47 protein-coding genes (1 of these 47 only partly in view) are annotated in these 57,457 nt (G+C 71.7%); 23 read left to right on the top strand and 24 right to left on the bottom strand.

Annotation, left to right across the window (positions count from 1 at the left end):
• Positions 1-346 precede the first annotated feature (346 nt).
• The 4 genes from WMF44_RS30900 (at position 347) to WMF44_RS30885 (ending at position 3,631) form a co-directional block, all read left to right on the top strand.
• Complete coding sequence (locus WMF44_RS30900) at positions 347-1,036, top strand: RibD family protein (protein WP_437293637.1); 690 nt, start codon at positions 347-349, stop codon at positions 1,034-1,036.
• Positions 1,037-1,127: 91 nt separating this feature from the next.
• The gene (locus tag WMF44_RS30895; protein ID WP_437293636.1) at positions 1,128-2,114 is read left to right on the top strand and encodes a zinc-dependent alcohol dehydrogenase; all 987 of its coding nucleotides are present in this window, start codon (positions 1,128-1,130) and stop codon (positions 2,112-2,114) included.
• Positions 2,115-2,136: 22 nt separating this feature from the next.
• Positions 2,137-2,535 (top strand): 6-pyruvoyl trahydropterin synthase family protein, encoded by a 399-nt coding sequence (locus WMF44_RS30890; protein ID WP_437293635.1) that lies wholly within the window; start codon positions 2,137-2,139, stop codon positions 2,533-2,535.
• A gap of 52 nt (positions 2,536-2,587) precedes the next feature.
• Positions 2,588-3,631, top strand: coding sequence for a glycosyltransferase family 4 protein (locus WMF44_RS30885; RefSeq protein WP_437293634.1), 1,044 nt, complete (start codon positions 2,588-2,590; stop codon positions 3,629-3,631).
• A 59-nt stretch (positions 3,632-3,690) separates the two neighbouring features.
• On the opposite strand, the gene WMF44_RS30880 is transcribed toward WMF44_RS30885, so the two are convergent.
• On the bottom strand, positions 3,691-4,569 hold the full coding sequence (locus WMF44_RS30880; RefSeq protein WP_437293633.1) for a 1-acyl-sn-glycerol-3-phosphate acyltransferase: 879 nt from the start codon (positions 4,567-4,569) through the stop codon (positions 3,691-3,693).
• A gap of 139 nt (positions 4,570-4,708) precedes the next feature.
• On the opposite strand from WMF44_RS30880, the gene WMF44_RS30875 reads away from it, so the two are divergent.
• Positions 4,709-6,178, top strand: coding sequence for a cytochrome P450 (locus WMF44_RS30875; RefSeq protein WP_437293632.1), 1,470 nt, complete (start codon positions 4,709-4,711; stop codon positions 6,176-6,178).
• A gap of 95 nt (positions 6,179-6,273) precedes the next feature.
• Here the strand turns inward: WMF44_RS30875 and tpx are convergent, their stop codons facing one another.
• From tpx to WMF44_RS30845, 6 genes are all read right to left on the bottom strand, one after another.
• Positions 6,274-6,768, bottom strand: a complete 495-nt coding sequence (gene tpx / locus WMF44_RS30870; RefSeq protein ID WP_437293631.1) for a thiol peroxidase — start codon at positions 6,766-6,768, stop codon at positions 6,274-6,276.
• 203 nt (positions 6,769-6,971) lie between these two features.
• A complete protein-coding gene (locus WMF44_RS30865; protein WP_437293630.1) occupies positions 6,972-7,343 on the bottom strand; it encodes a hypothetical protein in 372 nt (123 codons plus the stop codon).
• 252 nt (positions 7,344-7,595) lie between these two features.
• On the bottom strand, positions 7,596-8,918 hold the full coding sequence (locus tag WMF44_RS30860; protein WP_437293629.1) for an SGNH/GDSL hydrolase family protein: 1,323 nt from the start codon (positions 8,916-8,918) through the stop codon (positions 7,596-7,598).
• A 106-nt stretch (positions 8,919-9,024) separates the two neighbouring features.
• Positions 9,025-10,194, bottom strand: a complete 1,170-nt coding sequence (locus tag WMF44_RS30855; RefSeq protein WP_437293628.1) for a hypothetical protein — start codon at positions 10,192-10,194, stop codon at positions 9,025-9,027.
• 375 nt (positions 10,195-10,569) lie between these two features.
• Positions 10,570-11,940: an endo-1,4-beta-glucanase gene (locus WMF44_RS30850; protein WP_437293627.1), complete on the bottom strand. Its 1,371-nt coding sequence runs from the start codon at positions 11,938-11,940 to the stop codon at positions 10,570-10,572.
• 156 nt (positions 11,941-12,096) lie between these two features.
• Positions 12,097-12,636 carry a tetratricopeptide repeat protein gene (locus WMF44_RS30845; protein WP_437293626.1) on the bottom strand — a complete coding sequence of 180 codons (540 nt, stop codon included), beginning with the start codon at positions 12,634-12,636 and terminating at the stop codon, positions 12,097-12,099.
• A 466-nt stretch (positions 12,637-13,102) separates the two neighbouring features.
• Here WMF44_RS30845 and WMF44_RS30840 point away from each other — a divergent pair, with 466 nt between their 5' ends.
• Positions 13,103-13,681: a DUF6000 family protein gene (locus WMF44_RS30840; protein WP_437293625.1), complete on the top strand. Its 579-nt coding sequence runs from the start codon at positions 13,103-13,105 to the stop codon at positions 13,679-13,681.
• Positions 13,682-13,749: 68 nt separating this feature from the next.
• Here the strand turns inward: WMF44_RS30840 and WMF44_RS30835 are convergent, their stop codons facing one another.
• The 5 genes from WMF44_RS30835 to WMF44_RS30815 all read right to left on the bottom strand — a co-directional run bounded on the left by WMF44_RS30835 (position 13,750) and on the right by WMF44_RS30815 (position 17,817).
• Positions 13,750-14,523 (bottom strand): SRPBCC domain-containing protein, encoded by a 774-nt coding sequence (locus WMF44_RS30835; protein ID WP_437293624.1) that lies wholly within the window; start codon positions 14,521-14,523, stop codon positions 13,750-13,752.
• Positions 14,520-14,888, bottom strand: a complete 369-nt coding sequence (locus tag WMF44_RS30830; RefSeq protein ID WP_437293623.1) for an ArsR/SmtB family transcription factor — start codon at positions 14,886-14,888, stop codon at positions 14,520-14,522. The genes WMF44_RS30835 and WMF44_RS30830 overlap by 4 nt, the downstream gene beginning before the upstream one ends.
• 172 nt (positions 14,889-15,060) lie before the next feature.
• Complete coding sequence (locus tag WMF44_RS30825) at positions 15,061-15,993, bottom strand: tetratricopeptide repeat protein (protein WP_437293622.1); 933 nt, start codon at positions 15,991-15,993, stop codon at positions 15,061-15,063.
• The gene (locus WMF44_RS30820) at positions 15,993-16,469 is read right to left on the bottom strand and encodes a hypothetical protein (RefSeq protein WP_437293621.1); all 477 of its coding nucleotides are present in this window, start codon (positions 16,467-16,469) and stop codon (positions 15,993-15,995) included. Before WMF44_RS30820 ends, WMF44_RS30825 begins: the two co-directional genes overlap by 1 nt.
• 1 nt (position 16,470) lies before the next feature.
• Positions 16,471-17,817 carry an AAA family ATPase gene (locus WMF44_RS30815; protein ID WP_437293620.1) on the bottom strand — a complete coding sequence of 449 codons (1,347 nt, stop codon included), beginning with the start codon at positions 17,815-17,817 and terminating at the stop codon, positions 16,471-16,473.
• Positions 17,818-18,011: 194 nt separating this feature from the next.
• Here WMF44_RS30815 and WMF44_RS30810 point away from each other — a divergent pair, with 194 nt between their 5' ends.
• The 4 genes from WMF44_RS30810 to WMF44_RS30795 all read left to right on the top strand — a co-directional run bounded on the left by WMF44_RS30810 (position 18,012) and on the right by WMF44_RS30795 (position 20,694).
• A complete protein-coding gene (locus WMF44_RS30810; protein ID WP_437293619.1) occupies positions 18,012-18,827 on the top strand; it encodes a hypothetical protein in 816 nt (271 codons plus the stop codon).
• Positions 18,824-19,072: a hypothetical protein gene (locus tag WMF44_RS30805; RefSeq protein ID WP_437293618.1), complete on the top strand. Its 249-nt coding sequence runs from the start codon at positions 18,824-18,826 to the stop codon at positions 19,070-19,072. The genes WMF44_RS30810 and WMF44_RS30805 overlap by 4 nt, the downstream gene beginning before the upstream one ends.
• Positions 19,073-19,114: 42 nt before the next feature.
• A complete protein-coding gene (locus tag WMF44_RS30800; protein ID WP_437293617.1) occupies positions 19,115-19,756 on the top strand; it encodes a hypothetical protein in 642 nt (213 codons plus the stop codon).
• A gap of 77 nt (positions 19,757-19,833) precedes the next feature.
• Positions 19,834-20,694 carry a hypothetical protein gene (locus WMF44_RS30795; protein WP_437293616.1) on the top strand — a complete coding sequence of 287 codons (861 nt, stop codon included), beginning with the start codon at positions 19,834-19,836 and terminating at the stop codon, positions 20,692-20,694.
• 74 nt (positions 20,695-20,768) lie between these two features.
• Here the strand turns inward: WMF44_RS30795 and WMF44_RS30790 are convergent, their stop codons facing one another.
• Positions 20,769-20,936: a DUF6368 family protein gene (locus WMF44_RS30790; protein ID WP_437301635.1), complete on the bottom strand. Its 168-nt coding sequence runs from the start codon at positions 20,934-20,936 to the stop codon at positions 20,769-20,771.
• A gap of 319 nt (positions 20,937-21,255) precedes the next feature.
• Between WMF44_RS30790 and WMF44_RS30785 the strand changes: the two genes are divergently transcribed.
• The 3 genes from WMF44_RS30785 to WMF44_RS30775 all read left to right on the top strand — a co-directional run bounded on the left by WMF44_RS30785 (position 21,256) and on the right by WMF44_RS30775 (position 25,926).
• Complete coding sequence (locus WMF44_RS30785) at positions 21,256-22,335, top strand: multiheme c-type cytochrome (protein ID WP_437293615.1); 1,080 nt, start codon at positions 21,256-21,258, stop codon at positions 22,333-22,335.
• An 8-nt stretch (positions 22,336-22,343) separates the two neighbouring features.
• Positions 22,344-23,837, top strand: coding sequence for a hypothetical protein (locus WMF44_RS30780; RefSeq protein WP_437293614.1), 1,494 nt, complete (start codon positions 22,344-22,346; stop codon positions 23,835-23,837).
• A gap of 352 nt (positions 23,838-24,189) precedes the next feature.
• A complete protein-coding gene (locus tag WMF44_RS30775) occupies positions 24,190-25,926 on the top strand; it encodes a hypothetical protein (RefSeq protein WP_437293613.1) in 1,737 nt (578 codons plus the stop codon).
• 51 nt (positions 25,927-25,977) lie between these two features.
• Here the strand turns inward: WMF44_RS30775 and WMF44_RS30770 are convergent, their stop codons facing one another.
• Positions 25,978-27,402, bottom strand: a complete 1,425-nt coding sequence (locus WMF44_RS30770; RefSeq protein WP_437293612.1) for a proteinase inhibitor — start codon at positions 27,400-27,402, stop codon at positions 25,978-25,980.
• A 325-nt stretch (positions 27,403-27,727) separates the two neighbouring features.
• Positions 27,728-28,630: a CRISPR system precrRNA processing endoribonuclease RAMP protein Cas6 gene (gene cas6, locus WMF44_RS30765; RefSeq protein ID WP_437293611.1), complete on the bottom strand. Its 903-nt coding sequence runs from the start codon at positions 28,628-28,630 to the stop codon at positions 27,728-27,730.
• Positions 28,631-29,396: 766 nt separating this feature from the next.
• On the opposite strand from cas6, the gene WMF44_RS30760 reads away from it, so the two are divergent.
• From WMF44_RS30760 to WMF44_RS30735, 6 genes are all read left to right on the top strand, one after another.
• Positions 29,397-30,458 (top strand): hypothetical protein, encoded by a 1,062-nt coding sequence (locus WMF44_RS30760; RefSeq protein WP_437293610.1) that lies wholly within the window; start codon positions 29,397-29,399, stop codon positions 30,456-30,458.
• 666 nt (positions 30,459-31,124) lie between these two features.
• Positions 31,125-32,450: a chromosome partition protein MukF gene (gene mukF, locus WMF44_RS30755; RefSeq protein ID WP_437293609.1), complete on the top strand. Its 1,326-nt coding sequence runs from the start codon at positions 31,125-31,127 to the stop codon at positions 32,448-32,450.
• Positions 32,447-33,136 carry a chromosome partition protein MukE gene (locus tag WMF44_RS30750; protein ID WP_437293608.1) on the top strand — a complete coding sequence of 230 codons (690 nt, stop codon included), beginning with the start codon at positions 32,447-32,449 and terminating at the stop codon, positions 33,134-33,136. Before mukF ends, WMF44_RS30750 begins: the two co-directional genes overlap by 4 nt.
• Positions 33,133-37,554, top strand: coding sequence for a chromosome partition protein MukB (mukB, locus tag WMF44_RS30745; RefSeq protein WP_437293607.1), 4,422 nt, complete (start codon positions 33,133-33,135; stop codon positions 37,552-37,554). The genes WMF44_RS30750 and mukB overlap by 4 nt, the downstream gene beginning before the upstream one ends.
• On the top strand, positions 37,551-38,522 hold the full coding sequence (locus WMF44_RS30740; protein ID WP_437293606.1) for a Wadjet anti-phage system protein JetD domain-containing protein: 972 nt from the start codon (positions 37,551-37,553) through the stop codon (positions 38,520-38,522). The genes mukB and WMF44_RS30740 overlap by 4 nt, the downstream gene beginning before the upstream one ends.
• Before the next feature lie 243 nt (positions 38,523-38,765).
• Positions 38,766-39,386, top strand: coding sequence for a hypothetical protein (locus WMF44_RS30735; protein WP_437293605.1), 621 nt, complete (start codon positions 38,766-38,768; stop codon positions 39,384-39,386).
• A 10-nt stretch (positions 39,387-39,396) separates the two neighbouring features.
• Here WMF44_RS30735 and WMF44_RS30730 read toward each other — a convergent pair whose 3' ends face one another.
• From WMF44_RS30730 to cmr1, 3 genes are read right to left on the bottom strand one after another with little or no spacing between them, the layout of a single operon-like run.
• Positions 39,397-40,470: a formylglycine-generating enzyme family protein gene (locus WMF44_RS30730; protein ID WP_437293604.1), complete on the bottom strand. Its 1,074-nt coding sequence runs from the start codon at positions 40,468-40,470 to the stop codon at positions 39,397-39,399.
• Entirely contained in the window at positions 40,467-42,002 is a 1,536-nt protein-coding gene (locus WMF44_RS30725; RefSeq protein WP_437293603.1) for a type III-B CRISPR-associated protein Cas10/Cmr2, read from the bottom strand. Before WMF44_RS30725 ends, WMF44_RS30730 begins: the two co-directional genes overlap by 4 nt.
• Entirely contained in the window at positions 41,999-43,192 is a 1,194-nt protein-coding gene (gene cmr1, locus WMF44_RS30720; protein WP_437293602.1) for a type III-B CRISPR module RAMP protein Cmr1, read from the bottom strand. The genes WMF44_RS30725 and cmr1 overlap by 4 nt, the downstream gene beginning before the upstream one ends.
• A 200-nt stretch (positions 43,193-43,392) precedes the next feature.
• On the opposite strand from cmr1, the gene WMF44_RS30715 reads away from it, so the two are divergent.
• The gene (locus WMF44_RS30715) at positions 43,393-43,530 is read left to right on the top strand and encodes a hypothetical protein (RefSeq protein ID WP_437293601.1); all 138 of its coding nucleotides are present in this window, start codon (positions 43,393-43,395) and stop codon (positions 43,528-43,530) included.
• Positions 43,531-43,662: 132 nt separating this feature from the next.
• On the opposite strand, the gene WMF44_RS30710 is transcribed toward WMF44_RS30715, so the two are convergent.
• The gene (locus WMF44_RS30710; RefSeq protein WP_437293600.1) at positions 43,663-45,252 is read right to left on the bottom strand and encodes an AAA family ATPase; all 1,590 of its coding nucleotides are present in this window, start codon (positions 45,250-45,252) and stop codon (positions 43,663-43,665) included.
• Between the two features lie 99 nt (positions 45,253-45,351).
• Positions 45,352-46,485, bottom strand: coding sequence for a hypothetical protein (locus tag WMF44_RS30705; RefSeq protein ID WP_437293599.1), 1,134 nt, complete (start codon positions 46,483-46,485; stop codon positions 45,352-45,354).
• A gap of 492 nt (positions 46,486-46,977) precedes the next feature.
• Here WMF44_RS30705 and WMF44_RS30700 point away from each other — a divergent pair, with 492 nt between their 5' ends.
• Positions 46,978-48,402, top strand: a complete 1,425-nt coding sequence (locus tag WMF44_RS30700) for a peptide MFS transporter (RefSeq protein WP_437293598.1) — start codon at positions 46,978-46,980, stop codon at positions 48,400-48,402.
• Positions 48,403-48,539: 137 nt separating this feature from the next.
• On the opposite strand, the gene speD is transcribed toward WMF44_RS30700, so the two are convergent.
• The 4 genes from speD to WMF44_RS30680 form a co-directional block, all read right to left on the bottom strand.
• Positions 48,540-48,899 carry an S-adenosylmethionine decarboxylase gene (gene speD, locus WMF44_RS30695; RefSeq protein WP_437293597.1) on the bottom strand — a complete coding sequence of 120 codons (360 nt, stop codon included), beginning with the start codon at positions 48,897-48,899 and terminating at the stop codon, positions 48,540-48,542.
• A gap of 345 nt (positions 48,900-49,244) precedes the next feature.
• The gene (locus WMF44_RS30690; RefSeq protein ID WP_437293596.1) at positions 49,245-49,991 is read right to left on the bottom strand and encodes a hypothetical protein; all 747 of its coding nucleotides are present in this window, start codon (positions 49,989-49,991) and stop codon (positions 49,245-49,247) included.
• A gap of 166 nt (positions 49,992-50,157) precedes the next feature.
• A complete protein-coding gene (locus WMF44_RS30685) occupies positions 50,158-50,628 on the bottom strand; it encodes a PaaI family thioesterase (RefSeq protein WP_437293595.1) in 471 nt (156 codons plus the stop codon).
• Positions 50,625-53,558: a 2-oxoglutarate dehydrogenase E1 component gene (locus WMF44_RS30680; RefSeq protein WP_437293594.1), complete on the bottom strand. Its 2,934-nt coding sequence runs from the start codon at positions 53,556-53,558 to the stop codon at positions 50,625-50,627. Before WMF44_RS30680 ends, WMF44_RS30685 begins: the two co-directional genes overlap by 4 nt.
• A 144-nt stretch (positions 53,559-53,702) precedes the next feature.
• Here WMF44_RS30680 and WMF44_RS30675 point away from each other — a divergent pair, with 144 nt between their 5' ends.
• Positions 53,703-55,340 (top strand): glucose-6-phosphate isomerase, encoded by a 1,638-nt coding sequence (locus WMF44_RS30675; RefSeq protein WP_437293593.1) that lies wholly within the window; start codon positions 53,703-53,705, stop codon positions 55,338-55,340.
• Positions 55,341-55,790: 450 nt separating this feature from the next.
• Positions 55,791-57,457 carry the 5' portion of a DUF2169 family type VI secretion system accessory protein gene (locus tag WMF44_RS30670; RefSeq protein ID WP_437293592.1) on the top strand. Its footprint extends 514 nt past the window's final position, so 1,667 of the gene's 2,181 nt are visible here — the first part of the coding sequence; it begins with the start codon at positions 55,791-55,793; the stop codon falls past the right edge of the window.

Raw genomic sequence — 57,457 nt, 5'->3', positions numbered from 1 at the left:
CGCATGGGAGCGCGGCTCGACATCGTTTTGCGCCCTTTGCGCCCTTTGCGCCCTTTGCGCCCATCGAGGGTCGGAGTCGCCAGAGAGACGATCGAACCGTATCTCGCTGATCTTCATCGATGCTTCGAGTCGCCCGGGGACGGATGAGGCCGTTGATTGTGGAGATGAATGCGTTCCTGTAAAGCGTGGAATCGGGTGATCGAGTGCGCACGCTCCTCCCCGGTTCCCGCGTTCTGGTCTAGAGTGCCGTCGTGCCCCGGAGGCTCCACTGTCGGCTCGGGACGGCGGCAAAGTCCCCTCTCCCCTGCGCGTTCGCTTGCGCCGGACGCGCACCCGCGAGCGCGCCATGAGCCAGCCGCGCCCGCGGGTCACGCTCCACTTCGCCCAGACGCTCGACGGCCGGATCGCGGCCCGGGACCAGCGCGTCATGCTCAGCACACCCGCCGGGATGGTGTGCGCCCACCGGGCGCGCGCGGAGCACGACGCGGTGCTCGTGGGGATCCGCACCGTCGTGATCGACGATCCGCGGCTGACCCTGCGCGGGTGCGAGGGGCGCCAGCCGTTGCGCGTGGTGCTGGCGAGCGCCCTCGGCGTGCCGGAAGGGGCGCGCCTGCTGCAGCCGCCCGGCAGCGGAGAGCCGGCCGGCGGGCGCGTTGTCGTCTTCGGCGCGGCGGGGCGCGCGTCGCGCGCGGCGCAGGCGTGGATCGAGGAGCGCGGCGCCGAGGTGATCGTCGTGCCCGCGGACGACAGCGGCCTCGTCTCGCTGCCGCACGCGCTGGCCGAGCTCCACGCGCGCGGCGTGCGGCGGCTGCTCGTCGAGGGGGGCGGCGCCGTGCTCACCTCGTTCCTGCGCGCGCGCCTCGCCGACCGCGCGGAGGTCGAGATCGCGCCGCGCTTCCTCGGCGACACGGCGATCCCCGCGGTCGGCGCGCTGGGCGAGGCGCCGCTCGCGTCGGCGATCGACCTGCGCGAGCCGGCGGTCGAGCTCCTCGGGGGCAACGTGCTCTTGCGAGGGGAGGTGCGTTATCCCGACTGACGCGCCCGCGCCGCCCGGGGCCATCGCGCCGAGCGACGCCGCCCCGCCCCTCGCCAGGGAGCTCTGGTTCGTCCGGCCAGGGCTCGTCGAGGTGCGTCCGGGCGCCCCGCCGCGCGCGCCCGGGCCCGGCGAGATCGTGGCGCGCGCGCTCGCGTCGGGCGTGAGCCAGGGGACGGAGCTGCTGCTCTTCCGCGGCGAGGGGCCGACGCCGTTCGACCCGTCGCTCGACGCGCCCGGCGCGCCCGACGCGCCCGACGCTGAATGCGCGCCGACGTACCCGCGCCGCTACGGCTACGCGTGGGTCGGCGAGGTCGTCGCCCGCGGCGAGGGCGCGGCGCTCGGGCCGGGCGACCGCGTCTTCGCGCTCGCGCCCCACGGCGATCTCCACCTGCTCGGGCCGGGCGCGGCGCGCGGCCTGCCACGCGCGATCCCGGCCGAGCGCGCGGTGCTGGCCGCGAACCTCGAGACGGCGATCACGTGCGTGTGGGACGCGGGGGTGGGGCTCGGAGACGCCGTGGTGGTGCTCGGCGGCGGGGTCGTCGGGCTGCTCATCGTGGCGCTCGCGCGGCGCGCCGGGGCCGTGGTCCGGCTCGTCGAGCCGAGCGAGCGGCGGCGCCAGGTCGGCCTCGCGCTCGGCGCCGCCGCGGCGCTCCGGCCCGAGGAAGACCGGCCGCGCGGCGACGCGGACGCCGTGATCGCCGCGACCGGCCATCCGGAGGAGCTCGACCGCGCGATCGCGCACGCGGCGCGCGAGGCGACGGTGACGGTCGCGTCGTTCTACGGGGCGCGGACGAGCCCGGTCGCGCTCGGCGCGGAGTTCCACCGCCGGCGCCTGCGCCTGCGGGCGAGCCAGGTCTCGACGATCCCGCCGGAGCGCGCCCCCCGCTGGGACCACGCGCGGCGCTTCGCGCTCGTCCGCGCCCTCCTCGACGACCCGGCGCTCGACGCGCTGCTGGACCCGTCCGTCCCGCTCGACGCGGCGCCGTCCGTGTACGCAGCGCTCGCGGCCGAGCCCGGGGCGCGGCTGCAGACGGTCTTCCGGTACGGCGCACGATCGGCTACGCGAGAGGCAACCTAAAAGACAGAGGCCCGCCACCGCCATGTTCCTCCTCGGCGTCAGCGATCACGTGATGATCGCGCACAGCTTCTCCGATCCGTTCTTCGGCCCGGCGACCCGGATGCACGGCGCGACGTACTCCGTCGAGATCGAGATCCGCGCGAAGGCGCTCGGCCCGCACCACGTGGTCATGGACATCGGCGCGCTGCACGCGTCGCTGCGCCGGGTGCTCGACACGATCGACTACACGAACCTCGACGAGCACCCCGCCTTCCCCGGGCGCACCTCCACGACCGAGCGCGTGGCCGAGCACGTGGCCGGGCTCCTCGCCGAGGAGATCGCGAGGCTGCCCGCGGGAGAGGCGCCGCTCCCGGGATCGACGCTGAGGGTGCTCGTCCGGGAGTCGCCGTCGGCGTATGCGGGCTTCGAGCGCGACCTGTAGCGCCGGCCGCGGCCGCGAGGGCGGCCACCAGGCCGGGCCGCTCCCCTGACCCATGCGCATCGCCTGGATCGTCTACGGCGCCCTCGACCAGACAACGGGCGGCTACATCTACGATCGGCTCGTCGTCGAGCGGCTGCGCGCCCGGGGCGACGCCGTGGAGGTCGTGTCCCTCGATCCGGCGCCGCGGTCGCGGGCGCTCGCCGGCCTCGCCCTCGCGCGGCGCCTCGCCCGGATCGACCCCGCCGTGGTGGTCGGCGACGAGCTCTGCTTCCCCGAGCTCCTGCCGGCGTTCGCGGCGCTGCCGCGGCGGATCGCGCGCGCTCTCCTCGTGCACCACCTGAGCGCGTGGGAGCTCCCGCCCGGCCCGCGGCGCGCGGCGCTCTCGCTCGCCGAGGCGGCGGTGATCCGCCTGTGCGACGCGCACCTCGCGACGAGCGCGACGACCGCGGCGCGGCTCCGGCGCGAGATCGGGCTCGCCCGGGTCGACGTGGCGACGCCGGGCGCGGACCGGCTCCCCTTGCTCCCCCGCGCCCGGCGGGACGGCGGCCCGCTGCGGCTCCTGTTCGTGGGGAGCTTCATCCCGCGCAAGCGGCTGCTGGAGCTCCTCGCGGCGTTCGAGCGGGTCGGGAGCGCGCATGCCACGCTCGTGCTCATCGGGGACGCGGCGCGCGACCCGGCCTACGCCGGGCGGGTGCGCCGCGCGATCGCCGGCTCCGCGTTCCTGCGGGCGCGCGTCTCGGCGCCCGGCGTGCTCGGGGACGAGGCGCTCGCGGCCGAGCTCGCGGCGGCGGACGCGCTCGTCCTGCCCTCGTCGCTGGAGGGCTACGGCATGGTGCTCACGGAGGCGGTCCGGGCCGGCGTTCCGGTGCTCGCCGCCCGCGCCGGCGCGATCGCGGAGGCGGTCCAGGACGGCGCGGAGGCGCTGCTCTGGGACGACGTCGAGGGCCCCGCGCCGGCGCTCGCCCGCTTCCTCGAGGACGGCGCTCTCCGGGCGAGCATGAGCCGCGCGGCGGCCGTCCGGGCCGCGGCGCTGCCCACCTGGGACGGCGCCGCGGCCGCGGTGCGCGCGGCGCTCGCGCGCGTGGCGCGCGGATGAGCGGATGACCGGCTCGGCGAAGAGCGGGCAGGATCGCGCCGCCCCGGGGCGCCGGGCCGTCACGCCCCCGCGAGCAGCGACGTCGCCTCGTCCTTCAGCCGTCGCGTGAGCGCCGCGTCGTCGCGGACCCCGCGCGCCACCTCCGCCGCGTCCCGCGCCTCGCCCAGGCGGACCCGCACCTCGACGTCGCCGAAGCCCGGCAGCGCCGCCTGCAGGAGCGGCGCCAGCGTGGTGATCCCGCGGCGCTCGGCCCACCGCGTGATGGCCAGCCGCTTCGCCCGCGGCGAGTGCACCCCCGAGACGATCGCCACGGCGGCGCGCCCTCCCGCCGCCGCGGCCGCGCGCAGCAGCACCCCGGCGCTCGGATGCCACGCCGCGAGCAGCGCGTCGCCCTCGCCCGCGAACGCCGGATCCGCCTCGATGCGCCCCGCGGGGAAGTGCAGCAGCGCGCCCCCGCGGCGCAGGTGCCGCAGCGCGCGGCGCACGCCGGCCGACCGCGCCGCGAGCGCGAGCGCGCCGCCCTCGTCGATCGGCACGAAGAGCAGCCGCCGGCTCACGTGGGGCAGCGCCCGCAGGAACCGCCGATCGGCCGCGACGATCTTGAGGTCTTCCCGGCCGAGCGCCGCCATGAGCGCGAGCGCGTCGTAGGCGCCGGGGTGGTTCGACACGACGAGCAGCGCCCCGCGCGACGGCGGCGCCGCGTCGGCCGTCCAGCGCGCTCCGAAGCCGGCGAGCGCCTCTCGCGCCGCGACGTGGAGCCCCGCCTCGCCGGTGCGCCGATCGAAGCGCGCGAGCGCGCGCCCGAGCGGCCACGAAGGGACGGCGAAGGCCGCGCGCCCGGCCCGGCGCACCCACGCCGGCGCCCCGCCGAGGCCGAGCGCCGCCACCATCTCCGCGCCGGACAGGTTCGCGAGCTCTCGCTCCAGCGGCTCCGTCATGTCCGCGTCTTACTCCGTGTCGACGCCGCCTCGCCAGCGCCGGCGCGCCGCCCGCCCGACATCGTCCAGCGCGATGGAGCGCGTCCTCTGTCGCCTGTCGGGTTTGCGTCGGGGCGCGCCGCCTCTGTATGAAGGGGGCATGAACGCCACGCTCCCTGCCCTGGAGGACGCGATCGGCCGCGGCGACGCGGCCGCGCGCCCCCGGCGGACGCTCGCGGATCTCCCGGGGCCGCCGGGCTTGCCTGTGCTCGGCAATCTGCTCGCGCTCCACCCCGACCGCTGGCACCTCGAGTTCGAGCGGTGGTGGCGCGCCCATGGAGATCTCTTCGTCGTGCGGATGGGCCGGCAGCCGGTCCTCGTCGTTGTGGACGGCGAGCTCGTGCGCGACGTGCTCCAGCGCCGCCCCGCGGTGTTCCGGCGGGTGCGCGCCATCGAGGCCGTGTCGCGCGAGGCGGACATGGTCGGCCTGTTCTCGGCGGACGGCGACGCGTGGCGGAAGCAGCGGCAGCTCATCCACCCGACGTTCCACCCGAGGCACGTCGAGGGCTTCTTCCCGAGCATCCGCGACATCACGGGCCGGCTGCGCGAGCTCTGGGCGCGGGCGGCCGACGAGCGCGCCGCCCGCGACGTGCTCGGCGATCTCATGCGCTACTCGGTCGACGTCACCTCGTCGGTCGCCTTCGGCCGCGATCTCAACACGCTCGAGCGCGGGGCGGACGCGCTCCAGGAGCACCTCCAGCGCGTGTTCCTCGGGCTGAACCGCCGGATGCTCGCGCCGCTGCCCTACTGGCGCTACCTGGGCCTGCCCGCCGACCGCGCCTACGACCGCGCCCTTGTCGCGGTGAAGCGGCTCATCCTCGATCTCGTGACCGCCGCGCGGCGCGAGATCGAGGGCGGCGCGGATCGGCCCGCGCGCCCGCGGACGCTGCTGGAGCTCATGATCGCCGCGCGGGACGGCGAGGACCCGAGGGCGCGCCTCTCGGACGCCGAGGTCTACGCGAACGTGCTCACGATGCTGCTCGCGGGCGAGGACACCACCGCGAACACCCTCGCGTGGATCCTCTATTACCTGGGCTCGCGCCCCGACGTGCAGGCGCGCGCCCGCGAGGAGGTCGATCGCGTGCTCGGCGGCGGCCTGATCCCGACGCTGGAGCAGTGCAAGCGCCTCGAGTACACGGCCGCCGTCACGCAGGAGACGCTGCGCCTGCGCTCCGCCGCGCCGCTGCTCTTCCTCGAGGCGAACCACGACACCGCGGTGGGCGACGTGGCCGTGCCCGCCGGCGCCGGCGTCGTGGCGCTCACGCGCGCGACAGGGAGGAAACCCGAGTATTTCGGCGATCCGGAGTCGTTCCGCCCCGAGCGCTGGCTCGGGGGCGCGGCGTCGACGCTACCCCACGAGCCGAGGATGGCGCTCGCGTTCGGCGGCGGGCCGCGCGTCTGCCCGGGGCGCGCGATGGCGCTCCTGGAGTGCGCGGTGACGGTCGGCATGGTGCTCCGGAGCTTCACGGTGCACCTCGCGGATCACACCGCGCCGGTGCGGGAGCGGATGGCGTTCGCGATGCAGCCGGAGGGGCTGCGCATCCGGTTCACGAGGCGCGCCAGCGCGTGAGATCACGAGGCGCGCGAGCGCGTGAGATCACGAGGCGCGCGAGCGCGTGAGATCACGAGGCGCTCGCGCGGGCGGCCAAGCGCCGGCGCTCCGGCTCACTGCACCTTGGCGAGGGCCGCGTCGTAATCGGGCTCCTGCGCGATCTCCGGGACGAGCTCGACGTGGAGCACCTTGTTCTGCTCGTCGAGCACGAGGACCGAGCGCGCGAGCAGGCCGGCGAGCGGCCCGTCGACGAGCGTGACGCCATACTTCTGGCCGAAATCTCCCCGGAACGTCGACAGGCCTTCCGCGTTCGAGATGCCCTCGGACGCGCAGAAGCGGGTGTGCGCGAACGGCAGGTCCGCCGAGATGTTGAGCACCGTCACGCCCGGGAGCTTCTCGGCGCGCTCGTGGAACGTGCGCACGGATCGCGCGCAGACCGGGGTGTCGACGCTCGGAAAGATGTTGAGGATCTTCTTGCCGGAGTACGACGAGAGCTTGCGCTCGGAGAGATCGGTCTTCACGAGCGTGAAGTCGGGGGCGGTCGCGCCGACCGACGGCAGCTCGCCTGTGGTGTGGATGGGGCTTCCCTTGAACTTGGTCTCAGCCATGGTCACATCCTCCTCTGTGCTCTGTGCAGCTGTGCGGCAGCGCCTCTCGTAGGCGCGCCGAGGGCGGACGCCAAGCAGAACCAGCCAGACCGCCTCGGCCGGAGCTCCGCTCGTGTGGCGTGCGGGCGCTGCGCTGGCCGGGCGGTCTTGCCCGGGCGGGCGGCGCGCGAGCGTCGAGCGCCCGCGCGCGGTGGGACGCGCGATCAGCGGACGGGCGAGCGATGGACCAGCGGAAACGGCTCGACCTCGCCGTCATCGGGGTTCGTCGAGTCCCTGCTGTACCCGATCTCCTGTTCGTCCGTCGTGATGACGAAGGGGCCCCCGATCTCCTCTGGCTCCACCCTGTCTTCGTAGTCTTCGGTGGTGTCGCCCCTGCCCGATGTCGCCGAGGCGACGTACTGCTCGGCGATCTGCTCGGCGAGCTCGTCGAGCACCTCGGGGGGGCCGTCGCCCGGGTCGGGGATGAACGCATCTCGGCTCTCCGCGCGACCGGCGCTCCTGCGCGCCGCCTCCATGAAATCATGGCTGTGGTTCCTGCCCGTGGCCCGCAGGGAGCTGTCTCGCTTGGTCTGCATGGATGATCTCCTCGCTCGGCGGCGCGCTCTCACGCGCTCTCGGCGTCGCCGCCCTTCCGCTGTTCTGATGGCGAGGGATGCACCGCGTGTACCATGAAGCTGGATGGCCGATCCGCGCGCGCCATGGCGAGCGGATGGGACCGCCGCTCGCTCCCTGCGAGGTGCGCGCTGCGTTTGCGTGGGATGCGTGGTGCGTCGTGCCACAGCGGTCGCGAGGGGCCGGTGGCACGATGCCCCGGCCTCGCGCCGCCCTTACCAGTCGAGCTCTTCGCGGATGGCCTCCGCGAGCTGCTGGGCCATGAGCGCGTTCGTCTTGACGCTCGGGTGGTAGTCGCAGCCGAGCCCGTTCGCCGCGCCGTCCTGCGCAGGGAACTCGAGGACGCGCACCTTGTCGTCGCCGCTGTCGTTCCGGGCCTTCACCACCTGGCCGATGTAGGAGCGCGCCCTGGTGAGCGCCTGGGCGCCTTCCGGGTACGAGTCGCTCAGCATGGGCCCGATGGTGCAGAAGATGAACGCGTTCGGATAGTTCGTTCTGACCGTCTCGACGAGGCCCGCGTAGGCATTGGTGAACGGCGTGCGGAACTGGGCGTCGCCCGGGACGTTGATGCTGAAGTCGTTCGTGCCCAGGTTGATGACCACGACCTGCGGCACCCAGGACGAGAAGTCCCATGCGGGCTGCTCCTCGTCGGCGATCGTCCGGCCGTAGATCTCGGGCATCGTGGGCGCGACTTCACCGTCGTAGTTCCGGTACACGCCTCTGCCGGACCAGGCGACGATCGTTGTGTCGGCCCCGACCAGCCGGCCTGTCAGGGCGCTGTAGGCGAGGTAGTTGTTCTCCGTATCGCTCGTGAACGGGCAAGTCTCGTTGGCGCCATCGACGCCGTAGCCGGCGGAGATCGAGTCGCCGATCACCTCGATCCGGCGCGCGGGCGCCGCCGGGACCGGCAGGAGCGCCTCGCCCTGCTCCGGGACGAACTCGAGGAACTGCGACACGCCGACCAGCGGCTCGGTGCGGCGGTGGAGCACGAGGTCGTGCTCGCCGTCGGGCAGCCCTTCCGCGACCGTGTAGAGATCCTCCTCGCTGTTGACCTTGAGGACGCCCTTCGCCTCGCCGTCGATCACCACCTGGAAGAAGTTGGATTCCGCCGCGGTCGACTCGTCGTTGAAGCGGACGCCGATCGACGTCCCCGAGAACCGCGTGACGATCGCGCTGCCGGCCCAGGAGAAGCGGGGGCCCTCGGCGTTCGTCGTATCGAAGCGCCCGATGAAGCGGATGGTGTCGCCGGAGGGCTCTGAGCCGCCGGCGCCGCTCGTGCTCGACGAGGTGGTGCCGGGATCCGCGCCGCCGCCACCTTCGCCCGTGCCGCCGCCTTCGCCCGTGCCGCCGCCTTCGCCCGTGCCGCCGCCGTCGCCGCCCGTGCCGGAGGCGCTGCTCGAGGTGGGTGAGCCACCGCCCGAGCCCGTCGTTCCAGTTGTTGCATTCGAGTCGTCGTCACCGCAGCCGGCCAGCGCCGACCAGGCGATGCAGCAGATGGAAGCGAGCCTCGGGAGATTCGAGTAAGCTTGTCGTTTCATGCGCGCGAGGATGCTCTAGGTCCGTGGCGCGGACAACTCCAATCTCCTCCTGCGCGCAGGGGCAGACACCGCAGCGCGGCCGTCGAGGTGCGGAGATCGGTTGATCTCAGTTCCAGGTCCGGTCCTGGCTCTGGTACCTGGAGCGGCCGCTGTCCTCGGCGGGGGAGCGCTCGTGGCCCTGGCCTTGCGAGGCGCGCACGTCGTCGCGCTCGTGGACGCGGGTCGAGTACCCCTGCGGGATCTCGTCGCCCATGAAGCGGCCGAACCCGGGCCGGCGCTCCGGGCGATTGTAGATGTCGCCGTATCCGCTGCGTTCCTCGCCGCGGCCGCGGCCCTCGCGCTCCTCGCCGCGGCCCTGGTAGCCGCGACCGTTGTCGCCTCGGCCGTCATGGTGGCCAGGGGCGTTTCTCTCGTCGCCGCCTCGATATCGATCCTGGTCCTCGCCGCGCCCGTAGCCATGGCTGCGATACCGATCCTCGCGGCCCTGGTAGTCGTCTCGCGCATAGCCGCGGCCCTGGTAGTCGTCTCGCGCATAGCCGCGGCCCCGGTCGTCGTATCGCCCGTGGTCGTCGCCCTGGTAGCGCCGGCTCGTGCTCTCTTCGTCGCGGCCGCGGTCGTGGCGACCGTAGCCGCCGCGGCCCTGGTCCTCGTCCGGTCCGGAGAAGCCGCGGCCCGTGTCGCGGCCGTAGTAGCCGCGGTTCTCGTCGCGGCCGTAGTAGCCGCGGTTCTCGTCGCGGCCGTAGTAGCCGCGGTTCTCGTCGCGGCCGTAGTAGCCGCGGTTCTCGTCGCGCCCTCGCTGCACCGAGCCGAACCCTCTTCGCTCGTCCTCGCCGCCCCGCCCGCTGAAGTGATCGTCACGCCCGCCGATCCGCTCCCATGAGGCGCTGTCCTGTCCGTAGGCGCGGCGCTCCTCGGGCTCGCGGTAGCCGCGCGCGCCGGCGCCGCCCTGCTCCTGCCAGCGCCTCTCGGAGCCGCCGCGGTCGTCCCATGTGTGCTGGCTGCCCGCCCTCCACGGGTCTCTGCCGTCTCCCCGCCCTTGCTGACCGTACGGCCGCGGCAGCTGGCCCAGCTCTCCCTGCCGGCTGCCGCCGCTCTGGTTCGCGTAGTTGCCGCGGCTGTACGACCCTCGCTCGAACGCGTCGCGGTCCCCCTCGTGACCGCGGAATCCGCGCTGATCGTCCTCCCGCGGCACGCGCCACCGCTCGTCCCGGGGACGCCAGTCGTCGCGCGGCCCCTCGTCACGGAAATCCCGGCCCTCGTAGCGATCTCGTGCCATCTCGCTCTCCCTCTGGGTGCTGGTGAACAACTCTCGAGCCTCACGGAGGCGGTCCCCTCCGTGAGCAGCGGGCCCACCCGTTTCCACCTGTTCAGCTTCAGCAACTTCAGCAACCGACGTGCCCAGTTGAAACCCGGTCGAGGGGAGAGGAGCGCCGGCGCCCCGACAGACGGCCTCGCGGCCGCATCGCGCCGCCGCGCGACAATGCGCCACACGCTGGGGCAAGCTGTCACGCAGGCGCGGCTCGTGTCATCGAGGACGAGCTCGCCGGGTCGGCTCAACGGTCCAGTTCGGATCCGGGGCAGGGAAGCAGGGGAGCAGGGAAGCGGGAAGCAGGGAAGATGGGCGCCGCGGGCAGCGGCGCTCACCCGGCGCTCAGTAGCGCGTCTCGCAGGGGTGCTGATCGGCGAACGCCTTCACGGCGGTCTTGTGGGACGACCACGGGAAGTTCCGATCGGTGATCGACCACGAGAGCGCGCCCGCATACCCCATGTTGTAGAGGTCGCCCACGAACTTGTCGTAGCGCACGTCCATCTCGTCCATGTTGATGGGGAACTCGCCCATGACCACCGGCTTGTCCGTGAGGCCGTACTCGGAGAGGGGCTTGGTGTACGGGAAGTAGTCGTTGACCCAGCCGTACATGTGGACCTGGTAGAAGTCGACGTCCGAGCGCGTCCACGCCTGGCCCCACTTGATGGCGGCGCTGCCGACGCTCACGGGCGCGCCGGTCTCTCCCCTCAGCACGGCGGCCGATTCCTTGGCGAGCGCCTCCATCTGCTGGTGTGTGACGAGATCGAACTTGCTGGAGTCCCCCTCGAACGCCGGGTCGTCGCCGTAGAGGCTCGGCCCGGTCATCGCCCACTCGGGCTCGTTGATGACGTCCCAGGCCAGCATCCGGTCGCGGTGCGGGCTCGACGCCACGGTCCGAGCGATGGGCCGGACGACGTTCTCGATGAGCTTGGCGCGCCGGCCCGCGTCCGCGACGAGGGGCCCCATGCTCGCGACCGACAGGCCGTTCGGCGGGTTGTGCGATGTCTTGTAGAAGCCATCGAAGGAGAACAGCGTGAACATCACGTTGACCTGCGCCTGGTCCGCGAGCTCGAGCGCCGCCAGGATGTCCTGCGTCGAGGTGCCGCCGAGCCCGGTCGGGTTGCCCTGTCCGTCGAAGTTGATCTGGTCCCCGTAGAAGCGGGGGTAGATCCACCAGCGGACCACGTCCACGCCGTTGGCGCGCATGTCCTGCAGATCGGCGAGCACCTGGCTCTTCTTGCCCGAGATGCCCGCCTGGCTCCACTTGGACTGACCGCCGAAATCGGCGCCGAAGTCGCGCCAGGCGTAGTTCACGCCGTACATGAAGCGAAGGCGGCAGGCGATCTCGACCCCTGCCTCGAACGGACATTCGTCCTCGCCGGCGCCGGCGCATTCGCTGGGCTCTCCCCCGCTGCTGGTGCTGCTGCCGGCCACGGGATCGCCGCTGCCCGTGCTCGCGGGTCCGCCGGTGGGCTCGCCGGCGCCCGCGCCGGAGCCCGTGGATGTGCCGGCGCCCGCGCCCGCGCCCGTGGATGTGCCGGCGCCCGCGCCGGAGCTCGCGGGTGTGCCGGCGCCCGAGGAGTTGCTCCCGCTGGGGCCGCTGTCCCCCGCTTCGCCGCCGGCGCCGCCTTCGCCGCCGCCGTCCGATCCGTCGCCACAGCCGAATCCAGCCACGGAGAGCTGGAGAACCCCGACAAGAAGAAGCCAGTTGCGCATGCCCGATTATCACCAGAAACGCGCGCCGGACCAGCCCGAACTCTTAATCGGTTCAGTGACTCACTGCGTAACGTTCTGCTCTTGCTACAAGATCGTGGTCGCAGCGGCCCTGACGAAGATCACGTGAGCTTCGCAGGGCACCCGCGGTATCGCCGCTTACCTGGACGGCCCGCGCGGCCTCGGGTGGATCCCCATGTACGCGGCCGCACTCTTCGCCGAGGGATCGTCCGGGTAGCGCTCGATGAGGTCTTCCGCGAGGCTGCGGGCCTTACCGATCCGGTCCAGGCGCACGAGCGCCCGCACGCGGAGCAGGCCGCGCTCGGCGGCGCGGGGGCTGTCGCCGAGGTCGCGCGACGCCTCGTCGTCGAGCCGGAGCACCTCCTCGGGGTTGGTCGTCAAGGCGGCGCGCATGCGGTCGATGAGGCTGGCCTCGGGGTCGGTGTCCGGCGCCGGCTCCGACTCTGCTGCTGCGGCGCTCACGGTGGCAGCGGCCGGCGAGGGAGCGGGGGGGACGAGGGGCGCCTGGTCTCGGCGCTGCGGCTCGCGGGCCACGCGGGGCTCGGCGCTCGGCGGGCGTGCGTTCGGCGCGGGGCGCTCGTCGCGACCCACGAAGAGAAAGGCCGCCGCGGCGAGCGCGGCGATGGGAAGGCCGATGAGCAGCGCGCGGCGAGCGCCGGACGGTCGGGGGGCGTCCACGGCGGCGAACGTAGCGCGGAGGAGCGGCCGGCGGTAGCAGGCGGAGCGAGCGGAGAGCGAAGGAAGGGGAGAGCCGTCGAGGTGCGATGGCCGCCGCCGTCCGCGCGACCTCGGGCCGGCCCACGTCGAGGGTTCCTCACGCGACCGGCGACCGACCAGCACGTCAGCGCCTCGACGCAGAGCCAGGCCCTCGCCGCCATCAACTTCCTCTGCACCCACGTCCTCGCGCTCTCTCCTCGCGCAGCACATCGATTTCACCCGAGCGAAGCGCCCCGCGCGCCTCGACGCGGCGCTGCCGGCGGCGTTGGACAGGTCTACCCTGTTGCGCTGGACAGCCTTTGGGCCTTGCAGCGCAGCGCCGATACGTGAGATTTCTCGTGAGGGGCGCACAAAAGCGACGAGCTAGACAGACCTGGGCTGCCGGCATCGGTTGGCCAATCGATGGATAGTTAGCCAGACTTTCCCAATGGACGCTTGGTCAAGGTACGGATCCCCCCTCTACCTGCTCCTTCTGCACGCGAATTTCCTCGACGAGCCGCCGGAGCGGCGGCATGCGTTCGCGCAGCAGTTCTTGGATGCGGCGACGTCTCTCCCCGATCGCGAGCTTGGCTACTGGCTGAACGGCTCGTGGCGTGAGCAGCTGACGGCGGCATGGATCATCGCGGCCCGCCGGCTCGCCGCGTTTCGAGACGTGATCGGCGAGAGGCTGCTCGCCAGCGCGACCTGCTATGCGGGACAGGGCTTCTCTGTCGCGACCGCGCGCTACGAGGATCTACCTGCATCCGATGCGCTGACGCTCTATCTCCAGTCGTACTTGCCGGTTGGCGATCGCGAGTACGATCAAGAGTGGGCTGTGGGATCGTTGGTGTGGCTCGACGCTCGCCTGGCCGCGAATCGCGCGGCGCCCTTTCTGAAGGCTCCTGAGCTCTGGAAGGTATCCGAGCACGGCCGGGAGTTGGGGGCCTTGGATCCAGGACGCGGCGTGGCGCGGGTAGCGCGGGCCATGGCCTTCCTGGACGACCTCGGCGCCAACGAGGTCAGCTGATGCGCGCGCGCGCGTGGTCCGCTGGCCGCGCGCGCGCGGCCAGCCGGGGCCCGCCATCGCATCAGCCGTCAGTGCACGGCCGTGAGCATGGGCAGCGCCTCGTACCGCAGCCCGATGTTTGACTTGATCGCAGGATCCTCGCTCTGGAACGTGCGGAGCTCGGCCTCGTCGCGGACGGCAACGATGCCGACGCCCCATCCGCCCGCCGGGTCGGCGACCGGTCCGAAGGCGATCACGTGGCCCTCGGCGAGCTTGCCGCGCCAGTATTGGCCGTGCGCTTGCATGACCGCGCGCTCATCGGCCGTCATGTCCTGCATGAAGGTCGCGCGCGACGGGAGCAGCCGACAGAGGAAGAAGCGCGGCTCCGGTTGCGGCGCGACGTGGTTCGTGAGCCAACCCAGGACGCGCTCCCAGCCTGCCGCGTGGCTCTCGCACGATGCCACACGAGCGCCAAATCCAGCGTGTCGGACCGTGAGGCGGGTACCCGTCTCGATGGCGTCGAGGAGATAGGAGACCGTCGTCGGGGGCGCGTCCGCATCCCATGACGGCTCCCATGTCTGGACGAGCCTTCGAGGCGGATCGAATTCGAGAACTCTGCCGCCGACATGGAACGGCTTCCCGTCTGCCCCCACGCCGTCGGTTCGCCACGCCCCTCCGGCGCGAAGGTCGATCGTGAAGGCGGTCGTGCGATACATCTCCGCAGAACCCCACCATTTTGTCAGCTCGTCGGTCGTCAGCGCGCGGAAGACGCGCTCCGGCGGCGCGGCGATCTCGATGCGAGCGAGGATCGTCCCTTGCGCGACATCGGCGATCGAACGGGCTCGGGTGCTCTTGGCTGTCATGTATCCTCCAGGTAACGCTTCAGCGACTCGAGATTGCGACCCCAGAACGCGCGGTAGCCCTCGAGCCATGCCATCGCCTTCTGCAGCGGCGCGGGTCGCAGCGTGTAGAGCCGCTCGCGCCCGACCTTCTCCTCGGTCACCAGCCGCGATGCCTTGAGCACGCGGAGGTGCTTCGAGATCGCGGGGCGGCTCTGAGAGAAGTCGGCCGCGATCTCGTTCACCGGGGCAGGACCCGCGCGCAAACGATCGAGGATCGCGCGACGGGTTGGATCGGCGATGACAAAAAACACATCGATGTCGGCTTTCGCGGGCGACATATAGGTAACCGTTGGGTTACCAGTACCGTGGTGGCCTGAGCTTGTCAAGCGCGTCGAAGAGCCCCCGCACGCCCGTCGTGCGCTGCGCAACGTCGGCAGAGCTGCTCCCGTGCTCCCGTGCCAGCTCGGCTAGCGAGCTGTCAGGCGTTGTGCCCATTGCCCAGCAGGCGTCTGTCGCCGGCCGCGCTTCGCCCTGCGGCGGACCGCGACGGCCGGCAGGTCAGAAGTCGTCGCGGAGGCGCACGGTGTCGAGCTCGCGCCGGAGCATTCGCTGAAAGATGCCCGGCGCCACCCACGAATAGACGCAGATCCCGAGCCAGGCATACCCGATGAGCTGGGCGCCCGCCGGGCGGTCGAGGTCCTCGAGGGCGAGGCGGAGGACGCGCTGCGCGACATACGCGGCGAGGAGGACGAGCATCGCGCTCGGGCCGAGCCCCGCCAGCACCGAGCTCACCCGGAACCAGAGGCCGAGGAGCAAGCTCTCGCGCGCCTTGATGGCGGCGAGGAGCCTCAGCGCGTCCGGATCGCCCACGTCGGCGCGGATCGCCCAGACCGCGTGCTCGCGCGCGCCGCTCACGTCCCCGCGCCGGAGGAGCACGTGCCCCATGAGGACGAGCGCGTCGGCGTGCTCGGGCTCGGCCTCCAGCGCGGCGCGCGCCCAGCGCTCGGCCTCGTCGAGGCGGCCGCGCGCGAGGTGCGCATCGCCGAGGGCGACGAGCGTCTCGACGTCGTCCGGGTCGAGCGCGAGCGCCTGGGTCAGGAGCTCGGCGGCGCGATCGTCGCGATCTTGGTACCGCTCGACGGCGGCGAGGCCGCGCAGGGGCGCGGGCTCCGACGGATCGAGGCCGCGGGCCGCCTCGAAATGCTCCCGCGCCTCGCTGGGCCTCCGGTGCGCGAGCAGGACGCGGCCGAGGACCAGGTGCGCGAGCGGCGACTCGGGGGCGAGCCCGCGCGCCGTCTGCGCCTCGATGAGCGCCGCCCCGAGCCGCTTCAGCCGCAAGAGGGCCACGGCGAGCAGCGCGTGCGCGCGCGGCGCGTCCGGATCGAGCGTGAGCGCCCGGCGGAACCAGTCGATCGCGGCCGACAGCTGCCCGCGATTGAGCGCGCTCACCCCGAGGTCGGTCGCGCGGTCGGCGTCGTCTTGTCCCGCCATCACATCACCACGATCCCGAGCCAGTTCGACGCCTCGAACGCGGCGCGCACGACGTGATCCCGGGCGATGGCGGCCGCGATGGCGACCGCGGCGCCCTGGCGGACGCGCCCGCCGAAATACTCGTAGATCCCGAAGCTCCGGTGCTGCGACGTGTAGAGCCAGTACGCGGCGCCGAGCTTCGCCGCCGTGATGATCACGAACGCATAGGCGAGGGAGCGATCGGGTAGGTGGAGCGCCGAGATGGCGAAGGCGCTCAGCTGGGCGAGCACGACCGCCGCCACCGGCGTGAGCGCGGCGATGAGCGCTTCGCGCCGGAAGCCCGCGCTGCCCATGGCCTTGCCGTTGAAGATGAACCACGGCAGCCCGGCCCAGCTCCCCGCGAGCATCGTCGTGAGCAGCGGCCAGAACGGGTTCACCGTGTACTCGGCGAGCCGGCCCGGGCGGGGCTCGTCGGCGATGGTGTAGGCGGCGCCCACGTCAGCCCTTCCCGTGGCGCTTGAGGAAGTCGAGCACCTCGTCGTATTGCCCGGCCTCGTTCGCATAACGCGCGTAGTTGCGCGCCGTCGTGAGCCACTCCAGGGTCGTCGGCTTCACGTCGCGCAGCGCGGCCACGAGGTGAGCCTCCGCGATGGGCACCTCGGCCTTCTCGCCGAGCGAGGCCTCGATGGCCTCGTCGCTCGCGGTCTCGACGAGGTGCTCGAGGTCTGCGCCCGAGAAGCCGGACGTCCTCGCGGCGAGCGCCGCCACGTCGATGTCGCGCGCCGAGGGGCGGGCGTCGAGGAGGAGGCGGAGGATCGCCTCGCGCGCCTCTCGATCGGGCGGCGGCACGAAGAGCACGCGGTCGAAGCGACCGGGGCGGCGGAACGCGGCGTCCACGGCCCAGGGGACGTTCGTCGCGCCGAGGATGAGCACGCCCGCGTTGTTCTGGGTGAAGCCGTCCATCTCGGCGAGGAACTGGCTCACCAGCTTGGCGCTCGTCGCCTCGCGCGTGTGCTGGCGCTTGCCGGCGAGGGCCTCGAGCTCGTCGAAGAAGAGCACGGCCGGCGCGCTCGATCGGGCCTTCTCGAAGATGGCGTGGAGCTTTCGCTCCGACTCGCCGATGTACATGTCGAGGATGTCGTGGATGGCGACGTTGAAGAACCCGGCCTTGCACTCGCCGGCCGTCGCGCGCGCGAGGAGCGTCTTTCCGCAGCCCGGCGGGCCATAGAGGAGGATGCCGCCGCCGACGCGCTTCTTGAAGCGCTGGAAGAGCGAGGGCTTCTGGAAGGGCATGATGATGCGGCGCTCGATCTGCTTCTTGACGTCCGCGAGGCCGCCGACGTCGGCGAACGTGACCGCCTTCGCCTCCGGGTGGAGCAGGCGCGCCATGACCGGCGCGTCGGTGTCATCGTTCGAGATGACGCGCATGCGCGGGCGCTCGCCGGCCGGCGCTATCTCGCGCACGCGCGCCCCGAGCAGCGCCTTGAGGTCGACGTCCTCGAGCGTCGGGTTCTCGGCGACGGCGTCCTGGTATGCCTGAACCGCCTCTTTCGGGCGGCCGAGCGCGTGGAGGACGCGCGCCCGGAGCACCTGCGTCTCGCCGTCCTTCGCGTCCACGAGCTCGAGGGACCGCTCGAGATCACCCGCCGCGAACAGGGCGCGGGCCGCGGCGCGCCGCTGCTCGGGGCGCTCGAAGAGCGCCGCTCCGGCTTCGCGCACGAGCCGAGCCGCCTCGGCGGCCTCGCCGCGCTCGACGAGGGCCGCCGCGACGACCGTGAGGAGATCGACGTTGCGAGGGGAGGCGGCGAGCGCCGCCCGGAGCGAGGCCAGAGTCGCGTTGTCCACCCGGAGGCGACCCATACCGCAGCACGTTGGAGATTGCTATGGGATCGCTTTCCTGCGCGTGCGCGCCGCGGCGTCGGGCGTTCTGGACCCGGCGGCGTCCGCGGCGGTGCGGCGCAGCGCGCCCAGGTGGATGGAGGCGCTCCCGGCTCCCCGGAGAGGCGGCGGCTGCTGCCGGTGTTAGACGGGTCTGTCCCATGGCGCTGGACAGCAATTGGCCTTGCGACGCGGAGCGGATCTGTGAGAATTTTTGTGAAAAGGGCACCCAAAGCGATGACTTGGGCAGCCTTGGTCCGACGGCTTCGGTTGACCGATCGACTGACAGCTGGGCAGATGAGGATGTGACGCAGATGGTGCGATCCCCCCACAGCCAAGGAAAGGGAAGCCGCCGCTTCCCCGGCCGTCCTGGCGGTGCAGGATCGAAGCCGCCGTTGGAAGACTGGCGACGACACACGAGCCACGCCGCTGCTCGCGCCGAGGACCTCGAGCCCGACCGCTATCGACTGTGGTTGCGAGGCGACTGGGACACTTCAGCCGCCGAGCTTGCCTACAAGGTCGATCAAGCGTTCGCGCAGGCCCGCATCCCGTACTTCCCCATCGAGTATCATGGTTGGCACACGGGCCTCCAGGTCGTGATCCCGGCGCGTTTCGCGGAAGCTGCGACCGCTGTGCATCGACGGTTCGAGGAGGAGCGCCCTCGTCCTGCGCCATCCGTCGGTCGTGGTTGGACGTCGTCTGTCGAGCCGCAGCGCTTGTCCAAGCAGTACTCCAATCACCCATGGATATTTCGCCGATACAGCGAAAGCCTCCCGGATGGCCGGCGCTACGAAGCATTGCTATTTCGGGACGAGCATCATGAACATTTCGGAAAACGTGAATGGGTCATGCCGGCAGCGGCGAATGGGCCTGGCGCTCCAACGTTGCGAAAGCTGGCATGGCGAATCGTCACTGATCCTGACTTTAGAAATGAACTGCTCTCAGACGACCCCGAGTTGAAGGATTTCTGGCGATGATGCTCGGCGAGGCACTGCCCAGCAACCCAGGAATTGGTGTAATGGTGGACAATCCTTCGTTCGAAGCTCCGCGGCTCGGACCTGCGGCGCGCGAAGCTGTGGCCGTTGGGCACGACATGGCCCTGGCGCCCGGCTCGCTCCTGATCATGCGCGCCAGCGTTCAAGAGGGGTGCCTGCATGCGGTCCTCGCCGTCGAGGCCGCGGGCCCGCGGATCAGCCTCACATTCCGGTTCCTGTCTCGTTGAAATGGCGGTAGCCGCCGGGGCGCGCCCCCGGAGGAGGAAGACGTGGCGAGAGGACGAACGCAGCGAACCGCGACCGTCGGCGTCGCCGAGCACGGCAACTCGGCGGTGCTCGTCACCGTCGCGCCTGGCGGCGAGCTCGTCGATCGCCGGCGCATCGACCTCACCGAGGGCTTGCCCACGCACCCGCATCACCACGAAGGGTCGTGGGCGGTGGGCCGTTACCTCAACACCCCGGGAGCGCGCTCTCTCTCGCTCGCCGACGCTGTGGCGCTCGTCGAGCGCGTGCGCGCGTCCGCCGCGCGCGGCGCGAGCGAGGGCCTCGAGGCGCTGGCCGCGGTGGTGCCCGTGCCGATCGCGCGCATCGCGATCCGCGTGTGCCCCGAGCTCCCGCCGACGACCGAGGAGCGGATCGCCGACAATCGCGCGCAGACCGTCGCCGACTCCGTCATGTATCGCCAGGCCCTCGCGGCCGCGGCCGAGGCGCGCGGCTGGTCCGTGCGCTGGTACGACCGCGAGCGCGTGTTTCGCGACGCTGCAACGGCGCTTGGCCGCGACGACGTGAACGATCTTCTGCACGCGATGGGCCGATCGATCGGGCCGCCTTGGCAGGCCATCCACAAGCTCGCGGCAGCCGCGGCGCTCGCGGCCACAGGGCATCCAGCGCCGCGGGAAACCACCGGATAGTTTCGGGAGCCGTTCCCAGAGCTTGAAATGGAAGCGCTGACCCTGCTGGTCACCGCTCAGAAAGAGCAGGTCGACCGGTGACGACCAAGCAGGCGAAGCCGCCGCTGATCAACAGGGAAATCGATGCCGAGAATGTGTTACACGCTCCCTCTGGCCGGACACACCAGATGACCGAGACGGAATGGCTGGTGTGTACTCGGACCAACCCCATGCTCCGCTTCCTGCTCGGACTCGGTCCGAAAGAGCAGCGGGTCGTGGACATAACGACGTTTCCTGCGTGCAGGGGGAGCGACCGCAAGATGCGTCTGTTCGCCTGTGCATGTTATTACCGCGTGCGCGCCCTGCTCCCCGATGAGCTCGCAGAAGCGGCAGTGGAAACAGCGCGCCGCCACGCCGATGGCCTGGCCACGCAGGAGGAGCTCCAGGCAGCCGAGGCTCTGGTCCGGCAGGCGCTCGACGCTCTGGAGGGGAGGTGGCGAGCGTCCCATGGGGCCGAACGTATATCGCTCCAGCCGACGCACGACGCGCTGGCCCTGAGCTTTCAGGTGGTTCGGTCACAGGCTCCGAAGGCGGCATACTACGCCTCGTCCAATGCTTGTCTGGCACCTGCTGCCATTGCCAATCCAGGTGCCGCGCCTGGGGACGCTTCATTCACCGCCAGCAGCGCCGCGGAAGAGCGCGCCCAGGCCGGCGTGCTTCGCGACATCTTTGGCAACCCGTTCCGCGCGGTGGCATTCGACCCGCGCTGGCGGACCTCGACGGCCGTCGGGCTGGCTGGGCAGATGTACGAGAGCCGCGCTTTCGAGCCGATGCCGCTCCTGGCCGACGCCTTGCTGGACGCCGGGTGCGAGGACGCCGACGTGCTCGGCCACTGCCGTGGCGACGGGCCGCACGTCCGCGGGTGCTGGGTGATCGACTCGCTGCTCGGAAGGAAATAGGTTGAGCGCTCGATCCCGGATGGGCCCGTCTCGACGACCGGTCTAGCCAGTCGTTGGACCGATCCGAGTTGCCTCTACTTCACCATGCGGAAGCTCGCGTGCCGTAGCCAGGAGCGCGCGAGCTCCACGTCTCCGTAGTGGGAGCGCGCCGTCACGAACAGCACGCCCGTGACCCCACCTGGATTCTCGATCCTGACGGGCTTGTCGTCTTGAAGGCCGTCCAGCTGTGGACTGATCCCCAGCTGCCCACCAGAATGAACGGGCGTCGGTCAAGCCAGAAGTCATCCCCACGAACCTCATCGGCGATGCGCGAGATTCCACCTCGAAGCGCGGCGACTCGCTCCACGCTCATCTTCGACGGCAGCAACACGGACGCCACGGGACCGGCCATTCCTCGAGCGTACGCGCTCGATCCATGGCGGTCCACCGAGGCGTCGCGGCCGCCGAGCTTCGAGGTTTCGTTCGTTGTCTTGAGGAGTGCTATCCTGGGCGAACATGGGCAGGTGGCGTTGGACGGCCTCCGGTGAACGGCGGACACCTCGTATCGCGGGTGCCGCCGTCGTGGCGCTGGCCGCGCTGCTGTTCGCGCCCGCGGCCGGCGTGCGCGGCGACCCGCTGCCGCCGCTGCCGGGGCCTGCGCCGCAGGGGAGGCCGCAGGGCTTCTCCGCGCGCATCGAGAACCAGCGTTGCGAGGCGTGCCACGAGGACATCGCGGCCGAATGGCGCGCCTCGCTGCACCGGCAGGCGTTCACGGATCGCGTCTTCCAGCGGTCCTACGCGATCGAGCCGCTGCCCTTCTGCCGTGGCTGCCATGCGCCCGAGGCCGATCCGGCGCACCACCCCGGCGCGGACGCGCAGGCGGTGGGCGTGGGGTGCGTCACCTGCCACCTCGTGGCCGGCGAGGTCGTCTCCGCGCGCGGCCGGGACGCGCGCGGCGGCGCGCACGCGGTCCGTGGCGACGCGCGGCTCTCGACCGATGAGGGCTGCGCCCGCTGCCATCAGTTCGATTTTCCGCGAGCGCCCGGCGTGCCCATGCAGGACACCGTGGCCGAGCACCGATCCGGGCGCTTCGCGGAGCGACCCTGCCGCGATTGCCACATGCAGATCGTTCGGGGCATCGCCGGGAGACCGCACCGCGATCATCGCTTCTCCGTGGTCGGGGATCCGGCCGTGCTGCGCTCCGCGATCGACGCCAGCGCGTCGCGGAGCGGCGCGAACGCCATCGAGGTGAGCGCGCGCGTGGTCGCGGCGGGGCACGCCGTCCCCACGGGTGATATGTTCCGCCGGCTCGAGGTCCGCGCCTCGGCCGTCGATGCCGAAGGCGCGACCGTGTCCACCGCCGCGCCTGTGATCCTCGAGCGGAGGTTCTCCGTGCGCCCGGTCGAAGGAGGCATCGAGCGCGTCCCGGCCGGCGATACGCGCCTCCCCGCCTCGGGGGCGCCGCGTGTCCTGCGGCTCGTGTTCCCGGCCGCCATCGACGGGCTCGCGGTGCGCTGGGAGGTGGTCTATCAGCGCATGGGCGCAGCGATGGGCGCGGCCTTCGGCGTCGATCCGGCCGCGGACGAGGTGGTCCTCGCCGCGGGCACGCTGGGCGCGCGCCCGGTCATCATCGGCCGACCAGCGCCCGCTCCGGTACCATGAGCGCCCCCATGCGAACCCGTCGCCTTCCCGCCCTCCTGCTGCTTGCGCCTTTCTTCGCCGCTGCTTGCCGGCCCGCGCCGCCTCCCGCGACAGCGCGCGCCGAGATCGCCGCGCTGCCGACGCTCGCCGTCGTGGCCGCGCCCCCGGCGGCCGCGCCCGCGCCTTCGCCGCTCGTCAGCGTGACGACCCTGGCGCGCGTGCCTGAAGGGTTCGTGCTCGACGGCGACGTGGCGGAGTGGGGCTCGCTGGTCCCGCCGCCGCCACGTCCTGCGCGGCCCGCGCGAGGGGAGAGCGCGCTTCCGCCGCCCTCGACGATCGCGATGGATGCGCCTTCGCACGTCGCCCTGGTGCTCTCCAGCGCGGGCGTCACCCTCGCGGCGGAGCTCGACGAGGGAGCACAGGACGGGATCTGGCTGGGCCTCGGCTTCGGCGCGCCGGAGCTGCCGCCCATCGGCTATTTCCAGCGCGGGGGCGGGGTGATGCCGCTCAACTGCGAGACCGACATGGGCGGCGAGCCGCTCCCGGCCGACGTGCAGAAGGCCTGCCATGAAACGCTGGCCCAGCATGACGCGTTCATCGCCGGCTACGAGGCGCGCTTCGTGCGGTTCTTCCGGCTGGATCGCGGCGGCCTCTCGGGGATAGGCGAGGACGGGAAGGGACGACCGATCGAGGGCGCGAAGGCGGCGGTGAAGGGCGGCGACGGGAGGCTCACGATCGAGGCCACGCTGCCGACCTCGGCGCTGCCCCGCGCCTCGTCGGCGCCCATCGACAGCATCCGGCTCTTCGCGCGGGCCGCGGACGCGCCGCGACCGCCGGCGCCGGCGGACGACGCGTGGGTCTGGCGGGAGATCCCGGAGCCGGTGAGCTACGAGCCCTTCGCAAACCTCCGCGCCCTGGCGTTCCAGGCGCCGGAGCCGATCGGCCGCGTCCCCATGTCGTACCAGCCGGGAGATCCGCTCGAGCTCGAGGTCATCGGCTATGCGCGCGGCTCGGACGGTACCGCGCTGGAGCCCACGCGCCAGGGGCTCTACAGCCCGATATCCACGATAGGGGACGTCGAGACCGGCGAGCTCTTCCTGCGGCGGCCTGCGCTCGCCATCCTGCGCAAAGGCGAGATCGTCGACGTCATCGAGACCTCCGGCGCGCCGACGGGCCTCGTGAGGCGCAACAAGGATCTTCACATGTTCTTCTACGATCAGTACACGTCGACGGACATCTGGGCCGAGAGCGCAAACTGGCGGGTCATCGCCGTCAAGCCGAGCGGCGAGTACACCGAGCTCCTGGAAGGGGCCGCGGACAACGGCCCCTGGGCCAACGATGTCGAGGAGTTCCATTCGACGCGCTTTGACCGCTTCGGGATCCGCGGTACGCCGTGGCGCCAGGACGCCGAGGGCGAGGTGCCGCGCGCCGTGGAGATCACGTGGCGCTACGACGCGACGACGGGGATGTATCGGCCGAGCTCGCGCGCGCTGCCCGCGACGAAGGCGAAGAAGGCGCGGTGAGGCGGAGAGCGCGCGACGCGCGCTCGACCGGCTGGATCAGGGCACCCGGAGCGAGCGCCGGCACGCGGTGCGCGCCTGAGCGCGATCCTCGCCCCGATGGATCGACGCCGCGTCGCGGCGTTGGCACACAAGGACGAAGCGCCGGGCAGTGTGCCAGCCTCTGACCCTCGTGTCATGAGGGGGCTCCGGCGGCGCGTCCACGCACCGCGGCACGGACGGCGCGAGCTCCTCGACAAACTCGCCGGACCCGCAAGGGCCGACCTGTCTCCAGGGCACCGACACCGACGCGCTACAATTTCGCCGTGAACGGTACGTTCTTTGCAATGGGCGTGAAGCGGAAAGGTTGCGCTTCATGTCCAATCAGCTGCCGTCGTCTTCCTCTGGTCGATCATGGTCGTCCCGCACGCGAGCCATCTCGCTGTTCGCCCTGCTTGCCCTCCCGTCTGCCGTCGTCGCGGCGGGGTGCGCTGACAAGCCGGACAACATCTACAACTACTATTACACGAACGGGGAGGGCGGCGCCGGGGGCGCCGGCGGCGCCGGTGGGGCCGGGGGGGCCGGCGGCGCGCCCGAGCCGTATCCGGGGGCGCCTGTCGCGGACACCGAGGTGGCCGAGCATGCGCTCGACGTCTTCGGCACCGTCGGCAACCGCTACTGGTTCGCGATCTCGGAAGAGCAGCTCGAGATCATGAACGAAGCGCTCGGCGGCATCGGGGGCCCCATCAAGAGGGACGCATTCGGGGACATCTACTCACCGACCGGGGAGGACACGACCTTCGTGGATCATCTGTGGGTGACGACGGCCGGCGCCGAGGGCAAGACGGCCGACTACGGCAAGGTCCAGGTGGGGATCGCCGGCCAGTCGACGCAGCGGCCCTGGACGAAGCGAACCATCCCCAACCTCAACATCGACGCCGACGAGTTCGTCGAGAAGCAACGGCTCGGCGGCTTCGAGCACGTGCGCTTCAACAACGGCCAGGTCGGCAGCATCTTCCGCGAGCGCCTCACGCTCGATCTCTATGCTCGCCTCGACTATCCGGCGCCCCTCTCCAGCTACGCCTGGCTGTCGAGCAATGTCTGGGGCGCGGAGGTGGCCGTCCCCTACATCGTGGTCGAGCGCTACAAGAAGGCGTTCTGCACCCGCCTCGAGAGCAAGTTCGGCGGCGGCTGCGCCAACATGTGGGAGTTCGCCGGAGACTTCGCCGTCGAGGTCCCGGGGGGCGGCGGGATCCCGCTCCCCATCGACATGGTGCCGTTCGGCGGGAGCGTCTTCGACGATTCAGAGAGCTGCCAGCTCAAGGAGTGTGACAACACCCGCGCGAAGGAGCTCGAGGAGCTGATCGCCGAGACGCCGCCTGGCGAGGGCTTCAAGGCCGCGCTCGAGGGCTGGATCGACTGGCCGGCGTTCCACCGGTTCCAGTGCCTGTCGTGGGTGCTCGCCACGGGCGACGACGCGATCCACAACAGCAACAACGTCGTGCTTGTCGAGCGGGCCGATGGCCTGTTCCAGTACCTGCCGTACTCGGTCGACATCAGCCTGGGGCAGAGCTGGTATCCGGTTGTCCCGCTGGCCGGCATGAACACGCTGGCGCGCGGGTGCCAGAGCGAGCCGGCCTGCTGGGCCGACACGATCGCGGCGTGCGAGGAGGTGATCGAGGAGTTCACCGCGCTGGACCCGAACGCGGTGCTGAAGGGTCTCTACGAGCAGCTGTCGGACGAGGGAATGCTCCGCCCGGGCGACGAGCAGCGGTACGAGGAGCTGGACGCCTGGCTGACCAATCAGCTCGAGGTCCTGCCGGTGGAGCTGGAGAGGAACCGCGAGCAGCCGCAGCTCTGCATGCCTCCCCAGATCGACTGCGGCGGCTACTGCGGCTTTCCCCAGGACTGCGGCCTCTGCGTTCCTCCCCTGGTCGATTGCGGCGGCTACTGCGCCTATCCCAAGGAGTGCGGCGGCGGCGTCGGAGCGGGCGGCGGAGACCCGGGTGAGGGAGGCGCGGGCGGAGCCGGAGAAGGCGGCGGTGACGCGGGCGTCGGCGCAGGCGGCGGCGACGTGGGTGCGGGCGGCGCTGGCGGCAAAGCGGCGGACTGACGCCGGCTGACCGGTGGGGGGGTGGAGGGGGCTCCGCCGCGGAGCTCCCTCTCAGGGCGAAACCTCGAACAGGCACCGCGTGATCGGGATAGCGACGTCCTTCCAGACATACAGGTAGTATCTCGTGCCCGGGACGAGCTCCTCGGGGCTGCCCTCGGCCGGATAGCCCTGCTTCGTGCCCGGTGGGACCTCTCCATAGGTGATCCCGCTCTTGACCGGCTCGGCGCTCGAGGGCACGTCGAGCCGCCAGATCGTCCCCTCGGGCAGGTCGAGGTTGGGCGGAGCGCCCGGGTTCTCGGCGTTCGCCGACAGGACGTAGACGTAGCGGGCGTCGCCGCCGCTCCACGTGATCTTGCGCGCGGCGTCCACGCCTTCCCCTGCCGCGCAGTCGCCTGGCACGTAGAGGCTCTGTTCATGGAGCGGCCCGCCGAACGGGGTCTCGTCCGCGAAATCCTCCTTCGTGAATCCGCGGCGCAGGAGCTCGCCCTCGAAGAACGCGACCATGCGCGCCGGGTCCGTGGAGGGCAGCCCGCTGACGTCACGGGAGAAGCCGTTGTTCTGGTCCGGCGGATACGCGCCGAGCGCCGCCGAGGAGACCCAGCCGGCGGCCAGCGCGAGGCCCGTTGGATAGAAGCTGTCGGTCCAGACCGGTCCGGCCTCGATATACCAGTTCGACGGCCCCGCGGCCGGCGCGGCCTTCTCCGAGTGGCAGCACACGCACCCGCACGCCTCGGTCTGCTCCGTGACCCAGGCGAGCTCGCCGAGCCATTGCGGATCGGACAGGCGTGGATCGTCGCTCGGCGTCTCGTAGTCGGAGGGGGGCGCCGGCCAGTACGGGCGCTGCGTGAGCACCGGCTCGCACGACGCGTAGTCGGTGAACAGGCGGCCCGGCTCGGTGCAGCCCGAGATCGCGCCGAACGTGCAGACCTTCCCCCCGCTCTGCCCTGCCGGCTCGCCGGCCTCCGGGTCGACGCAGACCTGCTCGGGCCACTGGAAGACGGCGCCGCCCGTGCCCACGCCGCCGCCGGGCTCCTCGGCCGCGCCCTCGCAGGCGTCGGGCTCGAACCGGCCGCCGCCGAACATCTCGCAGCCGCGCTGGGTCGAGGCGCACTGGCTCGTGTCGCCGCCGGGGAAGATGAGGGTGTAAGTGTCGTCGGTCCCGCCGCCGAGGACGCATCGGCCGAGCGTCTCTGGATAGGCGCAGCCCTCGTCCCTGGTGAAGGTGGAGCCCTGGAGCGCCTTGCAGTCGGCCTCCGCGGCCTCGGCGGTCCAGCCCGCGCCTGTGTACTCACGGCACTCCTCGGCCTGGCTGAAGGGGCTCGTATAGACGCAACGACCGGGCGACCCGGCGGCCTCCGGAGCCCCCGATGCGGCGTTTCTCTCGGTTTCCTGGCAGGCGCCCAGCCCTCCCAAGGCCGAGACGAGGAGCGCTGCGCCCAGCATCACGTGCGGTGAACGGAGGAGCTCTTGCTTCACGGTGAATCTCCTGAACGTGGATCTTTGAGCAGATGTTGATGTGTTCTAGCTCACGTTTCTCTCGCGGAGAGCGCGTTGATGTATATCGTTTGTTAAACATTGTTCAATCTTGGTGCATAGTTTTGTGACAAAATGTAATCCATGATACATTTTTATCCAGTGACGATGCGCGGGAGGGGGGCCGAGGTGTGGGCGGGGACCGGAGACGGCAGCTCGCAGGTGCGTGAGATCGGCGCGGGCTGTTCGAGGCGTCTCGGCTACGGGAGGCCGGGGTCGCCGCGATCCGTCCGTGGGACGTGCGTGCTCGAGGACTTCGAGGCCGGCGTCAGCGAGGCGGGGAGAGCTCGGGGGCGTCGACGTGGAGCCGCCCCAGGCCATGGCTCGTGCACTTGCCGATGAGGGTGAGCGCTGCGGCCTCCAGGAGAGGGCGGAAGACGCCGACCGGGCCCTCGAAGCGCAGCGATCCGAGGAGTCCCATCATGGGGTGACGGGCGTCGAGCTCCCGGGAGTGCCGCTCCCACCGGGCGGCGCGGAGGCTCGCGCCGGTGGTCCGCACGGAGGCGGCGAGCCGATCGAGCTCCGGGAAGCGCGATTCGTCCTCGGGACCGAGCTCGCCGTAGAGCGCCGAGAGCGTGGTCAGCCGGCGATAGACATGGCGGAACAGCGCCCGGAAGTCGAGGTCGCCGGCGGTGTGGAGTCGGCCCTTGTGCGTGAGCCATGCCGGGGTGTCGAAGGTGAGGTGAAGCCGACCGTCTCCTGGTTCGCCGGGGACGATCTCCAGGGGGCGATCGGGATCGGGGAGTCGCCGGACGTGCTCGAGCTCGACGTCGGCCCCGGAAGTGCCGAACCGGAGGGCGGCGATCTCCTGGAGGGCTGCGAGCAGGCGCTCCGTGTCGTCGGCGGACAGCGTGCCGAGCACGCGGACGCCGAGGACGATGGGATTCGCGACGGATCTTCCGGGACGAGGGATGAGCGGGAGCAACGGCGGCGGTGCCTCGGTCGCGCCGCGCAGCAGGCGGTGGGGGAGCGGCTCCGGGAGCGGAGGATCGAAGAGGCGCGAGTAGGCGCAGCGCCCGCGACGAAGGCACGCGGCGGGGCAGGGGTCGCACGGGGTGGAGCAGCCGGTCTGCCGCAAGGCGCGGCCGAGGACGCCGCGAAGGAGGCTCCCGCTGTGTTCGGGAAGGCGGAAGTCGCCGGTGGAGCGGTAGGCCGCCTCGAACTCGGTCACGGGAGCTTCATGGGTGCGAGGGTCGTGCATCCGGGGAGGCGCGGGAAGGGGAGAGAGGCGACGTCGCTCGACTTGAGCGACCCACCCCGTCGATCGAGGCGCCCGTCGACACGGCGTCGAACCCTCTCCTTCATGTAGGTGCGGGGGCCCGGTTCGAATGGAGAGGCCGTGGTGCCGAGTACCCCCGCGCGAACGAAGGGAGCGAGCCGTTCGAAGGCCGGGAGCCCGAGCGGGTGATTCAGGAGGGCGCCAGGCGGCACGATGACGACATCGTGGAGCAGGCAGAGCATCGCGAGCACGCGGATGACATCGTCGATGCACTCGCAGCGTCGGTCGAAGGAGGCCGCTGGGGGTGGGGGGGCTAGCGAATCGTGTAACCGTTTGAATATGTTGTGGAAATCGGGGAATCGCCCGGCGTGGGCGGTGGGAAGTGAAACAGGCGAGGGCGCCGCCTGGGAGGGGTTAGCGGAACGATGTGTATAAGTCATCGGAATTGTTGTGGATTTTGAGGTGGCTCCCGAGCGGGACATGCCTGCTCAAAGGGCATTGAAACGGGAGGAGACACCAAGCGCCGCTTCTCAACACCCAGCCAGAAGCGGGCATGCCCGCTCAAAGGGAAGCGCCCGGCCGAGAGCATGCCGCCGCGCCGTATCCGACGGTGATCGTCGCCCGGACACCTGATCTCGGAAGGGAACGACGCGGGGCGCGGCGCTGCGCCGCCCGCGTCACCGCTTCACGCCATGAGCTCGCCCGTCGGCGGCGGGTCGTGGTAGCGCTGCTCCTGATGGCGAAGGCCGCGCGCACGGCGACGAAGAGCGGGACGCGATCCCCGCAGCGGCGACGTCGCGCTCGCGTCTACACGGCGTGGCACCCGGTGCTCGTCGCGCTCCTCGAGCGCGTGCTACCCGAGGGCTGGTATCAGTGCATCTCGGAGTTCCAGCTCGCGCGCGAGCCGCTCCGCATCGACCTCGTCGTCCTTCGGCGAAGGCGTCGCGGCGCCCCACCCAGGCCGAGCCTGCTCACCTGCGTCGTCGGCGAGCTGGCCGAGCACACCCTCGTGCACTTCAAGGGGCCGACCGACGAGCTCGAACGGGACGACGCCCGCATGCTCGTCGCCTACGCGATGCAGTACCTCGTGGTCGCAGAGATCGAGGACCCCGCCTCCGTCGCCGTCCGGGTGCTCGCGCCCCGCCTGACCCCGCGCTTCGCCGCGGCGCTGCGGTCGCTCGGCTGCGCGCTCGCGCCGACGGGACCGGGCACCCACGAGGGCAGGCTCGGCGTCTTCCCGCTGCGGGTGGTGGAGACGGTCCCGGCGACCGCTCGCGAGGGCGAGCATCTGCTGTACACTGTGACGCCTGGGATGGTCGCCGACCCCGGCGGCATCCCGGCGCTCTCCTCGGCGGAGATCGCGGTGTTCTGGGAGCTCCTGGAGCACGTCGAGCAGCTTCGACGTCCTCTCCCGGGGCAGAGGAAGCGGCACATGAAGGACGAAAAGCGGGTGGTCGAGAGCTTCGAGCAGGCGCTCGCGCGCCTCGTCGCGCGGGTGCCGCCGGAGCAGCGGCTCGCGGGGCTGGCGCCGGAGCAGCGGCTCGCGGGGCTGGCGCCCGAGCAGCGGCTCGCGGGGCTGGCGCCGGAGCAGCGGCTCGCGGGGCTCACCGAGGCGCAGGCGGTGCTCGCCCTGCCCGACGCGATGCTTCGCGCGCTGTCCGCGGACTACATCGCGACGCTGCCTCGCGAGACGCAGGCGGCGGTCCAGAAGCGCCTCGGCGCGGCCTCGCGGCGGCGGCCGGCGCGGCGGCGGACGCCGCGCAGCCCTGCGAAAGGATGACAAGAAGTGGCTCCTGCTCCGGTCTGGCGTGCCCGGCGCCCCACCTGCCGGTGACCGTCGTGCTGTCTCACCTCGACCGCGCTGCCCGGAGCAGGGCATGACGACGACGGACAGCGAAAAGGTGATGGCGTAGGCTCCTGCGCTTGTGGGGTGCGCCTCGATCTGCTCGCGCAGGATGCGCTCTGCCGCGGGTCGCTCGCCCGCCATGTACAGCACCTCGGCACGATCGCCAGCCATGGGCAGTCTTCATGACTCCTCTTCCGCGGACAACTGGGTGAGAGCTCTCCTTGCACCTCGGCCGCACCACGTTCGAGCGCCACGTCGCGCGGTGCTGCGTGGCCAGGGAGGTGGACCCGTCAAGCGGTTCACGAGGCTCGAGCGGCGCCGGAACTGCCGAGGTCATGCATCCCCAGGAAAGAGCACGAACTCGCCTCCCTTCTCCATCCGGAGTGATGGAGCGAGCCCAGCGCGCCGTATTTCTTGCATTGCGTTTACATGCTGAAAATTCTCACTGAGACATCCAGTGGACCGCTTTCTTGTGTGTGCGTGTCTCCTCATCGATTGCGCTCTCCCTTGGGCCCGAGGCGCGCTGCGGTGTTGCATGTTCCACCTCGAACCGCTCGGCGGTTCGTAGTATGAGCGTCCCCCATCGTCAGTAACGGCTACGTGGAACCAGGACACGACACGAGGCCTCCGGCCGACCCCAGCCGCGTCATCGCCTCCCTTGCTCGCGATCGGGTGACCCTCGACCTGAAGACGGTCGACCTCTGCTTCCTCGCGGGGCTCTACCTGCGCGCCGACAAGGCGGCCCTCGCGTCGTTCGAGGAGGACGCGCTCGTCGATCTGTTCGAGCAGATCTGCGATGTCGTCGACCCCGGCGCCGAGAACCCGCGCAAGCGCGCGACGCACGCGATCCAGCGGCTCCGCGAGCAGCGGATGCTCGCCCGCGTCGACGGCGCCGGCCTCGTGCGCGCCGGCGAATACGCGCTCACGAGGCTCGCGGCGGCCGTCGTCGAGTACTTCCTCGCCGACGAGGCGCTCACGCGCGAGAGCCTGACGCTGCTCACCGGGACGCTCCGCGCGCAGCTCGCCGAGATCCTCGCCGCCGCGAGGAAGGCCGAGGACGACGGTGCCTGGCGCGCCACGGTCGCGGGGCCGCTCCGCGTCACCGTCGCCGACCTCGTCTCGGGCATCGAGCGCAGGCAGCGCGGCCTCGACGCGCAGCAGGAGGAGGTGCAGGCCGAGATCGCGACGCTGCTGTCGGCCGACTGGTTCAGCGCCGTCGACCGCTGCCAGGGCCTGCTCGACGTCATGGCCGGCACCCTGCGAGAGCTCAACGAGATCCTGCTCAGGGACACGCACCACTTCATCGCGCTCTTGCAGGAGATCCAGGCGCTCGCGACGGCCGCCTCGAACGCCGACGCCGAGGCCACCGCGCAGCGCGTGATCGAGCACGTCGACCGGATCGCGGCGTGGGGAGCCGCGCGGCAGCGGGCGTGGTCCGAGTACTACCAGTACGTGCACCGCTACCTGCGCGACGTGGTGCGGCTCGACCCCGAGCGCGCGCTCAGCCAGCGCCTGCGCGACCAGCTCGCCGTGTGGACCTCGCGCCCCTTCCACCTCGTGACGGCGCGCGCGCCTTCGATCCGGCTGCTCCGCCCGCTCGAGGCCCGCGTCGAGCGCCCGCCCGTGGCGCGGCCTCGCGCCGACCGAGAGGCGGCCCCCGCGTGGGTCGAGCCCGAGCGCCTCGCCGCGGACATCGAGGCGCTCGTCGAGCGCGCCCTGGACGAGGGCGCGGCGACGCTCGCCGAGGTGACGTCGCGCGTCCTCCCTGGCCTGCCGGAGCCCGTGCGCTACGCGGCGACGGGGCGCATCGCCGACGCGGTCGCCCATCGCGCACGGGTGCGGAGCGAGCGCGAGCGGCCCTGGGCGCCCGTCCTCGATCGGATCGAGATCGAGGAGTGGGCCGTCGACAGGCGGGGCGCGCCGTGACGGACTCGACCTTCCACACCCTCGAGGCGGCGATCGCGGACGACCACTTCCCCGAGGTCGATCTGATGCTGCGCCGCGGGAGGCACGTCGGTCGCGATGACGGCACGGCCTACGACTACCTCGTCGATGCGCAGGCGCTCCTCGAGGGGTTCTACCGGCGGTTCGGGTGCGAGCTCGTCCAGCAGAGCGATGGGTACTTCTACCTCCTGCCCTCGGGAGATCGGCTCGGGCGAAGGCAGCTCTCGGCGGGGGAGATGCTCGTCGGCCAGGCGCTCGCGCTCCTGTACCTCGACCCGGCGACGCTCCAGCACGGCGGCCTGGTCGCGCGCGAGGCGCTCCTGGAGCGCCTCGCGGGCCTGCTCGGCACGGAGGTCCTCGTTCGCACGCTGAGCCCCCGCAAGCGCAAGTACGACGAGCGCGTCGCCGCGGAGACGGTGCGCGCGCAGGTCGGGGAGGCCCTGCGCCGGCTCTCGGACCTCGGCTTCGTGGACCTCCTCGACGAGGCGCGCCTCCGGCTGCGCCCGGCCTTGATGCGCTTCGCCGAGCCCGTGCGCGGCCTCGCCGACCGGAGCGCCGCGCTGGAGCGGCTCGTCGCGAGGGGCGAGGTGCTCCTCGGCGACGCGAGCGGCAGTGACGAGCCGAGCGCCGACGACGACACGGCCCCGGACGAGGAGCCCGCCCGATGACGCGCGCCCATGCGGCGGCGCTCGCCCTCGTCAACTGGAAGGGGGTCTTCTACGAGCGTTATCTCCTCGACCGCCACGTCACGGCGCTCGAGGGCGCCAACGGCGCCGGCAAGACGACGGTGATGATCGCCGCGTACGTGGTCCTCTTGCCGGACATGTCGCGCCTTCGCTTCACGAACCTCGGCGAGACGGGCGCCACCGGCGGCGACAAGGGCATCTGGGGGCGGCTCGGCGAGCCCGGTCGCCCTTCGTACGCCGCGCTCGATTTCACCCTCCCGGCGGGGCGGCGCCTCGTCGCCGGCGTCCACCTGGAGCGCAAGGGCGAGCCCTCCGTCGAGCCGACGCCGTTCATCGTGTCGGGGCTCGCCGAGGACGTCCGCCTCCAGGACCTGCTGCTCGTGAGCCAGGGCGACAGCGAGGTGGTGCCCGAGCTGCCCGAGCTCCGCGAGAGCGCGGCGCGCCTCGGCGGGCGGCTGCAGGCGTTCCCGTCGGCTCGCGAGTACTTCGCCGAGCTCTTCGATCGAGGCGTCACGCCGCTCCGCCTCGGCACCGACGAGGAGCGCAGCAAGCTGAACGAGATGCTCCGGACGAGCATGACGGGCGGCATCTCGCGGGCGCTGACCTCGGAGCTCCGCGCCTTCCTGCTCAAGGAGGAGGGCGGCCTCGCGGACACGCTCCAGCGCATGCGCGCCAACCTCGACGCCTGCCGGCGCACGCGGACCGAGGTGCAGGAGTCGAGGCGGCTCGAGCACGAGATCGGCGGCGTGTTCGAGGCGGGCCAGGCGATGTTCGCGGCGGCGTTCCTCGCGACGCGCGAGCGCGCGGACGAGCTGTCGCGCCGCGTGGCCGACGCGGAGGCCGCGCGCGCCGCAGCCGTCGAGGCGCGCGCGGCCGCGCGAGAGGCGCTGGAGGAGACCGTCGCCGGGCTAGACGCGCTCGATCGCCGGCGCGGAGAGCTCGGCCAGTTGCTCGAGTCCGCACGCGCGTGGCACGCGCGGATGAGGGAAGCGCTCACGGCGGCGGGCGCGCTCGAGCGGTGCGCCGCTGCCCTCGGCGCCGCCGATGAGGCGGCCAGGACCGCCGCGCAGGCGCGCGCAGAGGCCGACGAGGAGCGGGCACGACGGCGCGAGGAGCTCCGCCGCGCACAGGAGAGCTACAAGCGCGCAGCGGGCGGGCTCGCGGATGTGCAGCGGGGCATCGAGGAGCTGCACCGCCGCGCCGGCGCCTACCACCAGGCCGTCCGGCGGTTGCGCGAGGCCGAGGGGTGCCTGGGCGCGGCGCCGCTCGCTCCGGAGCGCTTTGGAGACCGCCTCGCGGCGGCCCGCGTCGAGCTGGCCGCCGTCGACCAGGAGCGCCGCGACGCGGCGACGCGCCTCTCGGACGCGGACGAGCACCGGACGCGGCACGCGGAAGTGATGGAGGCGCTGCGGGCGCTCGTCGTCGGCGAGATCGAGGTGTCGCGGGCGCATGACGTCGCCGTCGAGGCCCTCCGGCGCCATCGGGAGCTCGTCGCGCTCGCCGGACGCCTCCCGGCGATCGACGGAGAGCTCGGGGAGGCGCGTCGCCTGGAGGCGAGGCAGGCGCGCGCTCGCCGTCACGCGGAGGCGCTCGGCGTGCCGCTCACCGACGAGCCGGCCGCGGCGCTCGTCGGGCGGCTCCTTGGCGACGTCGAGGCGGAGCGAGAGGGCCACGAAGACGAGGCGCGAACGGCGAGATCGGGCGCCGCCGCGACGGAGGCCCTCCTGAAGGAGCTCGAAACCCGTCGCCGCGAGCTCTCGACACGGGAGCCCGAGTGGCGGGAGCTCGACGCGAGGACCGCTCGGCTGGGAGCGCACCTCGGCGTCGCGGTGGTCGACCGCGCCGCCCTCGATGCCGCGCGCACCACGCTCGCGGAGCAGCTGACGGCGGCGCGGAGGTCCGAGGAGCTGATCCGAGAGGCGCAGGAGCGGCTGGTGCGGGAGGCCAGGGAGCTCCTGGCAGCAGGGGGGCCGTTCGCGCCCGAGCTGCTGCAGCTCAAGGACCGGCTCGGCGCGGAGCTGGTCGCCCTCGGCTTCGAGGACGTCGCGCTCGACGAGGCGCCGGAGCTCGAGGCTCGCCTCGGAGGCCTCGCGCAGGCGCTGGTCGTGGACGATCCGAAGAGCGCCGCCCGCGCGATCGCAGGGCGCCCGGACGCGCTCGGCGACGTGCTGCTCGTCTCGCGTGACGCGGACCTCGATTGGCTCGCCTCCGCGAGGAGCGCGGTGGAGGTCGGCGATCGCGACGTTGCGGTCGACGAGGGGATCGCGCTGCGCGTGTCGCGGATCCCGTCGCACCCGCGCCTCGGACGGCGCGCGCGAGAGGAGCGCGCGGCCGAGCTGCGCCGCCAGGGCGAGGAGAAGGCGCGCGAGCTCCACGACGCGAGGGCGCGCCGGCGCGAGCTCGAGCGCCTCGTCGTGGACGGCGAGGCCCTCCTCGCCGGACACGCCGTGTGGCTCGCGGGGGATCCCGCGCCGGCGCTCGCGGCCGCGAGGCACGCGATCGCGGAGAACGAGGCGCACCTCGAGCGCCATCGCGGCGCGATCGTGCGCCACGCCGAGGCGGCGCGGGCGCTCCGGCCGCGCGTCGACGGGCTCCGCGCGTTCCTGGGCGAGGCGATGCTGCTCGATCCGCCCGACCATGGCGAGCGCGTCCGCGCGCTCGAGGCCGAGCGCGCGGCGGCGCTCTCGGCGAAGGCCTTCGTGACCGCGCAGGGGCGGCGCGCGGAGCTCGTCGATCGGCAGCTCGCGACGCTGCGCCAGGCGCCGCTGTCCGACGATGAGCTCGCGCGCCTGCGCCAGCGTGTCCTCGAGCTCAAGGCGCGGAGAGAGCGCCTCGACGCTGGCATCGACGCGCTCTCGTACGTGCGCGCGAACGTCGAGGCTCTCGGCTGGGAGGAGGCGCCGCGACGGCTCGCCGACAACCAGGCGCTCGTCCCGGCGATCGAGGCGCAGCTGCGCGAGGCCGAGGAGCAGCAGCGCGTCGCCGAGGCGGCAGCCCGTGGCGCGGACGAGCGCCACGACGAGGCCACGGCGAGCTTTCAGGACGCTGACGGGAGGCGGCGCGTCGCCGCGCGGGAGCACGCGGCGGCCGCCGAGCGCTTCGAGGAGCTCGGCGTGCCGGCGCCGAGCGAGGAGGCCGCTGCAGCCGCGGCCGCAGAGGTCTCGCGGATCGAGGAGGAGCTCCGCGCGCGCGACGGGCGGCGCGACGCGCTGCTGACGACGCGCGGCGGCCAGGAGAGCGCGCTTCGGGATGCAGAGGGCCGGGCAAAGGACGCGGACGAGAAGCTCGCCAGCGAGCGCCGAGAGGCCGAGCCGGCGGTGAAGCGGTGGGACGACCTCCGCGAGCATGCGACGCGCCGAGGGCTCCTCGGTGGCCTGGTCGCCGGAGGTCCGAGCGAGCTGGGGGACGTCCGTGGCCACGTGAACCTCGTGCAGGAGGCGAGGACGCGACGCGAGGTCCTCCTCGAGCGGTTGCGCATCGCGCAGGGCGGCGCCGCGCTGCTCACGGAGCTCCAGGTGCTGCGCGACACCTCGGACGCCGCGTTCGCCGATGCCTACCTCGGGCTCTGGCTCGCCGTCCGGGACTGGCTGCGCCGGCGGCTGCCGGCCCAGGTGGCCGAGGTCGACGATCCGCGCGAAGCCCTGCTCCGCCTGCGTGACCAGCTCTCCACCCTCGAGGAGCGCCTCGCCCGCCAGGAGGGCGACCTGCGCGGCGCGAGTGAGGACGTTGCCCGCGGCATCGACGTTCAGATCCGCAAGGCGCGCGGACAGGTCACGCGCCTCAACAAGAACCTCGAGGGCGTGAGCTTCGGCAGCATCCAGGGGATCCGTGTTCGCCTGAAGCCGGTGGAGAGGATGGAGCAGGTCTTGCGCGCGCTGCGTGAGGGCGCGGCGCAGGGGCTGCTGTTCCAGGCGGACATGCCGATCGAGGAGGCGCTCGACGAGATCTTCCGCCGCTACGGCGGCGGGCGAACGGGCGGGCAGCGCCTGCTCGACTACCGCGAGTACGTCCACCTCCAGGTCGAGATCCTTCGCAAGGCGGGGGCCGACTGGGAGATCGCGAACCCGACGCGGCTATCGACGGGCGAGGCCATCGGCGTCGGGGCGGCGCTGATGATGGTCGTCCTGACCGAGTGGGAGCGCGACGCGACCCTCCTGAGAGGGAAGAAGTCCCATGGATCGCTCCGCTTCCTCTTCCTCGACGAGGCGAACCGGCTCTCGCACGACAACCTGGGCGTGCTCTTCGATCTCTGCCAGACGCTCGATCTGCAGCTCCTGATCGCCGCTCCGGAGGTCGCTCGCGCCGAGGGCAACACCACGTACCGCCTCGTGCGTCGCACCACGCCGGACGGGCGTGAGGAGGTGCTGGTGAGCGGTCGGCGCACGAAGGCCGAGGCGTGATATGGCAGACGGCGGAGGAGCGGCTCGCGCTGCTCGAGCTGCTCGTGCGCGGCATGCTCAAGCGTCGTCGCGCGCAGGCCGCGGCGTGGGACGCCCTCGGCGAGCTGCCCTGGACGAAGCGAACCGGACGGCGGGACGAGCTGGGCCTCGTCGAGAGCCGGCGCGGCGAGCTCGCCGCGCTCCTCGATCGGGTCTGGCCCGCGTGGGGCGGAGCGCTCGCGGAGCTGATCGCGCGCGGCCTCCCGCCCACGCCGGACGGCTGGGCCGCGCTCGAAGACGCGCAGCGCGCCGAGGGGCTCCCGGCGCTCCCGGAACAGCTCAACCGGCGGACGGCCGCGGCGCTCGTCGCCGCGCACTCGAAGGCGGCGCTCACCGGGCGACGCGCCGCCGCCCTCGGCGGGATCGTGACCACGCACGACGGTTCGGTGCGGCTCCGACCGCCGGAGGGCCTCGTGGCCCGGACGCCGCGCGGCGCGGTCGACCTCGCGGCCGTCGCGGCCGTGCTGGGCGAGGTGTCCCTGCCCGAGCGTGCCTTGAAGGGCGGACTCGAGCTCGAAGGGACCGTCCGCGCAGCGCTCCTCGTCGAGAACCTCGGGGCGTTCTGTGATCTAGCGACGATCGAGGGCTGGCTCTTCGCGCACGTCCCGGGGTGGGACACGGCGACCGTCACCCGGCTCCTCGACCGTCTGACGCACGTCCCCGTGGTGCATTTCGGCGACCTCGATCCCAATGGCACCCGCATCTTTCAGCACCTCCGCGGCGCGCGCCCGGATCTCCGCTGGTTCGTGCCGCAGTTCTGGGAAGAGCTCGTCGAGACGAAGGGCCGCCCCTGCGCCTGGCCGGTGGATCTCGACGTTCGCGACGCCCCCGAGCTCGTGCGGCGGCTCGCGGCGCGCGACATGTGGCTCGAGCAGGAGCCGGTCGCGGTCGATCCGCGGACGCCGGCTGCGCTGGAGGGGATGCTGTGATGGCGGCGGCCGCATGAGAGCGTATCCGTGTCACGAGCGTCTTCCGCCCGCGTAAATGGGCTAAGTTGTTGGCGTATTCTCGGTGTGATCGACGCTGGCGGAGGACCAGGCACCCTCGTGAAATGAGATGAAATCGTCATGCACTCGAGCTTGTCGTAACCTCCCGACCGGCGACGGCGAAGCGGTCGCCGTTGCCCGCGTGTCGATGGGTCGGCGCGCCCCTTCAACCGAGGATGACGAACCATGCACAAAGGTCGCTCCGAGAGCAATGACAGCAAAGACATCCTGGAGAACCCGGGGAATGAGCAGTTTCCAGTCGACACGCGGGTCGTGACCCGGATCCGCCTCGTCGCCGACGGCGCCGGAGTTGACCTCGCGCGGATCGTGCTGATGAATGACCAGGCGACGCCCCAGCACTCCCCCTATCGCGAGTATCACCATGGAAATGCCGGTGTCCTTATCGATGGGGTCACCTCGCTTTCCCTGCACGCCGACGCGATCGCGTGCTCGCAGCAGGCGATCGAGGGCTTCGTCGGCACCATGCCGATGCACCTCGACCTGTTGCAGTCGGCCAAGTGGCGCCGCGGGGTGTGCAAGCCCTCGGCGGCGCACAAGCGCCTCTTCAAGGCGATCGACCCGGACGACAGCACCAAGATGATTGGCCTGCTCATCGAGCAGGACCAGCAGGGCAGGCTCGAGAGGGTCACGTGGTACAAGACCCGCGACGCGCGGGCGCTGTTCCACGCGACGCCCGACAAGCTCACGTTCGAGATGGTGAAAGACGAGAACGGGGCGCCCAGCCTCGATCCGAGCGACATCGGAGGATGGACTTGGTTCTACACCACGAGCCCCTTCGGCTCGTGACCCCGGCGAATCACGGCTCGATCGGCCTCGCGAGGCGAAATCCCAGCACGCCGTGGCGCTTCGTGGGAGGCTCGGCGTACCGGACCGCGAGGCGGACGAGCTCGCCCGCCGAGATCCAGGCGCCGCCGCGCACCGGACGATCAGCGGGATCGTCGGTCGGTGCTGCCTCCACGCGCACGATGCCGTGCTCCGCGTGCGGACCAGCGAGACGCCACCGTTCGACGCACCAGTCGCGTACGTTGCCCGCCATGCCGCGGACGCCGTAGGGGCTGACATCGGTGGGATACTCGTGCACCGACATGACCCGCTTCCGCTCGGGGTGGCTGCCCGACACGCACGCCCACGTGGGCTCGATCTGATCCCCCCATGGCATGAACCGCCCATCGACGCCGCGCGCGGCCTTCTCCCATTCCAGCTCGCTCGGGAGCCGCCACGGCAGGCCGGTCCGGCGGGCCCAGTACGCCGCATAGGCCATCGCCGCATGCCAATCGACGAAGACCACAGGCAACGCATGCTCGACCTCGGGCGCCTTGAGGCGGTAGCGCCCTGAGCGCTCGTCGAGCGCGTAGGCCAGCGGCGCGTCGTCGCTCAGGGTTGCCCCCGGCGCGTGCGTCGGACAATGCCGGCGCGCCTCTCCCGCGCGCCCTTCCTCGACCAGCGCGTTGAGGAAGTCGACATACTCGGCGTTGGTGACGGGGTATTTCTTCATCACGAACCCGTCGAGCCAGACGCGTCGCCGCGGGAGGCTCTCCCCCGCGCGCGGATCGCCGCCGGCGATGAACCACCCTGCCGGCACATAGACGTCATCCGGCGCGAGCTCGTCTTCGCGAAGCAGGCGGATAGGATGCGGCGCTGTCCCTCCAGGGCGGACTCCGTCCCAGTGTTCGTCGCCCCCGAGCGCCACCGGGTAACGTGCTTCGCCATGGCCAGGCGCCGCGAGAAGCAGGAGATAGCTGCCGCGCTGGAGGCCGTGCTCCTGGAGCGGCGCGATGGCCGTGCGCGTTCGCTCGTCGCTGGCCATGAGATAGCGGTTGACCGGCTCGTACGGCTTGATGGTGACACGAGCGCCCTCCGGCGCGGTCACCAGCGTGAGCCGCGCGTCGCCTCGGAGGAGCGCCTCGTAGCGGGCACGTCCGCCCGCGGGCAGGTGCCTCGCGTGGTCTTCGACGAGCGCTGCGAGGCGCGTCGCTGCGGGCCGATCGCGCTCCGCCTCGGCCCGCACGAGGCTGTCGGCGTAGTGCTCGGCCACGCTGCCGCGGACCAGGCCGTGAAGAGCACGCCCTCGTGCTGGCGAGCCCACGTGGCCTCGAAAGCCCTCCGCTCGGGGTCGCTCATGGCCTCGGGGCGCCCCGTGGCCTGCTCCAGGAAGTAGCGTCTGGCGAGGTCCGCCAGCTCTCTCCAGCGCTCGCGAACGGCGCGACGCGCCTCGTCCGCGAGCTCATTGAGCCGGACCAGGTAGCGCTCGCCGCCGAGGGGGACCAGCGCGATGAACGTGTTGGGGAAGATCCCGGCGTAGGAGCACGGGTTGAGCTGCTCGGGCAGGACGCCCTTGTACCGCTCCGCCTGCGCCGGCGGCGCGGCTCCGTCCAACCCGTTCGCTTGCTCCCAGAGCCACACGTCGGCGCGCGGGTTGGCCCGCAGATCGAGGTACACGATCGCCTCCGGGCCATACCGCTCGACGAACGGCACCATGGCGTGCCACACGAGATCCGAGAGCAGCATGGATGTCGTCCAGAGATCGGTGGATGTCCGTGACTGCGCGATGAACCGCTGCACCGGGCCGAGGCTGAAGGCGAGGAGCCATGGCATGACGGGCCCCTCGTGCCTTCTCCCGCTCAGGAACGAGAGCGACGACGTGACGCGCACGTGATCCCAGAGGCTGTGATCCGGGGCCCTCGAGTCTGCGGGCTGGTGCCGCCAGACCACCTCGGCCACGCCCGGCGGCGGTTGTTCGGGAAGGCGGCGCCAGAGCTGCAAGCACGCCTGCTGGAGCCGCGCGTCGTCGTGCCAGCGGGGCAAGGCGGCGAGCTTGCCTTCCACCTCGCTGGCGCGCTCGTCGAGGAAGCGCTCTCGCTCCTCCTCGGGGAGGTCGTCGAGCTCGTCCTCCTGCGATTCCCTCGGCTGGAGCAGCTCGCGGAGCGTGCGGCCGACCTCTCCGGCGAGCGTGCGTGTCTGCTCGCGCGGCGCCGGCAGGTCCTGACGGCCAAGGTCGATGGCGACGGTCCCGAGCGCCCCGGAGGCGAGGGGATGCGTCAGGATTGGGCTCTTCACCCAGTCCACCGAGATCTGCGCTGGGCGCGGCGGGGAGCCGACCGGCCGATCCGCGCCCGAAGCAGCCCTGTCTGGTTCGGGCCGTACGTATTTGAGCGGAACGCCCGTCGTTGCCTCGAACAGGTCCGCCGCAACCGCCTTGTGTCCGCCCGCGCCCTGCCGGAGGAAGAATGCCTTTCCCGGGGGATCGTGCAGGAGTTGAAGGAGCTTTTGCTGCCAGAAGCGGGTCCGATCGGTCACCGTCCCCTGTCGCGTGTTCTCCGCCATCGGGTGAGCGCTCCGCTCCGTCGCCGCCCCGGGGGGGCCCGGGATGGAGAGGATTCGGTCTCGATCTCGTTCCTTCATGGCGCGGCCTTCCCCTTCTGCTTGCGGATGAACTCATCCATCGCGTTCTGCGCCGCCGGAGCCAGCGAGCGGCCGCTTCCGCGGAGCCCTACCGGCGTGTCGATGCCCGGAACGTCGCCGTCCAACCGCAGGAACAGGCTGGAGAGGGAATCTCCCACGAGCACCGGCCGCAGCAGCAGCAAGCTCCCGTGCCGCTCTTCGTCCACGGGCGCGAACGTGACCGACTTTCCCCGTGGAACCGAGCCATAACGAAACGTGAGCGGGAGCCCGAACGTCGCGCGCGCCGGGGCCCGCTGGATGCGGAGGCCGCCCTCCCGGACTTCGAAGAGCACATGGTTCTTGACCTCGCCGTAGTCCGGCGGCGTGCGCTGCCGGGCGTCCTGGAGGGCGCGCCCGAGCGAAAGGACCGCGCCGCGCCAGTCGTCGCGCCGCGCCTTGTCGGCGCCCAGCACGAAGTCGGCTTGTGGACCGAAATGCGGGTGGCGTGAGCGTGCCTTGCCGGCGCCGCCCGCCGTGAACTGCCCGAACCAGCCTCGCACCACGTCGATGCCGCGCCGCGCGCCTGCCGCCCACTCCGCGGCTCCCGCCGTCCGGTGGAGGAGCGGCAGCGCCTCGAGGTCGCCGTCGGCCACCGTCTGCCCGTCGCCGGCCAGGAGGCGCCAGCCGGTGAGCGTCACCGCGCCGAATCCACGGCGGGCGCGCATCCCGAGCGACCCGAAGTGCCCGAGCGCCCACACCGAGGCCAGAGCGACGCGCAGCGGCTGGCGGTCTTCCGGCGCGGGCCGGTGCCAGCTCACGTCCAGCGAGAACCGCGCGCCGGGCCGGAGCGCGGTCCGTTCTTCGTTCCCTCGCATCGAGAACGGGAATCCGAGATAGGTCAGGCCGTTTCTCGTCTGTCGTCCGCTGCCTTCATCGAACTGGTCGGCCCGTGCGTCGCGCCACCGCATGTGCTCCTGGATCCGTTCCCCCGGCCGGCACCGCAGGCGGAGCAGCGACTGACGGGCGTCGTTGCCGCCATTGCCGAAGAGGATGGGCTCATGCTTCGCGAACTCCGGATCGAGCGCCCGGTACCAGAACCGCATCACCCCTTTGATCGACGGGGCCCGCAGCTCGGCTGTCTGGGAGGCGCCGCCGAGGAACAAGGGGGTTAGAACGTCGAAATCGCACGACAATCGGTGGAAAGGGTTCATCGGTTCCTCCCGAGACCCGGGGTACGACGCCTGTGACGAGAAAAGGCATCTCTGGTCAATCGAGCACGCGCCCGACGAGCCGCACGAACGCCGCGAGCATCGCCTGTGCGCCATGCCTCGACCCGACGACCCCCGGCGGGACACCAGAATAGCGAGGGCGCCGGAGATGATGCAACCGCATCTCGTTCGCAGGAGCCTGAATGAAATATTTCTACCGCCGACGCGGGCCGGCGAGAGAAGAAGCAATGCGTGCCGGCACCCGGCGTTCGCTGCACCGGCGGGTCGTGCCCGTGCCCTGGCAGGCTTCCGCGAGCGTCGAGGCGACCGTGATCGGCTGACGGCGCCGATGGTCCGCGCGACCTTCGCGCGCCTGTCAGGCCCCGCGGCCGTCGTATCTATCCGAGCTGAACCGCCCCCGCTCGCCCGGCCAATGCTTCGCCCGCGCGCCTCACCCCAGCCCCCGCGCGCGCCTACCCTCGGAGCACCGCCACCCGCCTCCCGGCCGCCGTCCTCGCCTCCTCGATCCGCGTCCGCTCCTCGATCGCCCCCGCCGCATTCCTGCAATCGAAGATCGCCAGCACCCCCTCATCGAGCCCCAGCCGGCGCAGGTACTCGTCGAGCTGGCCGAGCCCTTCCCGCAGCGGATCTCCCTTCTTGTCGCGGTCGCGCCACACCTTGATCTCCACCGCCAAGCGCTGCTCCGCGCGCCGGCCCTCGCCGTCGACAAAAGGCCACCGGACCAGCACGTCGATCCGCTTGCGCCCCCCGCCGACCTCGCGTTCGATCACGCCTCCTCCGTTCACCACCCGGTGCAAGAACGCCATCAGGACGAGCTGCGGCGCCGCCTCCTGGTAGTCCACGCGCTCGACGACGATCTCTCCATGTTGCCGCCAGAACTCGGCGAAATCACGGAGCAGTCGGTCCACGTCGAGGCGCCCCTCCGGAGTCCTGTAGCGCTGCGGCTCCGCGTCGATCGCGGCCTCAGCGGAGCTCGCGAGCACGCGCAGGATGATCTCGCGGTAGATGGGGTTGGCGATCCTCACCGGCAACCCCGGAGCGACCAGCCCGAGGTCGATCGCATGCTCGAAATCCGAGTCGAACGTCTTTCCCCCGGTCAGCTCGCCGGCGAGCACCGGCTCGAGCACGCGGCGTACCCGTCCTTCCTCGAGGCGCGCGAGCAGCGAATCGAGGTGCGTGGCCCGCGCCAGGATGACGCGCTCCTTCGCGGCGTCGATGTGCGCGGCCGTGATGGGCTGGTCCACGGGGATCTGCATCTTCTCCACGACCTCCCGCGCAAGCGCGTTCGTGAGCCACGGCTGCCCCTGCGCGAGCGCGAACGCGCGCGCGAGCGCCTCCTCCGCGAACGGCTGGCCTGTCTCGTCGGCGTGCTGTCCATAGAGATCGCGGACGTCCGCCTCCGTGAAGTCGCCGAGGCGCAGCGACTCTTCCTTGATATTGAATGGGCTCGACGAGCCCATACGGACCGGTCCCCCGCCGCTCGCGGCCTTGTAGTCGCGGACGTCGCGCGCCCCGCAGAGCACGAGCGACCAGGGAAAGGCGGCCGGGCGGTCCGGAAAGCCGGCGCGGAGCTGGCTCAGGACGGAGATCAGGCTGCTTCCCGTGAGCGCGTCGATCTCGTCGAATACGAGCACCAGCGGGCGGGGGCACGCTTCCGCCCAGCGCGTGAGCTGGGTCTGGAGGTATCCGGCGGGCGGGACCTCGACTGGCGCCGGCGGCCGGAGCGCCGGGGGGAGCTCCAGGCGAGCTGCGCCCTCGACGGCGAGCCATATCCCCTTCACCGCCTGCTCGACGTCTTCAGGGAAGGCGCGCGCCGTCTCGCAGGAGAAGTGCAGCGCCGCGTAGCGCCCCTCCTCCGTGAGGCGCCGGGCCAGCGCCTTCATCGTGGTCGTCTTGCCCGTCTGGCGCGGGGCGTGGACGACGAAATACGCTTGCTTGTCGACCAGCGCGCGGAAACCAGGCAGTCGCTGCCCGGCTGGGACCATGTAGTGTCGGTCCGGACGGCAGGGGCCAGCGATGTTGAAGGTTCGCACAGTCTTCATGTACCGCAGGCCGCGCCCCATGGCGAGCGACCGGAGCCTGGCTACGACTCGCTCCCCGACAGGTCTCGGCGCGCTCGTGCCGAGCGGCGACGAAGCTCCTCACCGGAGCGCGCCGAGGCCGAGCGAGATGCACGGCTCCCCGTCGCGCAGCGAGATCCCCGCCAGCTGCTTCTCCGGCGGGTACATGTACCCGAACAGCATGCACATCTCGTTGTCCCCGTAGCCGAACGTGAGATCGTGGTCCGACGTGTTCCGGAACCTGCACGCGTACCGGAGCGAGTCGCCTTCGCCGAGCGCGAGCGCCGGCCGGAAGACCTCGATGTCGCTCTCCAGATCGAACGCCCCGCCCTCGTAGACGCGCGCCTCGCCCCCGTCCGCGCGGACGACGTCGACGTCGAAGGCATCGGCGTAACGGTGCGTGTGCGGCATCAGAGAGACGATGTTCCCGCCGAACGTCGAGCACGTCGCGCCGACGGTCTGCGTGGCGCGCGGCGGGACGAGGAAGTCGTTGACGCTCAAGACGAACGGCGCGAGCTCTTCCGTCCGCTCCGAGAGAGGCATGGTGTAGAAGTCGTAGGCGAGCTCCACGAGCGCGGGCTCGGGCGACGTGTTGAGCAGGTGCACGCTCGTCGCGATCTCGCGGGACGTATCGAGGGTGAAGCCCATCCCCTCCGGGAAGACGAGCGTCTCCTCGCCGACGACCTGCGTCGAGCTCGCGAAGAGGACGTCCGGGATGGCCGCCGGCAGCGTACCGAAGGGATCGTCGGCGCCGGGATGGCAGCCCGGGTAAGGATTCGGCCCGAACGATGGATTGACCGGCTTGGCGATCACGTTGCTGTGATGCAGCCCCGCCGTCGCGTAGACGCGCGCCGCGTGGACGGTCTTGCTCTCGATCGCCGGGAAAGGCCATGACACGCAGAAGGTCGCCTCCTCGCCGGGCGCCATGAGCCGCGGCGGCGCGATGATCCTGAAGCCGCTGCGCGGCGGCTCCGGCAGCGCGAGCCGGGTGAGCTCGGCGCCGAAGGCGACGACGTTGTCCCGGTCGACGCGCTCCTCGGGCTCGTAGCGGGCGGCGGGCTGGACGCACCGCCCGCGAAAGCGCTCCTCGCCAGGAGCGCACGCCTCCGGCGGCGACGGCTCGACGCCCGCGCAGGCAGGGAGAAGCAGAATCCACAGGAGACCCGTCGAACGTGCGCTGTCGCTCGGGACATAGCGAGTTTGAGGATGTTGCATCACAGATAATCTGCGGCCGACAGCCTCTCACCGGAAGCCTCGACTGCGGATCTCGCCTTCAGAGGGAGGGCGCCCTCGCGCGGCCAGGGCGGAGCCCGGGGCGAAGGGGACGCTCCCGGCACAACCGAGGACGACGCGGGCTTATGCGGTCCATCCGCGGCGGCCGCCGTCGCCGGGCGGCGTCGGCGCGGCGGCTGGTCCGCCCACCACCGGCGCTCGCTCCGCCAGCAGCGGCGTCCGCTCGCCGGCCCACGGCCGCTTCGCCTATCGCAGCGCCGACCGGAGCGTCCCGCCCACCTGTCCTCCGGCCGTGGCCGAAGGGCCGCCTACGTGGACACCCTGTTCACCCGGCTCGACGCTGTGCGCAACAAGGGGGTGACGTGGTCGTCGCGGATCGTCTAGCATCCCCGTGCCGAGGGGCAGCGCGCCCCACGATCCCCCGCATCGCCCGACCACCACGCAGCGTGGTCCCAGCTCGTGGAGAAGACAGCATTGAGCGAGCAAGCAATCGAGCCGGCCCTCCCCGTCACCGCTTTCGAGAGGCGCTTCAAGCACCCGCCGGGGCTCGTGATCCTCTTCTTCGCGGAGATGTGGGAGCGCTTTTCCTATTACGGCATGCGCGGCCTCCTCAAGCTGTATATGGCGAACTACCTGTTCGTCACCGCGCGAGAGGCCTACCAGGGGTGCCGGCAGCACACGCCGCCATGCGATCTCGTCCCTGGTGATCCGACCACGGTGTTCGCCTGGGAGTTCATCAAGGGCCTCCTCCCGAGCGCGCCCGGCGAGCAGGCGTCCATGCTCTACGGGCTGTACACGGGCCTCGTGTACCTCACGCCGTTCTTCGGCGGCATCCTCGCCGACAGGGTGTGGGGGCAGCGCAAGACGGTGGTGATCGGCGGCGTCTTGATGGCCATCGGACACTTCGTGATGGCGTTCGAGAACTCGTTCTTCATCGCGCTGCTCCTGCTCATCCTCGGCAACGGCGCGTTCAAGCCCAACATCTCGACCCAGGTCGGCAGCCTGTACCCGAAGGGTGATCCGCGCCGCGACGGCGCCTTCACCATCTTCTACATGGGCATCAACCTCGGCGCCTTCATCTGCAACTTCGTGTGCGGCACCCTGGCCGCCGTCTACGGCTGGCACTACGGCTTCGCCGCCGCGGGCGTCGGGATGTGCCTTGGGCTCGTCGTCTACCTGGCGGGGCAGAAGTACCTCGCCAAGGACAACCTGATGAAGACGGCGGAGGGCGCCGGCGAGCAGAAGCAGCCGCTCTCCAGCGACGAGTGGCGGCGCGTCGGCGCGCTCGTGGCGCTCTGCGCCCTCAACGTCGTCTTCTGGGCGGTCTACGAGCAGCAGGGCAACACGATGCAGAGCTGGGCCGACGAGAAGACGGTGTGGCCCACCGTCCTCGGCTTCCAGATCCCGTCGACGTGGTTCCAGTCGGTGAACCCGCTCTGCATCATCCTGTTCGCCCCGCTGCTCGACGTCTTCTGGCGCTGGCAGGCGAAGCGCGGCGCCGAGCCGACGAGCGTCTCGAAGATGGCCCTGGGCTGCACCATCCTCGGCCTGTCGTTCATCGTGATGATCGTCGGCGCGCAGGCCGTCGGCGACGGCAAGGGCAGCCTGTTCTGGCCGGTCTTCTGCACGCTGCTGCTCACGATCGGCGAGCTCTACCTGTCGCCCATCGGCCTGTCGCTCGTGACCAAGGTCTCGCCGGTGCGGATCGTGTCGATGATGATGGGCATGTGGTTCGTCTCGAGCTTCCTCGGCAACACGCTGAGCGGCTACCTCGGCATCTTCTACGAGCGCTGGTCGAAGGACATGTTCTTCCTGATGCTCACCCTCCTCGGCCTGAGCGCCGGCGCCGCGATGTTCGCGTTCAACAAGCCGCTCCGCCGCGTGCTCGGCCAGCACTGATCCACACCGCGCCCGGCGCGGCCGCGCGCCCTCTCCGCGAGGGCGCGGCGCGGCGTCAGGGCGCCCGCGCGCTCTCCGTGAGGGCGCGGCGCGGCGTCAGGGCGCCCGCGCGCTCTCCGTGAGGGCGCGGCGCGGCGTCAGGGCGCCCGCGCGCCGGCGGGGTCGACGATGCGCTCGTCGAGGGTCGCGAGCCGCCCCTCGGGCAGCGCGCTCCCGATGGCGGCCACGGCGCGGCGGACGCTCTCCAGCGTGCTGCACGAGGCGACGTCGACGAAGAGCCGCCCCGACTCGGGCCAGGAGTGCAGGGCGACGTGCGACTCGCCGACGACGGCGCACGCGGTGATCCCTTGCGGAGAAAACGGAACGACCACCATCTCGAGCAGGGTGAACGATCCCGCGGCGACGGCCGCCTCCAGCGCCCCGCGGAGCGCGGCCGGGCTGTTCAGGAAGTCGGAGGGACAGCCCTCGAACAGGGCAAGAGCGACGAAGAGCTGCATCGGTGAGCGAGCGCGCGCGGCGGCCCGCGCCGGCCGCCTAGGGTAGCCGAGCCTGGGCACCGCGGAACCTGAATCGGCTTCACGAAGGGGGTAGGCCCGCGGAGGGCGTGTTCGCCGCGCTACACCGCCCTCTGCACATGCCGAGCAGAGCGGCGGTCTCCTGTGCGGGAGACCGTCGCTCTAGAACAACGATCACGTTGAAACCCGGAGAATTTTCACAGGGAGGCGGGGAGGCGGGGAGGAAGAATAAAAATGATCTTCTCCCTCTCGCCGTCTCTCGCTCCCCGCCTCCTCGCCTCCCTGTGAAAATTCTGCTTTTCTCGTGGTTTCAACCCGTTTGTCGCTCTAGCGCCGCCGCGCGACCTGGACGACGCCTTGCACGCGCTGCCCACCCAGGTCGAAGCGCCCCTCGAGCCCGGCGAACACGAAGCTGTTCACGCGGCTGCCCTGGACCTCCCAGCCGCGGATCGACCCCCCGGTGTTCTCCCAGAGGAACAGGTTGAGCCCGCCGCCGATCGTGGGCCCCAGCGCGACGCTCTCGGACATGCGGACGTCGATCACCGCCTGGAGCCGCCCGAGCTCGATCCCGTGGGTCACCGTGTCGCCCCACACCCCCGGCCGCGCCGCAGCCCACACCCCCGGCCGCGCCGCGGTCCACAGCGCCCGGTAGCCGCCGCCCAGCGAGATCACCGGATCCACGCGCTCGAACGGCGCCAGGTGAAAGCTCGCCTCCGCGCCCAGCGTCACGCCGCGCACGTCGGCCCCGCCCTGCTCCGCGCCCTGCGCCGTGTACTGCTCGTAGCGCGACGTGAGCCCGAGGCCGACCTTCGGCATCGCGCGGTAGACGAGCTTCACGCCCACGCCCGCCCCCGGCCCCGCCACGTCGCGCAGGCGCCGCTCGCTCCCGATGTCGCCGAACCCCTGCGCGTACCCGAGGTTGAGGCCGAGCTCGAGCGCGTTGGCCGGCGCCCTCAGCGGAGAGCGCAGGTAGCTCGGCGGGACGTCGCCCTCGAAGTCCTGCGCAGCGGCGACGCTCCCGCAGAGCACGGCGGCCGCTCCCGCGGCGATCGCGACCCCGGTGTTTGCCTTCATTGCGGATCCTCCTCGCTGCGCGGCGCCGCGACGACGGCGGATCCGATCCGCGCGCCACGCCGCGAACGCCGCGCGCCGGGGCGCGAGCATCGCGTGTGCCACGGAGGCGGCGAGCAACGCCTTCCCGGTCGCGGACGGGCCGCCCGCGCCGCGCGTCAGCCGGCGCCTACCAGCGGTGGAAGGCCGGGTGCCCTTCCTTCACCGCCACGAACGTCCCGCGGCACGTCGCCGTGACCCGCCCGCCCGCCTCCAGGGTCGCCTCGACAACGACGCGGTCGCCCTCCGCCTCGGCGACCTGCGCCCGCAGGTGCACCGGGCCGCCGAGCGGCGTCGGCTTCTTCAGCTTCACGTGGAAGTCCGCCGTCACCGTGCACGGCGGCGCGTCGGCCCCCCGCGCCTTCATCAGGTGGTAGGCCGCGGTCCAGTTGGAGTGGCAGTCGAGCAGCGCCCCGATGATGCCGCCGTTGAGCATCCCGGGGAACGCCTCGTGGTGCGGCTCCGGCGTGAAGTCGCAGACCACCGCGTCGCCCTCGACGCGGCTCTTCAGCCGGAGCCCCCTGTCGTTCGCCGGCCCGCAGCCGAAGCAGCGGCCCTGCGGCGAGTACCTGTCCTGCAGGCTCGCCGCGCCGCCGCTCACCGGGTGCCCCCGACGAACGCCTCGTCCATCAGCATCTTCTGCTCGAGGAGGTGGCTCGCGCGCGAGCCGGTCGCCGGGCTCGCGCTCGGCGCGCGGCTCACGCACGAGAGCGGCAGCCGGTCGCCGATGCGCTGCCGGAGCACCGCGAGGATGTAGTACCAGGCGCCGTAGTTGCGCGGCTCCTCCTGCACCCACACGAGCGGCGTGCCGTCCTTGTAGGGCGCGAGCGCGTTCACGATCTCCTCGTTCAGCGGGAACAGCTGCTCCAGCCGCAGGATCGCCACGTCCTTGAGCCCGCGCGTCTCCCGCGCCAGCGCGAGGTCGTAGTAGACCTTGCCCGAGCAGAGCAGCACCCGCTTCACGTCCGCCGGATCGACCCCGCTCGTGTCGGGCAGCACGCGGTGGAACTTGCCCTCGGAGAGATCCTTGATCGTCGACACGGGCCGGTGCGGGCCCTTCGACGTCGCCGGGACGCGCAGCAGGCTCTTCGGCGTCGCGATGATGAGCGGCTTGCGCCACGGCCTGTGCACCTGCCGCCGCAGCACGTGGAACAGCTGCGCCGGCGTCGTCAGGTTGCACACCTGGATGTTGTCCTCGGCGCTGTTCTGCAGGCAGCGCTCGATGCGCGCGCTCGAGTGCTCCGGCCCCTGGCCCTCGTAGCCGTGCGGCAGGAAGAGCACGATGCCGCTCAGCCGGTGCCACTTGTCCTCGCTCGACGTGAGGAACTGATCGACGATGACCTGCGCGCCGTTCAGGAAGTCGCCGAACTGCGCCTCCCAGATGACGAGCCCGTCCGGATAGTCGAGGCTGTAGCCGAAGTCGAAGCCGAGCACGCCCGCCTCGCTGAGCGGGCTGTTGAACGCCTCGAAGCGCGCCGGCCCCTCGGCCACGCGCGACAGCGGCGCGTAGCGCGCGCTCGTCTCGACGTCGCGCAGCACCGCGTGCCGGTGGCTGAAGGTGCCGCGCTGCACGTCCTGACCAGAGAGCCGCACCGGCGTCTTCTCGGCGAGCAGCGACGCGTAGGCGAGCATCTCGCCCGTGCCCCAGTCGAACGCCTCGCCGGCGACGAGCTTGTCGTGCCGCTGCTGGAGCGTCGGCAGCACCTTCGGGTGCGCCTTGAAGCCCTCGGGCAGCTCGAGGAGCCTCTCCGACAGCGCGATGAGCCGCTCGGCCGGCACGCTCGTCGGCACCTCCGGCGTCGCGTTGTCGGCGCCGCCGCGGTAGTGCGACCACACGCCGCCCATCGAGTACAGCACCGGCGCGAAGCCCTTCTGCTTCACCTCGTCGAGCGCGGCGGCGAGCGCCTCGCGGCGCCGCACGACGATCTCGTCGGCCTTCTCCTCGGTGACCTGCCCGAGCTCCATGAGGCGCCGGACGTACACCTGCCGGACCGTGGGCTTCTTGTCGATCGCGGCGTACATCCGCGGCTGCGTGTAGCGCGGCTCGTCGCCCTCGTTGTGGCCGTACCGCCGGTAGCAGTACATGTCGATGATCACGTCGGAGCCGAAGCGCGTGCGGTAGTCGATCGCGAGCTGCGCGACGTGCGCGACCGCCTCCGGGTCCTCGCCGTTCACGTGGAACACCGGGACCTTGAGCATCCGCGTGATGTCGGACGCGTAGCGGGTCGAGCGCCCTTCCATCGGATCGGTCGTGAACCCGACCTGGTTGTTCACGATGACGTGGACCGTGCCGGCCGTCGTGTAGCCCTTCAGGTTCATCATGTTGAGCGTCTCGGCGACGACGCCCTGCCCGATGAACGCCGCGTCGCCGTGGATGAGCAGCGGCATCACGCGGCGGCGCGCGTCGGCGGCGCCGTCGGCGAGCCGGCGGTCCTGCTTCGCGCGGACGCGCCCCTGCACGACGGGGTTCACGAACTCGAGGTGGCTCGGGTTGAACGTGAGCGTGAGGTGGACGTTGCGCCCGTTCTCGAGCGTGCGATCGGTCGAGTAGCCGAGGTGGTACTTGACGTCGCCGCTGCCGAGGTGGCGCTCCGCGTTCTTGTCCTCGAAGGCCGCGAAGATCTCGCGCAGGCTCTTGTCCATGATGTTCGCGAGGACGTTCAGCCGGCCGCGGTGCGCCATGCCGACCACGATCTCGTCGACCTCGTGCGCCCCCGCGCGCTCGATGATGAGGTCGAGCAGCGGGATGAGGCTCTCGGCGCCCTCGAGCGAGAAGCGCTTCGTCCCCGCCTCGTAGGACTTGTGGATGAACTGCTCGAAGATCTCGGCGTCGGAGAGCTTCGTGAGGATCCGGAGCTGCTTCTGGCGGTCGAGCGTCAGCCGGTTGCGCGTCGACTCCATCTGCTGCTGGAGCCACTGGCGCGCCTCGGGCTCCTCGATGAACGTGAACTCGACGCCGATCGAGCGGCAGTACGTCTCCTCGAGCCGGCGGATGATCTCGCGCAGCGTGAGGACGGGCGGCACGCCGGCGAGGTCGGTCGTCGGGAAGGGCAGCTCGAGGTCCTCCACCCGGAGCCCGAAGTTCGTGAGGTCGAGCTCGGGCGGCGTGGCGGGCGGCAGGCCGAGCGGGTCGACGTGCGCGAAGAGGTGGCCGCGCACGCGGTAGGCGTTCACGAGGGCGTAGACGCGCGCCTTGATCGCGGCCTCCGCGAGCACCTTGAGATCGCGCGAGGACTCGGGCGAGCTCGGGTGCTCGCTGAGCGTCCGCGCGAACGCGGCCTCCAGCGTCTTCGCGGCCTCGCCGTTCGTCTTGCCATTCCCGTTCCCGTAGCCGTGCCCGTTGCCGGGCCGCAGCACCTGGTGCGGGATGGTCGGCGTCGCCGCCGGAGCGGGCAGCCTGCTCGGCGTCGCTCCGCCGTTCTTTCCCTCGAAGAACGAGCGCCAGCCGGGGTCTACCGACTCCGGGTTCTCGAGGTACTGGGCATAGAGCTCCTCGACGAGCCCTGCATTGATTCCGAAATCAAGCTGCATCGTGGTCGGGCTGCAAATAACGCGTGTCGGGCCGGCACGCTAGAGTCGTTTTCCGATGGCTTCGCCTCGTGGGGCGGAACATCGTCCGGGCAAGGGGTTCGACCGCCTGGAGAAACGGTAGGGAGAAGCGGTAGAAGGGGGCCCATGGAGCAAGACCGCAGAACCCCGGGTCGAGGACCGGCGCCCGCCGTCCTCCCCTTCGATCGCTTCCGGGACCACCTCTTCCACGATCCCAGCCTCGGCCTCTGGCTGGACGTGAGCCGGATCCGCTTCGGGAGCGACTTTTTTACCACGATGGAACCGCGGATTCAGGCGGCGCTCGCCGAGATGGCGGCGCTCGAGGGCGGGAGCATCGCGAATCCCGACGAGGGCCGCCGGGTCGGCCACTACTGGCTGCGCGCGCCGGAGCTCGCGCCCGAGGCGGCGCTGCGCGCGGCGATCGAGGAGACGAACGCGCGGATCCTGGGCTTCGCCGCGGACGTGCACGCGGCGCGGGTCCGGCCGGAGCGGGCGGCCCGCTTCAGCAGGGTGCTCGTCGTCGGGATCGGCGGCTCGGCGCTCGGGCCTCAGTTCGTCGCCTCGGCGCTGGGGACGCCGGCCGATCGGATGCAGATCCATTTCTTCGACAACACGGATCCCGACGGGATCGATCGCACGCTGGACGCCATCGGGGACGATCTCGGCGCGACGCTCGCGGTGATCATCTCGAAGTCGGGCGGGACGAAGGAGACGCGCAACGGGATGCTCGAGCTCGAGGCGGCGTACCGTCGGCTCGGCCTCTCGCTCGGCGCCCACGCGGTCGCGGTGACGGGGGAGGGCAGCGAGCTCGACCGGTATGCGACGAAGCACGGCTTCCTTGCCCGCTTCCCGATGTGGGACTGGGTCGGCGGCCGCACGAGCGAGCTGTCGGCGGTCGGCCTGCTGCCCGCGGCGCTCCAGGGGCTGTCGATCGTCGAGATGCTGCAGGGCGCGCGCGAGACGGACGAGGTCACGCGCTCGAAGGAGGTCCCCCGGAACCCCGCGGCGCTGCTCGCGCTCGCCTGGTACTCGGCGACGGGCGGCGTGGGCCGGAAGGACATGGTGCTCTTGCCGTACAAGGACAGGCTCGAGCTCTTCTCGCGCTACCTCCAGCAGCTCGTGATGGAGTCGCTCGGCAAGCGGCTCGATCGGCAGGGCAAGGAGGTCTTCCAGGGCATCGCCGTGTACGGCAACAAGGGCTCGACGGATCAGCACGCGTACGTGCAGCAGCTCCGTGACGGGCTCGACAACTTCTTCGTCACGTTCATCGAGGTGCTGCGGGATCGCGCGCCGTCGCGCGGCGTGCTCGAGGTCGACCCCGGCGTCACGACCGGCGACTACCTCGACGGCTTCCTCCAGGGGACGCGCAAGGCGCTGACCGAGAGCGGGCGCGAGTCGATCACGCTCACGATCGACACGGTCGACGCGCGCGCCGTCGGCATGCTGATCGCGCTCTACGAGCGCGCGGTGGGCCTGTACGCGTCGCTCGTGGGCATCAACGCGTACCACCAGCCCGGCGTCGAGGCCGGCAAGAAGGCCGCGCAGGAGGTGCTCGACCTGCAGGCCAAGGTGCTCGCGGCGCTCGGCTCGAGCGCGGGCCGCGCGCTGTCGCTCGCCGAGGTCGCGAAGGCGGCGGGCGCGGACGACGTCGAGACGGTCTTCTGGATCCTGCGTCACCTGGCGGCGAACCCGGAGCGCGGCGTCGCGCGGGAGGTCCCGCAGGGCGGCTCGCCGTTCGACGCGAAGTACCGTCTTTCGCGCTGAGGGGCCTCGCGGAGCAGGCCCCCGGGCATGTCGGACAGGGTCGGGGGCCTCGCGGAGCAGGCCCCCGGGCATGTCCGACATGGGCAGGTGCCTCGCGGAGCAGGCCCCCGGGCATGTCCGACATGGGCAGGTGCCTCGCGGAGCAGGCCCCCGGGCATGTCGGACAGGGTCGGGTGCCTCGCGGAGCAGGCCCCCGGGCATGTCGGACAGGGTCGGGTGCCTCGCGGAGCGGTCGTGTTGGATTGACATGCGACCTCTCGAGTCGATCGCGACACGCCTCGTGGTTCGGGATTGGCCTTCTTCACCGCGCCATGCTCCCGCGAGAGGGCCCCACCGCGAGCCGCCTCCGGTCAGGTCCCGCGCTTGCGCCCGATAGGCGAGCGGGGCTATGTTGAGCGGCTCAGAGCCCTCCGCTGCCGTCGAGGTGCGTGGGCCCCGTGACCACGCGTCGTGCAATCGCCCTGGCCCCTCCCCGTCGTCGCCCTGTCGCCATCCGCCTGCGGCGCCGTCCTGTGGCGCATGCGGGGCGCAGAGCGGCTCACCGTCCTCGTCAAGGCCACCTTTGCCCTCGTGCACGACAGGACCGCAGAGCTCGCTGCAGCGGCCGATCTGGTCCGCACCGACCAGCTTCGGGAGGGGTGGGGCAGCCTCGAAGAGGCCAGTGAGACAGCACCCTACCTGCCGGGCGCCGGGGTCGTCGTGCGCGGACACGCCTGCGCGCCTGTGGGGACGACCACCACGGCCCTCCCGGTGCGGGTCGCGCTCTTCCGCGATGGCCGCTGGATCCTCAACAAGGCGCTTCATGTCTTCGGCGACCGCACGCGAGAGGCGCCGAGCCCCCGCCCGTTCAGCCGGATGCCGCTCGTGTACGAGCGCGCGTTCGGCGGCCCACATCTCGATGGGAACCCGGTGGGCGTGGGCTCCGACGCGGTGCTGCCGAGCATCGTCGATCCGGGCGATCCGATGCGGCCGGCGGGCTTCGGCCCGATCGCGAGGCACTGGGCCCCGCGGCGGCATCTCCTCGCGCGGGATCAGGCGGCCGACCCCCTGGCGCTGGATCTCGACGGCAGCTTCGACTTCCGGTACTTCCACGCCGCGCCCGCCGATCAGCAGATCGACTTCCTCCGCGGCGACGAGTGGATCTTCCTCGAGGGCCTGCACCCGCACTGGCCGTGGCTCCGGTCCAGCCTGCCTTCGGCCCGCGGGCTCGCGCGGCTCTATCGGGCCGGGCCGGAAGGAGAAGACCACGGGCAGGCGATCGAGCTCGTCGCCGATACGCTGACCATCGACGCCGACCGGCTGCTCTGCTCCGTGGTCTGGCGAGGGAACGTGGCCCTGCTGGCAGGCGACACGCCGGCCCGCATGCGCGTTGTCGCGGGCGTCGAGGTGTCGGGGCAGCCCCTGGCATGGCCTTCTGCTGCGTCCGCGCCTCCGCCGTCCCATCGCTGGCATGGAGCGTCTGGCCCCGCCGCGGGCGAGCGACCGATCGCCAGGACGCTGGTGGTCGAGGACGACAACACGGTCGATGTCCGCGATAGCGGCCTCGTCGTCGACATGAAGATGAAGCCGCCGTTCGCGCTCGCCGCGCCCGGCAGCGGGCGTGCTTCCCCGGTGACAGCGATCCCGGGGGCGCCCTGGAGCGCCCGTCCGCACCTGGCGCCGCTGCCTCCGCTGCCCGCCGTCGTGGCGAGCGGCCCGACCAACCTCTATGCACCGCGGCTCGATGCGGCGCCCCTCGACCTCACGGTGACGGCGATCACCGAGAACACGGCCGAGCCTGTCGCACCACCGCACGCCCTGGCCTCGCCCGCCGCGCCCTCGTCGTCCGTCGCGCCCTTGTCCGCCGCGCCCTCGTCGTCCGCCGCGCCCTCGTCGTCCGCCGCGCCCTTGTCCGCCGCGCCCTTGTCCGCCGCGCCCTCGTCCGCCGCAATGTCGCCTGAGCCGGAGATCCGGGGCCTCCGCGCGACGTTGCTCGCCCGCCTCAGGAGCGGCCAGCCGCTCCACGACCTGGAGCTCGCGGGCGTTGAGCTCGACGGCATCGACTTCAGCGGCGCCTCGCTCGAGCGCCTGAACCTCTCCGGCTCGACGCTCACCCGATGCAACTTCGCGTCTGCGCG

This window comes from Sorangium sp. So ce426 (assembly GCF_051475585.1).
GTDB classification, from domain to species: domain Bacteria; phylum Myxococcota_A; class Polyangia; order Polyangiales; family Polyangiaceae; genus Sorangium; species Sorangium cellulosum_B.
The sequence above is the reverse complement of the archived record's forward strand: the minus strand, read 5'-3'. Positions and strand labels throughout refer to the sequence as shown.

What these genes read in the sequence shown, in the direction of transcription:
- WMF44_RS30900 (WP_437293637.1), top strand. Translation starts at nt 347, where the DNA reads ATGAGCCAGCCGCGCCCGCGGGTCACGCTCCACTTCGCCCAGACGCTC.
- WMF44_RS30890 (WP_437293635.1), top strand. Translation starts at nt 2,137, where the DNA reads ATGTTCCTCCTCGGCGTCAGCGATCACGTGATGATCGCGCACAGCTTC.
- WMF44_RS30885 (WP_437293634.1), top strand. Translation starts at nt 2,588, where the DNA reads ATGCGCATCGCCTGGATCGTCTACGGCGCCCTCGACCAGACAACGGGC.
- WMF44_RS30880 (WP_437293633.1), bottom strand. Translation starts at nt 4,569, where the DNA reads ATGACGGAGCCGCTGGAGCGAGAGCTCGCGAACCTGTCCGGCGCGGAG.
- WMF44_RS30875 (WP_437293632.1), top strand. Translation starts at nt 4,709, where the DNA reads ATGAACGCCACGCTCCCTGCCCTGGAGGACGCGATCGGCCGCGGCGAC.
- tpx (WP_437293631.1), bottom strand. Translation starts at nt 6,768, where the DNA reads ATGGCTGAGACCAAGTTCAAGGGAAGCCCCATCCACACCACAGGCGAG.
- WMF44_RS30865 (WP_437293630.1), bottom strand. Translation starts at nt 7,343, where the DNA reads ATGCAGACCAAGCGAGACAGCTCCCTGCGGGCCACGGGCAGGAACCAC.
- WMF44_RS30860 (WP_437293629.1), bottom strand. Translation starts at nt 8,918, where the DNA reads ATGAAACGACAAGCTTACTCGAATCTCCCGAGGCTCGCTTCCATCTGC.
- WMF44_RS30855 (WP_437293628.1), bottom strand. Translation starts at nt 10,194, where the DNA reads ATGGCACGAGATCGCTACGAGGGCCGGGATTTCCGTGACGAGGGGCCG.
- WMF44_RS30850 (WP_437293627.1), bottom strand. Translation starts at nt 11,940, where the DNA reads ATGCGCAACTGGCTTCTTCTTGTCGGGGTTCTCCAGCTCTCCGTGGCT.
- WMF44_RS30840 (WP_437293625.1), top strand. Translation starts at nt 13,103, where the DNA reads ATGGACGCTTGGTCAAGGTACGGATCCCCCCTCTACCTGCTCCTTCTG.
- WMF44_RS30835 (WP_437293624.1), bottom strand. Translation starts at nt 14,523, where the DNA reads ATGACAGCCAAGAGCACCCGAGCCCGTTCGATCGCCGATGTCGCGCAA.
- WMF44_RS30825 (WP_437293622.1), bottom strand. Translation starts at nt 15,993, where the DNA reads ATGGCGGGACAAGACGACGCCGACCGCGCGACCGACCTCGGGGTGAGC.
- WMF44_RS30810 (WP_437293619.1), top strand. Translation starts at nt 18,012, where the DNA reads ATGGCGCTGGACAGCAATTGGCCTTGCGACGCGGAGCGGATCTGTGAG.
- WMF44_RS30805 (WP_437293618.1), top strand. Translation starts at nt 18,824, where the DNA reads ATGATGCTCGGCGAGGCACTGCCCAGCAACCCAGGAATTGGTGTAATG.
- WMF44_RS30780 (WP_437293614.1), top strand. Translation starts at nt 22,344, where the DNA reads ATGCGAACCCGTCGCCTTCCCGCCCTCCTGCTGCTTGCGCCTTTCTTC.
- WMF44_RS30775 (WP_437293613.1), top strand. Translation starts at nt 24,190, where the DNA reads ATGTCCAATCAGCTGCCGTCGTCTTCCTCTGGTCGATCATGGTCGTCC.
- mukB (WP_437293607.1), top strand. Translation starts at nt 33,133, where the DNA reads ATGACGCGCGCCCATGCGGCGGCGCTCGCCCTCGTCAACTGGAAGGGG.
- WMF44_RS30735 (WP_437293605.1), top strand. Translation starts at nt 38,766, where the DNA reads ATGCACAAAGGTCGCTCCGAGAGCAATGACAGCAAAGACATCCTGGAG.
- WMF44_RS30725 (WP_437293603.1), bottom strand. Translation starts at nt 42,002, where the DNA reads ATGAAGGAACGAGATCGAGACCGAATCCTCTCCATCCCGGGCCCCCCC.
- cmr1 (WP_437293602.1), bottom strand. Translation starts at nt 43,192, where the DNA reads ATGAACCCTTTCCACCGATTGTCGTGCGATTTCGACGTTCTAACCCCC.
- WMF44_RS30715 (WP_437293601.1), top strand. Translation starts at nt 43,393, where the DNA reads ATGAAATATTTCTACCGCCGACGCGGGCCGGCGAGAGAAGAAGCAATG.
- WMF44_RS30710 (WP_437293600.1), bottom strand. Translation starts at nt 45,252, where the DNA reads ATGAAGACTGTGCGAACCTTCAACATCGCTGGCCCCTGCCGTCCGGAC.
- WMF44_RS30705 (WP_437293599.1), bottom strand. Translation starts at nt 46,485, where the DNA reads ATGCAACATCCTCAAACTCGCTATGTCCCGAGCGACAGCGCACGTTCG.
- speD (WP_437293597.1), bottom strand. Translation starts at nt 48,899, where the DNA reads ATGCAGCTCTTCGTCGCTCTTGCCCTGTTCGAGGGCTGTCCCTCCGAC.
- WMF44_RS30690 (WP_437293596.1), bottom strand. Translation starts at nt 49,991, where the DNA reads ATGAAGGCAAACACCGGGGTCGCGATCGCCGCGGGAGCGGCCGCCGTG.
- WMF44_RS30680 (WP_437293594.1), bottom strand. Translation starts at nt 53,558, where the DNA reads ATGCAGCTTGATTTCGGAATCAATGCAGGGCTCGTCGAGGAGCTCTAT.
- WMF44_RS30675 (WP_437293593.1), top strand. Translation starts at nt 53,703, where the DNA reads ATGGAGCAAGACCGCAGAACCCCGGGTCGAGGACCGGCGCCCGCCGTC.